Consider the following 56,167-nt stretch of genomic DNA (forward strand, 5'->3'; position numbering starts at 1 on the left):
ATGACAGAAGAAAAATGGGGACAGCTCAGAAACCGGCTGTTGAAGACAGTCGGCCAGAACAATTTCACAACCTGGATTGAGCCATTGGAGTTTGACACCGTGGACGGCGGCGTTGCTGTCTTCAAAGTGCCGACGAATTTCATGGGGAACTATGTCAGCCAGAACTTTGCGGATCTGATTCTGCATGAGCTGGCCATGTCCGGTGAGCCGGTCCAGCGCCTGGCCTTCCGGGTTGCTGCCAACAGCCCGGCACGTCCGGCAGACACCGCCGTAGCGGCTGATGTCTATGGCGGCGCACAGGGCGACGTGGCGGTGATGACAGCACCCGCTGCTGTGCCGGCATCGGCGGGTGGCAAGGACACGCTTGAAGCGCTGCAGGCGGCTCCGCTGGATCCGCGCTTTACCTTCGACAGCTTTGTCGTGGGCAAGCCGAACGAACTGGCTCATGCTGCCGCGCGCCGCGTTGGCGAAGGCGGCCCGGTCACCTTCAACCCGCTGGTGCTATATGGCGGCGTTGGTCTGGGTAAGACCCACCTGATGCACGCCATAGCCTGGGAGCTGAAGGAAAAGAACCCGTCGCTCAACGTGCTGTATCTGTCGGCGGAACAGTTCATGTACCGCTTTGTGCAAGCGCTGCGCGAGCGCAAGATGATGGACTTCAAGCACCTGTTCCGCTCCGTCGATGTGCTGATGGTGGATGACGTTCAGTTCATCGCCGGCAAAGATTCCACCCAGGAGGAATTCTTCCACACCTTCAACGCGCTGGTGGATCAGAATAAGCAGATCATCATCTCGGCCGACCGCGCCCCCGGCGAGATCAAGGATCTGGAGGACCGGGTGAAATCCCGCCTGCAGTGCGGCTTGGTGGTGGATTTGCACCCGACCGACTATGAGCTGCGCCTGGGCATCTTGCAGACCAAGGTGGAGCAGCAGCGCAAAACTTATCCGGACCTGTGCATCGCCGCTGGCGTGCTGGAATTCCTGGCACACCGCATCTCGACCAATGTGCGGGTGCTCGAAGGCGCTCTCACCCGCCTGTTTGCCTTTGCCTCGCTGGTAGGCCGCGAGATCGACATGGACCTGACCCAGGATTGCCTGGCCGACGTGCTGCGGGCCTCCGAGCGAAAGATCACTGTCGAGGAGATCCAGCGCAAGGTGTCCGAGTACTACAATATCCGCATGTCCGACATCATCGGCCCCAAGCGACTGCGTTCTTACGCCCGCCCGCGTCAGGTGGCGATGTACCTGTGCAAGCAGCTGACCAGCCGCAGCTTGCCGGAAATCGGCCGCCGTTTTGGCGGGCGCGACCACACCACAGTCATGCATGGTGTGAAGCGCATCGAGGAGCTGAAAACCACTGACGGCCAGATCGCCGAAGACGTGGAGATGCTGCGCCGGTCGCTTGAAGCCTGACGGGCGGTTTTAGCCCAAACTGCTTGCCCCGATTTGCACTGCGGCCCCGGTTTCCGGGGCCGTTTTGTTGCGTAATGAGTCCGGAACGGCATGCCGGCGGACCCATAAAGGCAGCGAATACCCGTTTTCGCGGAAAACAAAGTTTCAGCCCGGTCAAAACCAGCCATAACAGTGTCCTGGACAGGAACTTCCGCATGACACAGCCGGCCTTCGAAAACACAGACACGCCCCGCGGGTTGGCTTTTGCCATTGCGGCCTACCTGATGTGGGGATTTTTGCCGCTTTACATGAAAGCGCTGTCGCACATTCCCGCAGCTGAAGTTGTTACCCACCGGGTAATCTGGTCAGTGCCTGTCGCTGGGGCGCTTCTGCTCATTCTGCGGCGGACACGGGATCTGCAGGCGGCGCTGAAAAATCCCCGGATGCTGGGCATGGCCTGTATCACTGCGGCGCTGATTTCGGTGAATTGGGGGATCTATGTCTGGTCGATTGCCTCTGGCCGGGCGTTGGACGCGGCTTTGGGCTACTATATCAATCCGTTATTCAGCATTGCCCTGGGCGCCTTCCTGCTGCGTGAGCCGCTCACCAAGGCCCAAATGGCCGCTGTTGCTTTGGCCGCTGCTGCAGTGGTGGTTCTGACGGTCGAAGCCGGCAGCGTGCCTTGGGTCTCAATTGGGCTGACGCTGACTTGGGGGTTTTATGCGTTTTTCAAAAAATCGCTGCCGATCGGCCCCAATCAGGGTTTTCTGCTGGAGGTACTGATCCTGCTGTTCCCGGCGCTGGGCTATTTTGCCTATCTTGCTGCGACCGGCAGCAGCAGCTTTGGCGGCTCTTTCAGCGACACCTTGCTGCTTCTTGGGTGCGGTGTTGTCACCGCGGTGCCGTTGATCATCTATGCCAACGGGGCCAAGCTGGTGCGGCTGTCGACCATGGGAATCCTGCAATACATCGCACCGACTATGATCATGCTGGCTGCGGTACTGCTGTTTGGCGAGGAATTCGGACGTGCCAGGATGATCGCCTTCCCGATGATCTGGGCCGCTTTGGTTATCTACTCGATTCCGATGGTGCGGCAGATGCGCAAACGTCCGGGTTAAGAGGGCTATTCGCCGGCCGGGGCGTCCTCGACCACGCCCACAACAGGCCCCATCATGAATCCCGCATCGCTGCGGCCCAGCTCAGGCGCATGCAGGCGCGAGATGTTGCCGTCGAAATACAGCGCGTTTGGCAGTTTCAGGTAATCCCGGAACAGGCTGCCGAACTGGTGAAACGTCACCGCATTGCGCGAGATGGCAAAGACGACGCGATGGCCATCGGCTGAGGTGCCGACCCCGTTCCTCACATAATAACTGTCCGAATCGGGCAGGAACCGCGGATGCAGTTCTCCATCGATCACCAGCATCGGCCCGGATTGGGTGGCATAGGCGCAGGCGGGGGCGGCTTTGCCGAAAGCAAAGGTTTCGAAAACATCAGCCCGGCCTTCGCGGATGCAGAAGACGCCATTGGGAAGCAGGCCGAAGTTGCCAGGGCCTGCATTGGTGACCAGCCGCATTTCTTCGGCGCCGTCTTCAACATAGAGACCCACGGGCGAGCGGTCGCTGTGATACATCCCGGCATTGGTGGCAAATACCAGCGCTTTGCCGTCTTCCGCCAACGCCGTGTCGAGCGTGGAGAAATGCCCGTAGACTTGCCCCTCGCCATCGCGCAGGAACAGCCGCAGCTGCTCCCGTGATGCATCCACCTCGCAGATCGAATACCGGTTGCCCTCGTAGGCCGCATCGCTGCATTCCACCGCGCCTGCGGCCGGGGCGGCCCAGAGCGCGGCCAGCAGCAAAGCGGCCTTGCGGATCACTCTTCCGTGTCGCGGCGCACCGCGTCCTGGGACAGCATCCGGCGGGTCTCGTCCATCTGATCAAAGGTTTCATCCAGCCGGAAGCGCAGATCCGGGGCGAACTTCAGTCCCAGCTTCTTGCCGACCGCGCGGCGCAGCTCACCCTTGTTCCGGGCGAGGAGCTTTAGCACATCCTCCTGCCCCTTGCCGCCCAAAGGCAGCACAAAGGCAGTGGCGATTTTCAGATCCGGCGAGGTGCGCACCTCGCCTACGGTGATCGACATGCGGTTCAGGTCCGGGTCATGCACATCTCCGCGCGCCAGCACCTCGGAGAGAGAGCGGCGGATCAGTTCGCCGACGCGAAGCTGGCGCTGGGAAGGGCCGGGGCCATCTTGGAATTTGTTCTTTGCCATATTTCCGATCTATGCCGGATTGCGGGCTTTGCCAAGCGCTGCCCGGCAATGTAGGACAAATCCAGCTTGAACAAGGGAATTGGCCAATGACTCACAAACCAGGGATTGTGATTACCGGCGCATCAGGCCGCATGGGGCAGATGCTGATCAAGACGGTGCTGGAAAGCGATAGGGCCACGCTGACCGGCGCGGTGGAGCGTGAAGGGCATGCTTGGGTCGGCCGCGATGCGGGCGAAGCAATGGGCGGCGCTCCCGTTGGTGTCACCGTCACGTCGGATGCGCTGGAGGCTTTTTCCAAAGCGCAAGCGGTGATTGATTTCACATCGCCGGAAGCGACGTTGAATTTTTCCAAACTGGCAGCCCAAGCGCGCGCGGTGCATGTGATCGGCACCACCGGCATGACGGATGCGCAGATCGCCCAGCTGGAGCCGGCCTCCCGGCACGCAGTGATCGTGCGCGCCGGCAACATGAGCCTTGGTGTGAACCTGCTGGTGCAGCTGACCAAGAAGGTCGCCGCGGCGCTGGACGAGGATTTCGACATCGAAGTGATCGAGGCGCATCACCGCCACAAGGTCGATGCTCCGTCTGGCACTGCATTGATGCTGGGCGAAGCCGCAGCCGAAGGCCGCGGCGTTCATCTGTCGGATGTGCGCGATTCCGGACGTGATGGCATCACCGGCGCCCGCAAGCGCGGCGACATTGGATTCGCCGCCATCCGCGGCGGCGACATCGTGGGCGAGCATGACGTGCTGTTTGCCGCCGCTGGCGAACGTATCGTGCTGCGCCATATGGCCACCGACCGCGCCATTTTTGCCCGCGGCGCGCTGAAGGCTGCGCTTTGGGGCCAGGACAAGGGGGCGGGACAGTATGATATGGTGGATGTGCTGGGGCTCTGAGGTCTGAAATGCGGCCCTGGGGGCCGTCCCTCGCCTCTCGGCGGCAAAGCCGCCTGCTGGCAGCGGGACGTGAGTATTTTTGAAAAGATGAAGGTCATTCACCTTTGGGAAAATACTCTGGGGGTGAGCAGGCAGCGCCTGCGAGGGGGCAAAGCCCCGGCCGCGGCTCAAAAATCGACTGCGATGCCTTTTTTTTCCCAATCGCCAAAGCGGGCTGGATCGGGTCCATCGCGTCCGCCCAGCTCCTTGGGGCGCGGGTCCTGCGCCTCGGCTGCCTTGCGGCGCTCTTCGGCTTCGGCCAATGCGCGCAGGGCGGCGGGAGGCAGGCCATTTGTACCAAGTGGAGTATCGTCGCTCATCGCGGGTTCCTTTATGCTTGGCCCATGATATACGCCCCTGTCCCGCGCAAACAAGCCGCGCCCTGAGGAGTTGCCAGATGTCAGACGCCAATCACGCCCGCCGCACCGCGGTATACCTGCTGGATCAGGTTCTGGGAGAGGGGCGGCTGCTGGCGGAATGTTATGCCGCAGGTGCACTGGAGAAGCTGGCGCCGGAAGACCGGGCACGGGCGCAGCGGCTGGCAGCGGAAACCCTGCGCAACCTGGAACGCGCAGACCGGGTGCTGAAGAAACATCTGAAGAAAGCACCGCCAATGACCGTGCTGAATGCGTTGCGGCTGGGAGCGGTGGAATTGTGTTCGGGCGGCGCGGCACACGGTGTCGTGAATGCTATGGTGGCCATTATCTCAAAGCACCGGCGGCATGGGCAGCTCAAGGGGCTGGTCAATGCAGTATTGCGCAAGGTGGCAGAAGACGGACCGGCGGAATGGGCCAAGCTGCGTGTGCCGCGTCTGCCGAACTGGTTGCGCAAACCATTGGTGCAGGCCTGGGGAGCGGAGGCGATGCTGGGTATGGAGACCGCGCATTTCGCCGGTGCCGCGCTGGATGTGACAGCTAAACCCAATTCGGACTTGAGCGCTTTGTGCGGGGAAATCTTGCCCACCGGTTCTGTGCGGATCGCCAATGCCGGGCAGGTTTCGGCGCTTTCTGGATATGAGACCGGCGACTGGTGGATCCAGGATGCTGCCGCCGCGTTGCCCGCCCGCATTCTGAATGTTCGCCCAGGTGAGCATGTGCTGGAACTTTGCGCGGCGCCGGGCGGTAAAACCATGCAGATGGCAGCCGCGGGTGCCAATGTGACCGCAGTGGATGTCTCCCAAAACCGCATGTCCAGGCTCCAGGAAAACCTGACCCGCACTGGACTGCAAGCGGAGCTGGTTGTGGGCGATGCATTGGAACAGCAGGGCCAGTTCGATGCCGTGCTGCTGGATGCCCCCTGTTCGGCCACCGGCACAATCCGCCGCCACCCGGATCTTCCTCAGGCCAAAGATGGCAGTGACTTTGGCGCCTTGATCGAACTGCAGGCGCAGATGCTGGCCCACGCCTGGACCCTGGTGAAACCTGGCGGGCGGCTGATGTTCTGCACTTGCTCCCTGCTGCCGGATGAGGGCGAATGCCAGGTGGAGGAAGCGCTGGACATGTTCCCGGAGATGTCAGTCGACCGCGAAGGATTGCAGGTGCCCGGCGTGGTTCCGGACTGGATCAGCGAAGAGGGCGGCTTGCGCTTGCGCCCCGACTACTGGCCGGAACGCGGTGGCATGGATGGGTTCTATATGGCCCTTTTGCGCAAATCCGCGTGACCCTGGTGCGTCCCCGGTTTTCGCCGGTGACTTGAACCGCCCCTCGCGTTATGCTCGCGCCAAAACGCCCTGGCAAAATCCGGCGTGAGGCAAAAAGAGCATGTCCACTTTTGACAGAATGGCCGGCCGCGGCACCCGGCTGCTGAACAGCTATTACGCTTGGCGGGCGCGCAGCCAGCCGGCTGCTACCGGCTTTGTCTCGCAGCCCGAGCCGCGCACCATCGGCAGCTTTGCCCGTGGCCGTCAGCTGGTGGCTGGCAACCTGCTGTTTGCTGGGTATCTGGTCGAATCGCCTGACACCGGATTGTGGGAGGTTGCCGCCCCGGATGCAGCTTTCGATGCGGAGCGGCACGGTTTTTCCTGGCTCGATGACCTGGCGGCGGTCGGGGATTTCAAGGCCCGCGCCAAAGCGCAGAAATGGGTCTGGGGCTGGATCCAGCAGCACGGACGCAGCGGCGGGCTGGCCTGGCTGCCCGATCTGACCGGGCGGCGGGTGATCCGCTGGATCAACCACGCGCTGTTCCTGCTGAGCGGCAAGGAAAAGGACGAGACCGAAGCCTTTTATCATTCGCTGTCGCAACAGACCTGGTTCCTGGCACAGCGCTGGCAGGGGGCTGCGCCGGGTTTGCCCCGGTTCGAGGCATTATGCGGCTTGATCTATGCGGGTCTTGCCCTGCAGGGACGCGAAGAGCTGGCCGACCCGGCGGTCCGCGCGCTGGCGGCAGAATGCGAGGCGCAGATTGATGACCAGGGCGGGTTGCCGACCCGCAACCCAGAAGAGCTGTTGGAGGTTTTCACCCTGCTGACCTGGGCCGCGGCTGCCCTGCATGAAGCCGGGCGCACAGTGCCGCCTGCGCATATCAATGCGATTGAGCGGATCGCCCCCACTTTGCGCACCTTGCGCCACAGTGATGGCGGGCTGGCACGGTTCCATGGCGGCGGCCGTGGATTGAAGGGGCGGCTGGACCATGCCCTTGCGGCCAGTCATGTGGCTGATCGCCATGCGGATGGGCTGGCAATGGGGTTTGCCCGGCTGTCTGCGCGGCGGACATCGGTACTTGTCGATGCCTCGGCGCCGCCCAAGGGCAAGGCGTCAAACTATGGTCATGCCTCGACCCTGGCGTTTGAGCTGACATCAGGGCGGCGGCCTCTGATTGTGAATTGCGGATCGGGTGAAACTTTTGGCGTCGAATGGCGCCGGGCCGGGCGCGCCACGCCCTCGCATTCCACGCTGTGCATCGAGGGGCACTCCAGCGCCCGGCTGGCCGCGCCGCACAAGACCACTGGCCATGAGGAATTGATCGAAGCCCCTGATGAGGTGCCGCTGGAGGTCAGCGACCTGGCGGATGGCTGCCGTTTTCAGGGCGGGCACAATGGCTATTCTTCTCATTTCGGGCTGACCCATGCTCGGACCCTGGATTTGTCGTTTGACGGGCGGGCGCTGAGCGGCGAAGACATGCTGGTGGCGCTGGACGATGCTGCCAAGCGCCAGTTCACCAAGGTGCGGGATACCAGCGCTGAAGGCGGCGTCGGCTTTGACCTCCGCCTGCATTTGCACCCTGAGGTGGACGCGGCCCTTGACTTGGGCGGCGCCGCGGTATCCATGGCGCTCAAGAGCGGGGAAATCTGGGTGTTCCGCCATGACGGAACCTGCCGGCTGCGGCTGGAGCCGAGTGTTTTCCTGGAAAAGACCCGCTTAAAGCCGCGTGCGGCAAAGCAGATCGTTTTATCCGGACGCGCGATGGAGTATGCGACGCGTATCCGGTGGACGCTCAGCAAAGCGCAGGAGACTGCCATTGCCGTGCGAGACCTGAACCGGGACGAACCCGAGACGTTTGACTGAGCCTTTGAAAAGGACCGCCCTGCCATGACCGACCTTCACCCCGTACGCCGTGCGCTGCTTTCCGTATCCGACAAGACCGGCCTGATCGAGCTGGGCAAGGCGCTGTCTGCGCGCGGTGTTGAGCTGCTGTCCACCGGCGGCTCTGCCAAGGCGCTGCGTGAAGCCGGCCTAACGGTCAAGGATGTCTCGGAAGTGACCGGTTTTCCGGAAATGATGGACGGACGCGTAAAGACCCTGCATCCGATGGTGCATGGCGGCCTGCTGGCGCTGCGCGACAATGATACTCATGTTGCTGCAATGAACGAACATGGCATCGGTGCCATCGACCTGCTGGTGGTGAACCTCTACCCGTTTGAAGCGGCCCTGGCGCGCGGTGCCGGTTATGACGAGATGATCGAAAACATCGACATCGGCGGCCCGGCGATGATCCGTGCGGCCTCCAAGAACCACCTGTTCGTGAACGTGGTGACCGATGTGCAGGACTATGAGGCGCTGCTGGCAGAGCTGGACCGGAACGACGGTCAGACGTCTTATGCTTTCCGCCAGCGCCTGTCGCAGACCGCCTATGCCCGTACCGCGGCCTATGATGCTGCCGTGTCGAATTGGATGGCAACCGCGATTGAAGAGAAAACCCCGCGCCGCCGTGCCTTTGCGGGCGAGCTGAAGCAAACCTTGCGTTATGGCGAAAACAGCCACCAGGAGGCGGCTTTTTATACCGATGGCAGCAACCGCCCCGGTGTGGCCACCGCGGTGCAGCTGCAGGGCAAAGAACTGAGCTATAATAACATCAACGACACCGACGCGGCCTATGAGCTGGTGGCGGAATTCGATCCTGCCGACAGCGCCGCTGTCGCGATCATCAAACACGCCAACCCCTGCGGCGTGGCCAAGGGCGCGACCCTGGCCGAGGCCTATCAGAAGGCGTTTGACTGCGACCGCACCTCCGCATTTGGCGGCATTGTCGCGCTGAACCAGCCGCTGGACGCCGAAACCGCCGCCAAGATCACCGAGATTTTCACCGAAGTAGTTATCGCGCCCGGTGCTTCGGAGGAGGCTAAGGCGGTCTTCGCGGCCAAAAAGAACCTGCGCCTGCTGCTGACGGATGGTCTGCCCGAGCCGCGCAAAGCCATCACCGCCTACAAACAGGTGGCCGGAGGTATGCTGGTACAGGACAAGGACGTGGGCTACGTCGGCATGGAGGACTTGAAGGTGGTGACCGAAAAGGCTCCGTCTGATGCCCAGATGCAGGACATGCTGTTTGCCTGGAAAGTCGCCAAACACGTCAAATCCAACGCCATCGTCTATGTGAAGGACAGCGCCACCGTTGGCGTCGGCGCCGGCCAGATGAGCCGCTTGGACAGCGCCAATGTGGCTGCGGCCAAGGCCGGCCGCATGGCCGTCGAACTGGGTCTGGAAGAAAGCCTCGCCAAGGGCTGCGCAGTCGCTTCGGATGCGTTTTTCCCCTTTGCGGACGGGTTGCTGGAAGCTGCAGCTGCTGGCGGCGCCTGCGTCATTCAGCCGGGCGGCTCGATGCGTGACGACGAGGTGATCAAGGCTGCCAACGAGGCGGGCCTGGCCATGGTCTTCACCGGCATGCGCCACTTCCGCCACTAAGCAGGCAGAGCTAAGACATGGCAGCACGTTGGATGATCTGGGGCGCCGGCCTTTCGTTTCTGGCGGATCAGGCAAGTAAATACCTGGTGATCCACTGGATGGCGCTGGACCAGCGCCACCGGATCGACGTGCTGCCGCCGTTTCTGAACTTCCGCTACGGCGAGAATACCGGCATCAACTTCGGTCTGTTCGGCGGCGGAGACGAGGCATCGCGCTGGATTCTGATCGGGATGTCACTGGCGATCTGCCTGGCCCTTGTGATCTGGATCGCACGCGCACAGAAGGCGGCGTGGGGCATGCAGCTCTCGGCCGGGCTGGTGATCGGTGGCGCGCTGGGCAATGTCGCGGACCGTCTGCTGTACGGGTACGTGCTGGATTTCCTGAACACATCGTGCTGCGGCATCCAGAACCCGTTTGTGTTCAATGTTGCCGATATCTTCATCTTTGCAGGCGCAGCGGGGCTGATTTTCTTTGACGGGCGGCGCAAAAAGCCTGCGTAGACCTCGCTGGGCAATTGCGCTAAAAGCGCTGAGAAACAGGCAGGAGTTTGGGGTAATGCGGATCCCGTTCGGAGTGATCGTTCTGGCAGGCGCACTGGCTGTGGCTGGTTGCGGGCAAAAGGGGCTGCGCCTCATCCAGAAGCCCGGCACCGGCCCGGATGAATTCCTGGTTCTGCCCTCCAAACCGCTAAGCACGCCGGAAAGCTACAGCAGCCTGCCGGCCCCGACACCCGGCGGCGCCAATCTGACGGATCCCAATCCGCAAGCCGAAGCGGTTGCTGCCCTGGGCGGCAAACCCGGCGCCTTGGTTCCTGGCAGCGGTATTCCTTCCAGCGATGCGGCCCTGGTGACAGCGTCCAGCCGCTATGGTGTGGAACCGGGCGTGCGCGAAACGGTCGCCGAAGAGGACGCCAAATTCCGCCACCGCAACCGCCGTGTGGGCCGGATCAAACTGCTGCCGGTGGATCGCTACGAGCAGCTTTACAAAAAACAGACGCTGGACCCGCATGCCGCCAACGAACAATTCCGCCGTGCCGGGGCTGCTACCCCATCCGCACCGCCGGTTGACGGTTTCTGATCCTCACTTTTCTGCCAGCCAGTCTTGTAAGACGCCAGCAGCAGCGTAGGTTGACAGCAGTCTTTCTGCTGGCAATGGGTGGCGAATTGTGGCTGCATTGAACAAAAGAGCAGTAACCGCACTGTGCCAGGCAAGGGCAAACGTGCAGAAATTGGAGGATGCCAGATGATCCAAAGGATCACATTGGCCGCCGCAGCGCTGACTGCTGCCCTGACTGGCCCGCTATGGGCCGAAGATGAGGCGGTGACCGCGTTCACCCTGGACAACGGCATGGAAGTGGTGGTGCTTGAAGACCATCGCGCGCCGGTGGTGCAGCAGATGGTCTGGTACCGGGCCGGCTCCGCGGATGAGCCGCCGGGCCAGTCCGGAGTTGCCCACTTCCTGGAGCATTTGCTGTTCAAGGGCACCGACAAACTGGCACCGGGGGAGCTGTCGGCCACCGTGCGGGCCAACGGCGGTCAGGACAATGCCTTTACCAGCTATGATTACACCGCCTATTTCCAGCGCGTCGCCGCCGACAGGCTGGAGCTGATGATGCAGATGGAAAGCGACCGGATGTCCAATCTGCGGCTCAGCGAAGAGGATATCGCCACCGAGCGCGAGGTCATCCTGGAAGAGCGCAACCAGCGCACCGACAACGACCCGGTGGCCCTGTTTCGCGAACAGCTGCAGGCGGTGCAGTATCTGAATCACCGTTACGGCCAGCCGGTGATCGGCTGGCGCCACGAGATGGAAAGCCTGGATATGGAGGACGCGCTGTCCTTTTACCGCACCTATTACGCACCCAATAACGCTATCCTGGTGGTCTCCGGCGATGTGAAGCCGCAAGATGTAAAGGCGCTGGCCGAGCAGTATTATGGTGCGATCCCAGCCAACCCGGACTTGCCGGAGCGCTTCCGCAGCCAGGAGCCGCCTCAGACGGCAGCCCGCCGCATCACCTATCAGGATCCGCGCGTCGCCCAGCCCTATGTGCAACGCTCCTATCTGGCGCCGGAACGCGACAGCGGCGCCCAGCAGAAAGCTGCTGCGCTTTATCTGCTGGCTGAACTCTTGGGCGGCGGCAGCACTTCCTATCTGGCCAATGCGCTGCAGTTCGACCAGCAGGTCGCCGTCTACTCCGGTGCCTTTTATTCAGGCAGCTCGCTGGATGATACGTCCTTCACCTTTCTTGTGGTTCCGGCTGAGGGCATCAGCATGGACCAAGCCGAGGAGGCGTTGGATGCCACTATCGCCCGCTTTCTGGAAGCAGGAGTGGACGAAGCCCAGTTGGAGCGCATCAAGCTGCAGCTGCGCGCCGCCGAAATCTATGACCGCGACAACGTGAACGGAATTGCCAACCGCTATGGCCAGGCGCTCAGTATCGGGCTGACAGTGCAGGATGTGCAGGATTGGCCGAAGATCCTGCAATCGGTCACCGCGGATGAGATCATCGCCGCCGCCAATGAGGTTCTGCGGCCTGAAACGTCAGTCACCGGTTGGATGACGCGCGGCCAGGAGGTAACCCAATGACCTTGCTGAAACTAATCGCCGCGTCCTTGGTGGCCTGCTGCATGGCACTGCCCGCATGGGCCGGGGTCAAGATCGAGGAAGTCACCTCTCCCGGCGGTATCACCGCCTGGCTGGTCGAGGACCATGCGATTCCCTTCTCCGCTCTTGAGCTGCGCTTTCGCGGCGGCACCTCATTGGATGCCCCCGGGAAACGCGGGGCGGTGCACCTGATGACTGGATTGCTGGAGGAAGGCTCCGGTGATCTGCGGGCACAGGATTATGCCCGCGCATTGGAATCCCTGGCGGCGGAGTTTTCCTATGATGCTGACAAGGATTCAGTCTCCATTTCCGCCCGCTTCCTAACCGAAAACCGACAGGATGCAGTGGCCCTTTTGCGCCAGACCCTGTTCGAGCCGCGGTTTGACCAGGATGCGTTGGACCGGGTCCGGGCCCAGGTGTTGGCGGGTTTGCGTTCTGATGCCAAAAATCCGAACACAATCGCGGGCGAGGCCTTCTCCCGGATGGCCTTTGGCGACCACCCTTACGCCAGCGACGGCAAGGGAACGCAGGAGACCGTTTCCGCACTTGGCCGGCAGGATATTTTTGACGCCTATGAGGCTGTTTTTGCTCGGGACAGGCTGTACGTCAGTGCAGTGGGCGATATCACCGCCGAGGAGCTTGGCGTGCTCCTGGATGAGCTGCTGGGCGCTTTGCCGGCAGAGGGCGACCCGATTCCGGGTCCGGCTGAGGTCACTATCGCGGGCGGCGTCACTGTTGTGGATTTCGACACCCCGCAATCTGTGGCGCTGTTCGGCCAAAAGGGGATCAAGCGCGAGGATCCGGATTTCTTCACTGCTTATGTGATGAACCAGATCCTGGGGGGCGGTTCCTTTGAAACCCGGCTGATGACCGAGGTGCGGGAAAAGCGCGGGCTGACCTATGGGGTTTACTCCTATCTGGTGCCGCGTGATCTGGCGGCGGTCTATATGGGATCGGTGGCGTCGGCTAACGGCAAGATGGCCGAAGCGGTCGAGGTGATCCGCGATGAATGGCGCCGGATGGCCGAACAAGGTGTGACAGAGAAAGAGCTGAAGGATGCGCAGACCTATCTGACTGGCGCCTACCCGCTGCGCTTTGACGGCAATGGCCGTATTGCCTCAATCCTTGCGGGTATGCAGATGGACCATTTGCCAATCAGCTATGTGGAAACCCGCAACGACCGTATCAACGCGGTCACGCTGGAAGATGTGAACCGCTTTGCCGCGGAGTTCATGGATCCTGACGGTTTGCATTTTGCGATTGCCGGACGCCCTGATGGGCTGGAAACCACCAACTGACAGCTCTCAGGCGGGGCTGCGAGGCCCCGCTAAGGAACCCGCACAGCACACTGCTGCCCAGGGCGGCTGATGCTTGCCGCTTTCCCTTTCAATTTACCCCAAACTCATGTATGGGCGGGCTTGTCTGAGACGATGTGCCAGGCCCTGGCACGCGAAAGCAAGATAGAAGGGGCCGGCGGCAATGGGGCCGCCACGCAAACGGGAGACCCGGAGGGCCGGGAGTGCTCCCAATTAGGATACGCTAGATGTTTAACGTTTCGAAAAAATCGATGCAGTGGGGCGAAGAGACGCTTACACTGGAAACCGGCAAGGTTGCCCGCCAGGCTGATGGCTCTGTGATTGCCACGCTGGGCGAAACCTCGGTCATGGCCAACGTGACCTTTGCCCGTCAGCAGAAGCCCGGCCAGGACTTCTTCCCGCTGACCGTGCATTACCAGGAAAAATACTATGCTGCGGGCAAAGTGCCCGGCGGCTTCTTCAAGCGCGAAGCGCGCCCGACCGAAAAAGAAACCCTGACCGCGCGTCTGATCGACCGTCCGATCCGCCCGCTGTTCGTCCCCGGCTTCAAGAACGAAGTGCTGGTGATGTGCACCGTGCTGAGCCACGACCTGGTCAACGACCCGGACATGGTTGCAATGATCGCCGCCTCCGCTGCGCTGACCCTGTCGGGCGCACCGTTCATGGGTCCGATTGCCTGCGCCCGTGTTGGTTTTGAGGATGGCGAATACATCCTGAACCCGACCGTTGACGACATGCAGGACCTGCGCCTGAACCCCGAGCAGCGTCTGGATCTGGTTGTTGCCGGCACCAAAGACGCAGTGATGATGGTGGAATCGGAAGCATACGAGCTGTCCGAAGCAGAAATGCTGGGTGCGGTGAAATTTGCCCACGAGCAGATCCAGCCGGTCATCGACCTGATCATCTCGCTGGCCGAAGAAGCCGCGAAAGAGCCGTTCGACTTCCAAGCGCCGGATTACTCCGAGCTGTACGAAGCGGTCAAAGCTGCCGGCGAAACCGAAATGCGCGCTGCCTTTGCGATCAGCGACAAGCAGGAGCGCACCGCCGCTGTTGCCGCCGCCCGCGAAACCATCAAGGGTGCTCTGTCCGAAGAGCAGCTGGGCGATGCAAACCTGGGTTCCGCGTTGAAAAAGCTGGAAGCCGGTATTCTGCGCGGCGATGTTGTCAAAACCGGCAAGCGGATCGACGGACGTAAAACCGACGAGATCCGCGCGATTGAGTCCGAAACCGGCCTGCTGCCGCGGACCCATGGTTCGGCGCTGTTCACCCGTGGTGAAACCCAGGGTCTGGTTGTGACCACGCTGGGCACCGGCGACGACGAGCAGTTCATTGACGCGCTGCACGGCAACTTCAAGTCCAACTTCCTGCTGCACTACAACTTCCCTCCCTACTCGGTTGGTGAAGTTGGCCGTGTTGGCGGCCCCGGCCGCCGCGAAATCGGCCACGGCAAGCTGGCATGGCGTGCGTTGCAGGCGGTTCTGCCTGCGGCAACCGACTTCCCCTACACCATCCGTCTGGTCTCCGAGATCACCGAATCGAACGGTTCGTCCTCGATGGCTTCGGTCTGCGGCGGTTCGCTGTCGATGATGGACGCAGGTGTGCCGCTGAAAGCACCGGTTGCCGGTGTTGCGATGGGCCTGATCCTGGAAGACGACGGCTCTTACGCGATCCTGTCCGACATCCTGGGTGACGAAGACCACCTGGGCGACATGGACTTCAAAGTGGCAGGCACCGAAAACGGTATCACCTCGCTGCAGATGGACATCAAGGTCGCAGGCATCACGCCCGAGATCATGGAGAAAGCCCTGGCCCAGGCCAAAGACGGCCGTATCCACATCCTTGGCGAGATGGCGAAAGCCCTGACCGAAGCGTCCGACTTCTCGGTCCACGCTCCGCGCATCGAGACCATGCAGATCCCGACCGACAAGATCCGTGAAGTGATCGGTTCCGGCGGCAAGGTGATCCGCGAGATCGTCGAAGTGTCCGGCGCCAAAGTCGACATCAACGACGATGGCATCATCAAGATCGCCAGCCCGAACGGCGAAGCCATCAAAAAGGCCTATGACATGATCTATTCGATCGTGGCAGAGCCGGAAGAAGGCCAAGTCTACACCGGTAAGGTTGTGAAGATCGTCGACTTCGGCGCCTTTGTGAACTTCTTCGGCAAGCGCGACGGCCTGGTGCATGTCTCCCAGATCGAAAACCGCCGCCTGAACCATCCTTCGGACGTTCTGAAGGAAGGCCAGGAAGTGAAGGTCAAGCTGCTGGGCTTTGATGACCGCGGCAAAGTCCGCCTGTCGATGAAAATCGTCGATCAGGAAACCGGCGAAGAAATCGCGCCGGAAAAGAAAGAAAAAGCAGAGCAGGACTGATCCCAGTCTGACTGCACATAAACAGCCCGGGGCGCGCGATCCGTGCCCCGGGTTTTCCATTTCTGCCGGGACGCTTATGGAACAGTCTTTGCCGCCCCGTGTGACCATCATAACGGTCACCTATAATTCTTCCGCCGTTGTTGAGGGCCTGTTGCGCTCCATTCCAGCTTCGGTGCCTTGCATTCTGGTCGATAACGCGTCCCAGGATGCAGAAGACACCGGCGCGCTGGCCGCAGCACATGGCGCCCGGTTTATTGAGAACCCGGAAAACACCGGCTTTGGTCCGGCCTGCAATCAGGGGGCTGCACAGGCCGGCACTGAGTTTCTGTTCTTTGTGAACCCCGATGCCGAACTGTTCGAGGACACGCTGGAGCATCTGTTGGATGCCGCCGATGCACACCCCGAAGCATCCGCCTTTAACACCCGCATTTTCAAAGGTGACGGATCGCTGTTCTTCAAGCGCCGCAGCAAACTGATTGCGAAATCGCTGTGGCTGGGGCGGGATGCCGCGCAACAGGACGGCGAGGTGCCGGTGCTTTCGGGCGGTGCCCTGCTGGTGCGTAAATCCGCCTTTGACCAGGTCGGTGGCTTTGACCCCAAAATATTCCTGTTCCACGAAGATGACGACCTCAGCCTGCGGCTGAAGGCGGAGTGCGGGCCGCTGCGTTATGTTTACGCAGCGCAGGTCCGGCATCTGCTGGGCCATTCCACCGAACGCTCCGCCAAAACCGCAGCATTGAAAGCCTGGTACATGGGCCAGTCGCGCGTCTATGGCGCCCGCAAACACGGCTTGCCATTTGGTTTCCTGCGGGCTCTGTGGGAGGCGTCGCTGCAATTGGTCTCACCGCTGAACCTGCTTTCGGCGCGTAAACGGTCCAAGAACTGGTATTACTTCCGTGCGGTTCTCAGCAGTGCTGCCCAGCAATCCGCAGACCTCCCTCCGCCATGGCAGCAAGACTGACCGGGCTGGCCTTCCAACAGTTTAAAGTTACAGGTGTCCCGCATGAGACGGTCCCCGCTTTGGAAAATCACCCGCGAGCTGAAACGCCCGTTGCAGCAAATTACTCAGTTGCCCAGCCGCCTCGGGTCGCTGCTGCTGGGGCGCTGGTATTACGACGCGTTCCTGGCCCGCAATATCCGCTGCACCGAAGGCGCCATTCCGGCCGGGCCGCAGCCTGCGGTCTACTTGATTTTCCCCAGTCAGGGCCTGCAAGCGTCCCATTTCCTCGCGCTGCGATATCTGATCGACAGTGGCTACGCTCCGGTTGTGGTCTCCAACATCCCGCTTAGCGACGAAGACCGGCAGCGGCTGAGCGACGTCTGCTGGCTGTGCATCGAACGCCCGAATTTCGGATATGACTTTGGCGGCTACCGCGACGGGCTGCTGGCGGCGCGCGCGCGGCTGGAACAGATTGACCGGCTGGTGCTGCTGAATGATTCCTCCTGGTTTCCGCTGCCAGAGGCAGGCGACTGGCTGAAGGAAGCACAGGCGCTGGATGCGGACTTTGCGGCTGCCGCCTGCAACTATGGTCACCCGCGGGTGGACGCAGAGAATTTCCGCAGCATCAATTGGGGGTATTCCACAGCCAGCCGCAATTTCCAGTACTGCTCTTATGCGCTGATGCTTTCAGGGCGGTTGATGGAGGATCCGGGCTTCCTCAGGTTCTGGCAGCGCTTCCCGCTGACCAACAACAAGAAATTCATCGTCCGCCGCGGTGAAACCGGCCTCACCCAATGGGTTCTGGCACATGGGTTTTCGCATGGCGCGGTGCTGAAGACTGCAGATTTGGATCAGCGGCTGGCGCAGCTGCCACGGGAGGAGATCCGGCGTATCGCCAAGGAAACCGTCATCTTTGGCCGCCCCAGCCTGGCGGCGCTGAAGGCAAGGTTGCTGTCAGACGGCGCCCAGGCAGAGGATTACCTGGCTTTCATCCTGACAGCGGTCGCAACCCAAGGCGTCAGTTACACAATACCAGCTTATCTGCATGCCGAGGCAGGGTTCGCCTTCCTCAAGAAATCGCCCTGCTGGCTGACCCGGGACGGGTCGGACATAACCCTGCGATTTGCTGCCGGACTGAAGGGCGAGGCTGGCCAAGCCATAGCGGCGGAGGCGCGGCAATTGCGTCAAAGCCGGGCACCGGATTTTCCATCGGCACCAGGCGGGCTTCAGTAAGAATACAAAAAACAAGCCGCCCGAAGGCGGCTTGTAATCACTGCGATGGCAAGCGCCGGTTACTCAGGTGCTTTGGTCTTGCGCAGGTAAGGGAAGATGGTCTCGAATTCGCCGAACTTCGCCTTGGCGTCTTCGTTCGACACGGTCGGCGGAATGATCACATCCTCGCCGGGCATCCAGTTCGCAGGTGTGGCAACACCCTTGCCCAGCGACATTTGCAAGCCGTCCAGCGCCCGCAGGATCTCGGCAAAGTTGCGGCCCACTGTCATCGGATAGGTCATCGACAGTTTCAGCTGCTTGTCCGGGCCGATGATGAAAACCGACCGCACAGTGGCGCTGTCCGCCGGGGTGCGGCCGTCGGGCAGATAGGCCTCTGCGGGCAGCATGTCGAAGGCCTTGGATACCGCCAGACCGTCATCAGCGATGATCGGGAAGCCCGGCGCGGCCTTGCCGTATTCCTCGATGTCCTTTTTCCATTTCTTATGGTCTTCAACACCGTCAACCGAAACGCCAAGGACCTTGGTGTTGCGCTTGCCCCACTCCTCGCTCAGCTGCGCCACGGCGGAAAACTCGGTGGTGCAGACCGGGGTGAAATCCTTGGGGTGCGAGAACAGAATCGCCCAGCTGTCGCCGATCCAATCATGGAAGGTGATGGTGCCCTGATCCGTTTCCGCAGTAAAATCCGGGACCGTGTCGTTAATGCGCAAACCCATGGCGGTATCTCCTTGTCATATGAATTATGAGTCGTCTTGACTGCAACCTAAGTAGTCTAACGCAACGATACAGCCCCCGTGCCGGGAAACCACGATAAATTGCTGCAAGCAGTCATGGCGAAAGATTGCAACCGGTCCAAGCGGCCATTGACAGAGCTTGCAATAATTTGATCAAATTACGCAGCGATGCCTTTGCCCCGCCCTTGCCCCCGTGCCGGAGCAGTGACACAGTGGCCGCGAAACCGGCAAGGCGGTAACCGGAATACCTCTGATTTGGGAGATCCCGACATGATCGAGAAACGCGAATTTTACATCAACGGCCAGTGGGCCGCTCCTGCTGCTTCAAACGATTTCGAAGTGGTAAACCCTTCGACGGAAGAACCCTGTGCAGTGATCTCGCTGGGATCCGAGGCTGATACCAACGCCGCCGTTGCCGCGGCTAAGGCTGCTCTGCCAGGCTGGATGGCGACCCCGGTGGAAGAGCGTATTGCGCTGGTGGAAAAGCTGGTGGATGTCTATGAGGCCCGCGCCGAAGATCTGGCACAAGCGATGTCGCTGGAAATGGGCGCACCGATCGATTTGGCGCGCACGTCGCAAGCCGGAGCGGGCAGCTGGCACCTGCGCAACTTCATCGCCGCGGCCAAGGAGTTCGGCTTTGACGCGCCGCTGAACGACCGAAGCCCCAACGACCGCATCATCCACGAGGCGGTGGGCGTTTGCGCGCTGATCACGCCGTGGAACTGGCCGATGAATCAGGTGACACTCAAGGTCGGTGCAGCAGCTGTGGCCGGCTGCACGATGGTGCTGAAACCTTCCGAGCAAAGCCCGCTGAACGCGATGATCTTTGCCGAGCTGATGGATGAGGCCGGCTTCCCTGCGGGCGTGTTCAACCTGGTGAACGGCGACGGCCCGGGTGTTGGCTCACAGCTGACCACCCATCCGGATGTGGACATGATCTCCTTCACCGGCTCCACCCGGGCGGGTATCGCGATCACCCAAGCTGCGGCTCCGACCCTGAAAAAGGTGGATCTGGAGCTGGGTGGCAAAGGCGCCAATGTGATCTTTGAAGATGCTGATGAGAAGGCGGTGAAGCGCGGGGTGCTGCACATGATGCAAAACACCGGCCAGAGCTGCAACGCGCCGAGCCGGATGCTGGTGCAGAACAGCATTTATGACCGTGTGGTTGCCGAGGCTGCGGAAGTCGCTGCCAAGGTCGAGGTCGGCCCGGCCAGCCAGGAAGGCCGCCACATCGGCCCGGTCGTGAATGAACTGCAGTGGAACAAGATCCAGGATCTGATCCAGCAGGGCATCGACGAAGGCGCCAAACTGGTTGCCGGCGGTACTGGCCGTCCGGACGGGCTGAACAAGGGTTACTATGTAAAGCCCACCGTTTTTGCTGATGTGAACAACCAGATGACCATCGCACGCGAAGAAATTTTTGGCCCGGTGCTGTCGATCATTCCCTTTGAGAATGAGGAAGACGCGATCGAAATCGCTAATGACACTCCCTATGGTCTGACCAATTATGTGCAGACCCAGGATGGCGCCCGCGCCAACCGCATGGCCCGCGCGCTGCGCTCTGGCATGGTTGAGATGAACGGAAAATCCCGCTCGGCCGGTTCGCCCTTTGGCGGCATGAAGCAGTCCGGCAAAGGCCGCGAAGGCGGTAAATGGGGGATCGAAGATTTCCTCGAAGTGAAGGCTGTCGGCGGCTGGGCGGCTGAATAGTTCCGCAGCTTATGAAATCATGGAGAGCCGCCTGTCCGGGCGGCTTTCCTTTTTTACGGGGATTTGGGGCATCGGCAGTGCTCCCGCGTCTTCATTCCCCCCGGCTGCGCCGGGCGGCCCTCAGCCTTGGGCGTGGCCCGTGCTGCGCACGGGCAGGGGGCCTGCGCGGGGTTGGTCAGAAATAGGCTCTAAGCAGGTAGATCGCTGCTATTCCCGCAGCCATGGTCAAGGGCAGGCTGCGGGTGGCAAGAGCCACTGCCAGTGCCACCGCGCCCGATGCCCATTCCTGCGGGCCGCCCTGCATCAAAAGGTAGGTGACCAGTGACAGGATCAGGCAGCCCGGCAGCGCCTTCAGACCATGCGCCCAAGGGCCGTGATCCGGCAGCCGTTGGCCTAGGAGGTAACCAGACAGCCGTACCGCAAAAGTAGCCGCTGCCAGCCCGAGAATCAGGATCCATGTTTCAGTCATCATTCAGCACTCCGGCAAGAACCGCTCCGCTTAGACCGCCCAGGATCAGTGTCCAGGTAGGGTCCAGCGGCGTTAACAGGCCGGTCAGCAATACGATGGCCACAGAACCGGCCCAGGGCAAAAGCATGGTTGAGCCGCTCCACAGCGACCGGAGAATGGCGATGAAAGCTGCGGTGAAGGCAAAATCCATACCCAGGGCCTTGGGGTCTGGCACAGTGTTTGCAAATCCCGCGCCTGCCGCTGTGGACAGCACCCAGACTGCAATCAGCCCGATGCCGCCGCCAATCAAGTACCAGTAGCCGGCTTGATGGCCCCGGGCGCGCATCGCGTGCATCAGGGCCCAATTCTCGTCGGTGGCCAGATGCACCCCTAACAGCACTTGCCACCAGGGCCGGCCGGAATACTCATCCCGCAGCGAGGCGGTGATCAGAAGCAGCCGCAGGTTCAGTGCCAGCCCGGCCAGAATGGCGGCACCCGCGCCGGTGCCGGCAACCAGCCGCTCCACTGCGATGATCTGTGAAGATCCGGCAAAGACGATGGTGCCCATTATTCCGGTCTGCAGCCCGTCCATGCTTGCCTGTGCTGCAAGCAGGCCGAATGCCAGCCCATAGACAGCAACGCCGGCAGCCAATGGCAGGATATCCCGCAGCCCGCAGGTCAGCTGGCTGAAGGCGGGGGACCGGGCGGAGATGTTCTGGATTGCCATGGAGGGCAGTTCCTCTGGAAACGGGGCATGATTTCGCTTAAACCGAACGCAAGTTTTGTATATCGAACGGCACGTCCGTTCGTCAAGCCGAACGGAAAGGCGAAATATCGAACATGTCAGCGCCCCATCAAATGATTGCTGCCGCCATCCAGCGTGAGCGCAGCCGCGCGGGGATGTCGCTGTCGGGGCTGGCAGCCCAGGCTGGAATTGCAAAATCAACCCTTTCGCAGCTTGAAGCCGGTAACGGAAATCCCAGTGTCGAGACGCTTTGGGCACTGGCCGCAGCGCTGGACGTTCCGCTGAGCTTGCTGTTTGAAACGGAGGCACCCGCGACCAAGCTGATCCGCGCGAGCGAAGGTGAAGTGCTGGAGTCGGAGCAGTCAGACTTTGCTGCCGTCCTCTTGTCCCGCAGCCCGCCGAATGTGCGCCGGGATGTCTATCGCGTGGTGATGCAGCCGGGAGAGATCCGCCGCGCCGCGCCGCACCCGCGCGGCACAGTGGAGCATATGCTGGTCTGTTCCGGGCAGATGCGGGCAGGGCTGGAAGGGCAGGAGGAGCTGCTGTGGCCGGGCGATTACTACAGCTTTCCCGGCGACCACCCGCATAGCTATGAGGCGACGCGGTCCGGCACATTGTTCCTGATGGTGATGGAGGCGCCCTGACCGGGGCCCTCAGAACTCCGGCTTCACCCGGAATTTCAGCGACTCGCCGCTGTCCGGGTGTTTGATCCGCAGTTCCTGGGAATGCAGCATGAGCCGCGGACACTCCTTTGCCGCACCGCTGGCATAAAGCGGGTCGCCCAGGATCGGGTGGCCCAGCGACAGCATATGCACCCGCAGCTGATGAGTGCGCCCGGTCTTCGGTGTCAGCCGCACCCGGGTAGCACCGTCCTCGTATTTAATCACCCGCCAGTCGGTGACGGCAGGCTTGCCGCTCTCATTGCAGACCATCTGTTTTGGCCGGTTCGGCCAATCCACAATCAGCGGCAGTTCCACTGTGCCGCTGCGCGGCTCCAGCCTGCCAGCCACCTGCGCCACATAGGCCTTTTTCGCCGTGCGCTTTTCAAACTGCATCGACAGATGCCGCTGCGCATGCGGGGTGAGACCGAACACCATCACACCCGACGTATCCCGGTCCAGCCGATGAACCAGCAACGCCTCGGGGAATACGGTCTGAATGCGTGTGATCAGGCAATCGGCCAGATGCGCGCCGCGGCCTGGTACCGACAGCAGCCCGGCAGGCTTGTTTACCGCCAGCAGCTCGGCGTCGTGGTGCAGGATCTCCAGCGGGTCCTGCGGCGGGGTGTATTCGCTTGAAACGGCCATGACCGCCTGCCTAGCGCCACTGGCAGGCAGGGGCAAGCACTGGCCTGAACCGGTCCCCATGGGGCTTCTTTCCAGGCTTTCCTTCGGGACCTGGCATTTGCTAAATTGACACTGTCCCGGCGATCCGGTAACTGGCGCGCCTCACATACACATGGGGACTAGGCATGGCACGCAAACGCAAAGGGCGCGATATTTCCGGCTGGCTGGTGGTGGACAAGCCCGCGGGGCTGACCAGCACGGCAGTTGTGAACAAGGTGCGCTGGGCGCTGGATGCCAAGAAGGCAGGCCATGCGGGCACCCTGGACCCCGAGGCAACCGGTGTTCTGGCCGTGGCGCTGGGCGAGGCAACCAAGACTGTGCCTTATATAACCGACGCGTTGAAGGCCTATACCTTCACTGTGCGGCTGGGTTCTGCAACCAATACCGACGATGCCGAGGGCGAGGTGATTGCCGAAAGCGCCGAGCGCCCCACCGACGAACAGATTAAGGATGCGCTGCTGCCGTTCCTGGGCGAGATCATGCAGGTGCCGCCCAAGTTCTCCGCGGTGAAGATTGACGGCCAGCGTGCTTACAAGCTGGCGCGTGACGGCGAAGAGGTAGAGCTTTCTGCCCGCCCGCTGTGGGTTGAAGAGCTGATCCTGCTGGACCGTCCCGACGAAGACCACGTGGTGCTGGAGATGACCTGCGGCAAAGGCGGATATGTGCGCTCAATCGCCCGCGATCTGGGTGCGGCGCTGGGCTGCCATGGCCATGTGAAGCAGCTTCGGCGGACCTGGTCCGGCCCGTTTGATGCCGAAGACGGCGTCTCGCTGGAACTGGTGGATGATTTGGCGAAATCCACTGATCTGGATCAGTATCTGCGGCCTCTGGAAGAAGGGCTTGCCGACCTGCCCGAGCTGAAATGCACTCCGCAGGGTGCAGTGCGCTTGCGCAATGGCAACCCGGGCATGGTGATGGCCGCGGATGTGGAGTACGGCGATGAAGCTTGGGCTTCGCTGGACGGGCAGGCGGTGGCTGTGGGGATCTACAAGGCTGGTGAATTGCACCCGAGCCGGGTGTTTGTGCAGCCGGAATGATCTGCCTGGAACCGGTCGAGACCGTCTGAACAATACAGTTGCTAGGCTTGCGCCTTTGCGAACAGCGCGAGCCCGCTGCGGCGTCCGCGCAATTGCTCCGCCGGCAGCGCGGTCCAGCCGCCGCGCGCGGGCTCTGTACCGGCTTCCTGCAGCAAGGTTGCAGACGCGATCAGCGCCGTGTCATTTGTCTTGGTCAGCTGCTCCAGCCGCGCCGCAGTGTTCACCGTGTCTCCGAACACGGAATATTCCAGCCGTGCAGGTGTGCCGGTGACACCCGAAAACACCTCACCCCAATGCACTCCGATCCCAGCGGCCAGGCCGGTCTCTCCAGTAGCCTCCCGTTCCTGGCGCCAAGCCTCCATTTCCACAAGCAGCCCTTCGGCGCAATCCAGCGCCCGCGCTGCAGCCCGTTCACCCTCAAACAGGATCATCGCTGCGTCGCCGATGTATTTGTCGATCAGACCGCCAGTCCGGCCAGCCACCAATTCGACACGGGTGCGGAACTCGGTGATCAGCCTGCTGACATCTTGCGGCTCGCGGCCCTCGCACCAGCTGGTGAAACCGCGGATATCAATGAATAGGATCGCCATTTTCTGCTGGCGGCCTTCCTGCAACGCCTCCAGCCCGCCGCCGGCAAGGCGGCCCGCCATCTGGGCCGGCAGATAACGAGTCAGATTGGCCTTCTGCCGCGTTTCTTCTATGGAGCGGTGCAGAAGGCCCCGCATCCGAAGTGCCGCCACCATCAGCACCAAACCAGCCAGCGCCACCATCAGCACCCGCATCAGATTGGGGGGTGTGGCCATGGCCAGATGCACCCGCTGCATGGCAGCGTCAGAGACGATTGCCGGTTCCCACAGAACCAGCCACAAAAGTCCGGCCGCAACCAGCAGCACTTGGTATCCCAGCAGCAGAGGGTTGAAACGCAACACGCCAAAAGCCAGGATCAGCGGTGCCATCCAGGCCGAAGGCATGGCAAAGACAACTTCGCCGGACAGCCCGGAATTCACCAAAGACAACCAGGAATTCAGGAAAAGAAAGACACCGTCCGCGGTCACTGCAGCCCAGATCATCCAGTGCTGGAACACGCCTTTGCGGATAGCCGCAAAACTCAGGACTCCAACCGTAAGATAGGCAAGTAGGGTTGCCGCCGCCAGGCCGACTTGGTGCCAGAGGTAGTCCTGGCCCACCGTCTGCACTGCATCAACCGCAAGAACCAAGGCCGCCAGCAGCCCGGCAGACACGGCAATCCGCAAGAGTGCCACAATGCGCTCGGCTTCTAATTCCGCCGCACGCAGCAGCACCGCCCCGCCGGGGTTGAGGTTGCCCGCGCCTGAAACCAGCGGCAACCGCATCTACTCCTCCGCCAGCAGCGCCACCTGGCGCGGCTCGACTTCCACCTGGCCAGGATCTTCCAGTTCCGCGCCGTTAGCCACCACGCCCATTGCCTCGAACCGGCGGGCCGAAGGCAGCACGCGGGCCTCCAATGAGCCAACGGCCTTGTTGTAGTTGTTCACCGATGACGACAGTGACTTGCCGACGGAGGCCAGGTTCTTGGAAAACGTCGCCAGCCGGTCATAGAGTTCTTTGGCAGTCTTTTGCACTTCGATTGCGTTTTCCGCCATCTTCTCCTGCTGCCAGCCATAGGCAATGGACTTGACCAGCGCCATCAGGGTGGTTGGCGTGGCGATCAGAACCTTGTTTTCAAAGGCATATTCAATCAATCCCGGATCCGCCTCCACTGCCGCGGACACGAAGGTCTCACCGGGGATGAACATCACCACAAAGTCCGGCGTCTCTCCCAGCGCGCTTTGATAGGATTTCGACGCAAGCTGACGCACATGGGTTTTCACATGGCCCGAATGGCGCAGCAGCGCCTGCTGCTGCTGATCGGGCGTTTCGGCCTCCAACGCGTCCAGATAGCCTTCCAGCGGGGTCTTGGCATCCACTACGATGCTCTTGCCGCCGGGGATGCGCACTATTGCATCGGGGCGGCGCAGACCGTCATCGGTGCCGACGCTTTTCTCCAGCTCATAGTCAACATGCTCGGCCATCCCGGCCATCTCAAAAACCTGACGCAGCTGCATCTCGCCCCAACGGCCGCGGGTCTTGGGCGCGCGCAGGGCTTGCACCAGCTTGCGGGTCTCGCCGCCCAACGCCGCCTGGCCATCGGCCAAATGCTTTACCTGCGTCTGGATCGCGCCATAGGCCTCATTGCGGGCCTTCTCGATTTCCTTGATCCGCTCACCGAACTGACCCAGCTTCTGATCCAGCGGCTTTACCAAGCCTTCAATCGCTGCGTGGCGCTTGGCCAGATCCGCATCCGCGGATTTGCTATGTGCCTGAAACCGCTCGCTGACCAGGCTCAGGAAGCTTTCCGAGTTCTGCTTCAGCACGCCCGAGGCCAGCGCCGCAAATTTGTGCTCCATCTGCGCATTCATCTGCTTGAGCTCTTCCAGCCGCGCTGCATGTTCTGCCTTCAGCGCTTGTACTTGTGCCTCAGCCTGATACCGGGCGGCACGTTCATTATCGCTGGTGCGGCGCAGGGTTGCCAGCTCATCGTTCAGCTCCGGCAACCGCTTGACCTCCGCCCGAAGCCCGGCCGCCTCCTGGCTCAGACCTGCATTGGCCTGTTCCAACTGCCGGGCCGCGCCTCGCAGCCGCAGCCCGGCCAGGGCAAAAACAGCGGCCAGACCAGCCAGCGCGTAAATGGCCCATTGGGCCTGTTCCAGTGTCACTGCTCGTCCTCCCTTTACCGGGGGTTCTTGTTCAGGTGCGCCCGAACAGGCGCTCGATATCTGCCAGTTTCAGTTCCACATAGGTGGGACGGCCGTGGTTGCACTGGCCGGAATGGGGCGTTGCCTCCATCTCGCGCAGCAGAGCATTCATTTCCTCGCCCCGCATCCGCCTTCCTGAGCGGATCGAGCCATGGCAGGCAACCCGGCTCAGGATAGCCTCGATCTTGGCTTGCACCAGCTGGGTTCCGCCCTGGTCGGACAGTTCGTCCAGAATATCCTTGATCATCGCTTCAGCGTTGACCTCGCCCAGGATCGCGGGGGTTTCCCGCACTGCAACAGCAGCGCCGCCAAAGGCCTCAATGCCAAGGCCGAATTTCGCAAGCTCATCAGCCACGCCCAGAAGGCAGGCACAGTCATTGTCGCTCAGCTCGACAATCTCCGGTATCAAGAGCGCCTGGGCCGCAACGCCATTCTCTGCCATCTGATGTTTCAGCTTTTCATAGACCAGCCGCTCATGGGCTGCGTGCTGGTCGACGATCACCATGCCGTCGGCAGTCTGGGCGATGATGTAATTCTCATGCACCTGGCCGCGCGCCGCCCCCAACGGCAGCTGTTCGGCCCCGGGCACGGTGGCCCCGGACGCATCCGAGGCCTGACCCGGGGCCATTGGAGCCATTGGCACCTCTGTGACCCGCCCGCTGTAGGACCCCTGCAATTCGGCAAATCCTGGCGATGGCGGCGCATCGAAGGAAGATATTTGCGGCAAACCGGGGGCTTGCGCCGCGTAGGCGCTGCTGCGTGCGCCCATGGACGGCCGGTCCATCTGATATATCCGCGGCGCACCTGTCGCCGTGGGCTGTTCCGGTTTCATGGCCCCCAGCGTGGCGCCTGCCACTGTGGTTGATGCGCGGTGCCCGGCCTCTGCCAGCGCATGGCGCAGGGCAGACACGATCAGCCCGCGTGCCAGTCCGGGGTCGCGGAAGCGCACCTCGGATTTGGCAGGATGCACATTCACATCGACCAGCTGCGGGTCGCAATCGATGAACAGCGCCGCTGCAGGATGCCGGTCGCGGCTGAGGAAATCGAAATACGCCGCGCGCAAGGCCCCGGTCAGCATCTTGTCCTTTACCGGGCGCGTGTTCACGAACAGGAACTGCGCCACCGCAGCGCCGCGCGAATAGGTCGGCAGCGCCGCATAGCCAAACAGGCGGATCCCCTCGCGGGCGGCATCAATCTTCAACGCGTTCTCGGCAAAATCACGCCCCAGAACCGAGGCTAGCCGCCCGTGCAGCGCATCAAACAGATCGCCCGGTAAAGGATCGGCGCGGAAGGTCACCCGCCCCTCACCGCCGCCCGATACATCGCGCAGCGTGAACCCTACCGAAGGCTCTGCCATTGCCAGCCGTTTCACCGTGTCGGAAATCGCCTGGCTCTCGGCCCGGTCGGTGCGCATGAACTTGAGCCGCGCCGGTGTAGCAAAGAACAGATCGCGCAGCTCGACTATGGTGCCTGCCCGCAAGGCGGCGGGTTTCACCGGCTCCAGCCTGCCGCCGGAGACCCGGATCTGCGCCGCCTCATGCCCTGCAGCGCGGCTGGTGATTGTCAGCCGCCCAACAGCCCCCAAAGAAGGCAGCGCCTCGCCGCGGAATCCGAAGGTATGGATGTTCAGCAGGTCCGAGCCGTCGATCTTGGAGGTCGCGTGGCGGGACAATGCCAACGGCAAGTCCTCCGGCGTCATGCCGCAGCCGTCATCACTCACCCGGATCAGCGTCTTGCCGCCATCGGCGATTTCTACGGTGATGCGGGCGGCGCCGGCATCAATGGCATTCTCCACCAGCTCTTTGACCGCTGAAGCGGGGCGTTCCACCACCTCGCCAGCGGCAATCCGGTTGATGGCGCTGTCATCCAGCTGGCGGATGATTGGTCGCGTTTTGTCGCTGATATGGGGTTCTGCACTGCTCATACCGCTAAATTTAGCATGCGGAGCTGATTCTGCCACTGGAATGCGCGCGGCTTTGGCCGGAGACGCGTAAAAGAAGATTTTCGCATCAAACCACCTGCATCTTCCCGGTTTTCAGAGCGTCATTGCAGCCCGCGCACCAATATTTTGTCCAATCAGTCAAAAAAGCCGCCTGCAATCCTTAGCCTTGCTTGCCAATATGCCGCACCCGTGCGAATTTCGCACGGAACTCTGCTGAGGACTCCCCGAATGGAAAGCCAAATCGCTGAACGAAGCGCGCAGCTGCCGCAGCTGGCCGAGCCGCGCAATCCGGGCATGGCGCTGGACCTGGACTGGGTCGCCGCCGTGCAGGCCAATACATCGGCCATCGAACGCCGCTGCGCCACCTTGCCGGGCCGCCGCAGTGTAAAAAAGGACCATCAGGCCGCCTGGCTTTTGAAAGCCATCAGCCTCATTGACCTCACCACCCTGTCCGGTGACGACACCGAGGGCCGGGTCCGCCGTCTGTGCGCCAAGGCCCGGCAGCCGGTCAGCGCCGGTGTTCTACGCACATTGGGCATGGAAGGTCTCACCACCGGGGCGGTTTGCGTCTATCACGACATGATCCCCACCGCGGTTGCCGCATTGCACGGCACTGGCATTCCGGTTGCCGCGGTCTCCACTGGCTTTCCGGCCGGCCTGTCGCCCTTCCATCTGCGGCTGGCGGAGATTGAGGAAAGCGTCAAGGCAGGCGCCGGGGAAATCGACATCGTGATCTCGCGCCGCCATGTTCTGACCGGCAATTGGCAGGCGCTTTATGACGAGATGAAGGCCTTCCGCCAGGCCTGCGGCGACGCCCATGTGAAGGCGATCCTGGCGACCGGCGAATTGGGCAGCTTGCGAAACGTCGCCCGTGCCTCGCTGATCTGCATGATGGCAGGGGCCGATTTCATCAAGACCTCCACCGGCAAGGAAAGCGTCAACGCTACTCTGCCTGTCAGCCTGGTGATGATCCGCGCAATCCGCGACTATTACGACCGTACCGGCCACCGCGTCGGCTATAAGCCAGCGGGCGGCATTTCCAAGGCCAAGGATGCACTCGTCTATCTGGCACTGATCAAGGACGAACTGGGCGACCGCTGGCTGCAGCCTGATCTGTTCCGTTTTGGCGCCTCGTCACTGCTGGGCGATATCGAGCGTCAGCTGGAACACCATGTCACCGGGGCATACTCCGCCGGCTACCGCCATTCCATGGGCTGAGGGCTGAACACATGACCATCAAAGAGATTTTCGACACCATGGAATACGGCCCCGCCCCCGAAAGCGCCGCCGAGGCACTGGCCTGGCTGGTCGATCAGGGCAGCCGGTTCGGCCATTTCATCAACGGCGAGTTCACCGCCCCTGGCGAAGGATTTGACAGTAAAAACCCAGCCACCGGTGAAGTTTTGGCGACCCTGACCCAAGCCACGCAAGCAGACGTCGACAGCGCCGTTGAAGCAGCCCGCAAGGCGCAGGGCGGCTGGGCCGGTCTAGGCGGGCCGGGCCGCGCCAAATACCTCTATGCTATTGCCCGGCTGTTGCAAAAACATTCCCGCCTGTTTGCAGTGCTGGAAACGCTCGATAACGGCAAGCCGATCCGCGAATCCCGCGATATCGATATCCCGCTGGCCCAGCGGCATTTCTACTATCACGCAGGCATGGCCCAGCTGATGGAAAGCGAACTGCCGGATGCCGAGGCCTTAGGTGTTTGCGGCCAGATCATCCCGTGGAATTTCCCGCTCCTGATGCTGGCCTGGAAGATCGCGCCTGCAATCGCCATGGGCAACACGGTGGTGCTGAAACCGGCAGAGTACACTTCGCTCACAGCGCTTTTGTTTGCCGACATCTGCCATCAGGCGGGCCTGCCCAAGGGCGTCGTCAACATCGTCACCGGCGACGGTGCCGTGGGCGAAATGATCACCGCGGCAGATGTGGATAAGGTCGCCTTCACCGGTTCCACCTCAGTTGGCCGCCGGATCCGCGAGGCCACCGCAGGCAGCGGCAAGGCGCTGACGCTGGAGCTGGGCGGCAAGTCCCCCTACATCGTTTTTGACGACGCCGATATTGATTCAGCTATCGAAGGGCTGGTCGATGCGATCTGGTTCAACCAGGGTCAGGTCTGCTGCGCCGGCTCGCGCCTGCTGGTGCAGGAAGGCATCGCCGGGCGGTTCCACACCAAGCTCAAGGCCCGGATGGACGGCCTGCGCATCGGCAACCCGCTGGATAAATGCATCGACGTCGGCGCCGTCGTCGACCCGGTGCAGCTGGATACCATCAGCAGCATGGTCGCAGCCAACCAGGCCGGCACCATGCACCAGGCCCAGGTGAAAATGCCAGAAGGCGGCTGTTTCTACCCGCCGACGCTGATTGAAGGCCTGTCGCCTGCCGATCCGCTGATGCAGGAGGAAATCTTTGGCCCGGTGCTGGTCTCCTGCACTTTCCGCACTCCCGAAGAAGCGGTGGAGCTGGCCAACAACACCCGCTACGGCCTTGCTGCGACGCTTTGGACCGAGAACGTGAACCTGGCACTCGGCATGGCGCCGAAACTGGCGGCCGGCGTTGTTTGGATCAACGGCACCAACATGTTCGACGCCGCTGCAGGTTTTGGCGGTGTGCGTGAGAGCGGCTTTGGACGCGAGGGCGGCTGGGAGGGCTTGACCGCCTATACCCGCCCCAAGACTGCAGTCAAACGTCTGGCTAGGGTGGAGCCGTTCGAGGGCATTGGCGCCCCGGCAGACCCGCTGGACCGTACCGCCAAGATGTATGTCGGCGGCAAGCAGACCCGCCCGGACAGCGGATACTCCCGAGCGGTTTATGGCAAATCCGGCACGCTGCTGGGCCACGTCGGCCTTGGCAGCCGCAAGGATGTCCGCAACGCGGTTGAAGCCGCCGCCGGCGCCGGAAAATGGTCCAGGACCACCGGGCATCTTCGGGCACAGATCCTATATTATATCGGCGAGAACCTCTCGGCCCGAGCCGCGGAATTTGCCGCCCGCATTGACGCAATGACCGGCAAGAAGACCGGTGCGGCTGAGGTCGAGGCCTCGATCCAGCGCCTGTTCACTGCGGCTGCATGGGCCGACAAATATGACGGTCAGGTCCACGGCGTACCGATCCGCGGCGTGGCGCTTGCAATGAAGGAACCCGCCGGTGTGATTGGCGTGCTCTGCGCCGACGAGGCACCGCTGCTGGGTCTGGTCTCGGCAATGGCGCCTGCAATTGCCATGGGCAACCGGGTGGTGCTGGCGTCCTGCGAACCTTTCCCGCTGGCGGCCACCGATTTCTACCAGGTTTTGGAAACATCAGACGTGCCCGCAGGCGTGGTTAACATCCTGACCGGCAGCCACGCCGAGCTGGCAAAACCGCTGGCGTCGCATCTGAACGTGGATGCGGTCTGGAGCTTTTCCTCCTCAGATCTGTCGGCATCAATCGAGGCAGCTTCCGCAGGCAACCTGAAGCGCACCTGGGTCAACAACGCCACCGCGATGGACTGGACGCAGGACCACAGCAAGCGTTTCCTGCAAGAAGCCACCGAGATCAAGAACATCTGGGTGCCCTACGGCGAGTGAAACAGGACCCCAGAGCTTTCCCGCTTCTGGCCAAGACATAAAAGCGCCGCTCCATTCGGGGCGGCGTTCTCTATCCGGCCTTGCCGGCGTTCCAGGCCCAAGACAGGGTTTGCGCGCAAAAGAAAACGCCCGCTCCTTTCGGAACGGGCGTAAAAAATCCGGGATAAGCGCGGATTAGCGGCGGATACCCAGGCGTTTGATCAGGTCCTGGTAACGGGACACGTCCTTGCCTTTGGTGTAGTCCAGCAGCTTGCGGCGCTGAGCAACCATCTTCAGAAGGCCACGGCGGCCGTGGTTGTCCTTCTTGTGGGTTTTGAAGTGCTCAGTCAGGGTGTTGATGCGCGAGGTCAGGATTGCAACCTGGACTTCCGGCGAACCGGTGTCGCCGTCCTTGGTTGCGAATTCTTTCATCAGGCGGGTTTTTTCTTCTGCAGTGATCGACATCGGGGTCTCCTTAAAGGTTAGAGTGGATGGCTCAGGCCGGGATGTCGTCCAGCACAGGCCCATGGAGATATCCGCCGCAGAATCGCAGCAGATGCGCGCATATATGACGTTTCCGTTGTAAAGGCAAAGATTAACTGCCAGCCGGTGGATCTGCGCGGGCCTACTGCGGCAGCAACCCGATAGCAGCGGCTGAAGCTGTGTCGATCAGCACCAGATCCGCCGCAGTCAGCACGCCGGCTCCGGTGACCCGCAAGGCAGGCTCGCCGTCGACAAGAATGACCTGCTCGTCCTCTGCCTCAGGGTTCTGCTGCAGCTCTACGGAAGGCTCTTCGCCGTCCTCAAAATCCCAAACCAGCACCAGCTTATCTTCATCCGTATCGAAATCCATCAGCTGCACAGCCTGTTCGGTTCCGGTCCAGTTGCCGGCCATGAACTGATCCTCGCCGGTGCCGCCGGTCAGCACATCCCCCGCCCCGGCGATCAATGTGTCATCGCCGGCACCGCCATTGACATAGTCTTGGTCCGTGCCGTCCCCAGCACCGGACACCACATCATTTCCATAACCGCCAAACAGCGCGTCGGCGCCGCCGCCGCCCACTAGGCTGTCATCGCCGTCATTGCCGTGCAGTGTGTCCCGGCCTTCACCGCCTTCCAGCCAATCTTCGCCCTGACCGCCATGCAGCAGATCCGCACCGCCGCCGCCCTGAAGCGTGTCATCCCCGAAATGCCCATAAAGACTGTCCTCTCCGGCGGCGCCCTGCAGCACGTCAGCACCGTCTTCGCCGTGCAGCAGGTCCTGGCCTGTGCCGCCGGACAGGCTGTCATCTCCGCTACCGCCATGCAGAACATCGCTGCCCTGGCCCCCGTCTATCCAGTCATGACCGCTGTAACCGCCAAGCAGATCATCGCCATCACCGCCGCTAAGGCTGTCAGCCGCCCCGGTTCCCGCGATGACGTCATTTTCATCGGTGCCGGTTACGGTGCTGCCACCCGGCTCGATAAACCCGCCATCTGACCCACCCCCGCCGGTGTCCGCCTCCGGATCGGGGCCGGAGGACGGCTCCTCCCCATCCGGGGTTTCGGTATCAACCAGGACCGCGCTGCCCACTGCAACAAGGCCCAGAACACTCGCCAGCCACAACATTGCCCACTCAACCTCAATAAACACTCAAAACTCAATTGCACGATCACACGCGTTGATTGCAAATGCAAAACAAATAGGGAACACCAGTTAACAGCAACCGAAGAACCCGCTAACGCTGATGCCAAAGCTCTGGTTGCTGAGTGTATGCGATGTAAAGCGGGTGCTTCGGGTGGCCGGCCTTGCTGAGACCGAGGTGGTGCAGCGGCTTTCCGGTTGCGCGCAGCAGCGCCGCAACCCGCTCCCCTTGCCCGCGGTGCTCACCATGGGTGCCCCAGGCGCAGATCACCATGCCAGCCCAATCAACGCCGTGCAAAATGGCTGCCATGTTGCCCGGGCCTTCCGGCTCTTCCAGTTGCCGCATCCCGCGCGGATCGGTGACCCGGCAGGCAAAGATGTTGGTGGCCCGGAAACCGCCGAACCCCAATGCCCGTGCGCGGCGCTCGCAGCGTTCGATGGTCGGATCATTCTGCACTTCGGTTGCGGTTGACGGATTCAGCATCACAAACATCACCCGCGGTCCGGCAGGATCCCAAACCCGGGTCAGGCTGTAGCGGTAAGTTTCGCAATCGGAATAGACGGCGGTTGAGGGCGCATCGCCCTTGGTGTGGCTTCGGGTGATCATCAGCCGTCTGTAACAGGGCCATTTCGACTGTCCAAGCTTACTGTCCAAGTTTCATTTTCACCCCGGGAAGCGCCCATTAAGGGCATTGCCGGGCACCACGGCACATTGCAGCTGTTGGCGTTGTGTTTCTTTCGGACAGGTTTTTCATGGAAATGTTGCTGCTCACCATAGTGTTCTGTCCTGGCTTCCGGTGGAGCGGACCCGCAATGAAACTGTCTGACTCTGAAGTCCGGATCTTGCAGATGTATTTGTATGGCGCGCGTCCACTGAGTGTCTTGAGAGGGGGGGCAAAGGCCGTCGTCCAGCGGTCGGAGAGCAGGCCACCTGAAAGCAACGATCATGGCTTCATCTTCTTCATTAGGGACGATTGAACGGGGCTCATTGGGACGGGTTTTCTGATCCTCAGCGGTCCGCCGCTTCGCAATACCCTGCCGGGTGACAGGACGTGACGCAGACGTGGAATATCTGTCCCATAAGGCGTCCTTCCATTCCAATGAATGGATCGCACTATCAACCCCTGGAACCAAACAGCTAAGCAGCGCTCCATTTGCCACAGATCAAAGACTTAGGCGTTTGGCCTGCTGTTTGCTATGCTGAGGCAGCGAACAGAAGGATTGTAGCAATGCTGGAGATTTCAGCCCGTAAGGTGGCACAAGTGGCGATGATGGCCCGTGAACTGGGCCGGGCTGAAGGGGAATTGCGCGCCTTCATCGACCGGATGGGGGAAGATCAGCAGTCGGAATTGGTTGGCATCATGTGGGTCGGCCGCGGCAGTTTCGAGCCGGAAGAACTGGGTGAAGCGATCTATACCGCCCGGCAGGAAGCGACCACGCCGACCGTCGATTACTTGCTCGGCACGCCGCATCTGGCTGACAATCTGGAGGCTGGCATGGAAGCGCTTGGGATTGATGTGAACGATGTCGAAGATGATGTGATCGGCCGCTAGGGTCCGCACCGGTTAAAAAAGGTATAGGGGGCGCCGCAATCCGGCGCCCCTTGTTGTTTCCAGAAGCCCTCAGGCCTTGCTATCGACGATCTCAAGGTGCTGGGCCAGCTTGCCGATCCCGCCCATCCAGTTTTCGACCAGGCCCAGGTCGCTGGGTGCGGCGTGTACACCGGCGGCGATCTTGCCGTTCATGGCCGCCTCGATTGCAAAGGACACCGGATAGGAGACCAGGCGTGCCATTGCGGTGCCGCGGTCGTCGCCCCAGGCGTCCATCACATAGGTCTTATGCCAGGCTTCGGTGCCGTCTTTTTCCGCTTTCAGGCCAACGCAGAGCACCACCCGGTCCGGCTCGCCCTCGTCATAGGCGTTCTCGGTCCAGAACTGGTCTGACATTTCCTTGAGGCGGGCGTCCCCTTCGGGGCCTTCGAGGGTCTCGACTTCCTTGAAGACATCCGCCCAGGCATCGGCCCAGCCGTTGAGGCGCAGGGTGCCGCGGACGAATTCCTTCACTTTCCAGTCCTCGCCGAACTCATACTGCGCCATGAACGGGATCGAGTCGCGGTTCGGGTAGACCTCGAAACTTTCGGGTGCGGGCAGCGGCGCCTCATAGGAGGAGATCGCATCCCAGGGGCGGGCGACGTCCAGCTCCTTGAAGCCGCGGATCGATTTGGAGGGCGAACGCAGCGCCTTCAGCACGCCCAGCGGCGACCAGCTGAACTTGTAGCGGAACGGGTTCGGTGTCTTGGGGATACCGCCGCAATAGGAGATGAAGCTGATCTCGTTTTCCGCGTCAAAGGCATCAGACGCTTTGTAATCCGCCACCAGCGCATGCGCCATCAGGTGGTCGATGCCCGGATCCAGGCCCACCTCGTTGATCAGGCAGACGCCTGCATCCTTGGCCTTCTGGTCCAGTGCGCGCATTTCCGGCGCGATGTAGGAGGAGGAGACGAAATGCGCGCCGTGCTCGATCGCCAGCTCGGCCAGCGGCACGTGCCAGTCGCCGGGCAGCATTGAGACGATGACGTCTTTCGGGCTCAGCATCTGGCCCAGGTTGGCAATGCTGAAGGCGTGAATGTTAGTGGTCAGATCGCCGACGGCCTCACGCGCTTTGTCGGTGGTCCGGTTCCAGACCGCCACGTCATGGCCCGCTTCCAGCAGGCGGCGAAGGCCGGGAATGGCGGAGAGGCCGGTGCCGCACCAGTGAATTGTCATGAGAGTTCTCCCTTACTTGGTTCCGGCGGCATTCAGCCCGGAAGATGTTCGTTGAATGTGGCTTCCGCCCGGCCCCAGACGCCGGACTTCAGATCGATCAGGGTCAGCAGCGAGGGCAGCAGCTGAGCGGCATAGTCTTCGGAGCTTTCCACCGGCAGCATGGAGGGCAGGTTGTCGATTGCCATCACATCCAGCACCGGGTGTTCGGCGACGCGCAGCGCAGGCTGATCCCAGGAGGTCGCGCGGTCATAGACCGGCACCGGATTGTAGTCACTGTCAGGGTCGCAAGCGACATCGCCGATGGCGGTCAGCTTGCGGTCCGCAGTCAACGCCTCGCGCGGGACAAAGACCGGAGTGCCGGGACGGGCGAAGATACAGTTGAGAAACAGGTCATGGGCCAGGATCTCCGGGAAAGGTCCGCCGCTTGCGGTCTCGTCCATGTCCCATTTGGTGACTTTGACACCCATCGCTTCGCAGAGATCTGCCGCGCCGGTGCCGACCCGGCCAAGCGCGCCGATCACGATAGCAGAGGGGCGGTCTTTGTTCAGGGCATCAAGTTCCGCGCCCAGATCCGTCAGCAGCGCATCCTTGCCGCCATAGACGCCAACCGGGCCGCAGATTCCGCCGCGCTGCTGGGCGGTCCAGGACTTCAGTGTTACCGCGGCGCCGGCATAGCCCGCCCAATACCCAAAGGCAGCAACCCGGCGGGCGCTTTCATCCACCAGGTATTCCAGATCATAAAGGGTGCCGCCGCCGGCCTTGAAGCGTTCCAGCAGTGCCTTGCCGGAATGCTGGCCCTTGAAGGCATGGCCGAACATGATGTGGCGGTGGGGCAGCGGGGTGCCGTCCTCGGGCAGTTCCTTGAGGCCAAAGATGATTGCGTCCGCAGGCGCCTGGGGCCAGGAGTTTTCCGGTGCAATGTCGCAGCCGGCATCAATGTAACCCTGCAGCGGCAGCGCCCGGACCGAGCTTTCCTCAACCGTGACCCTGATGCCGCCTGACAGCAGCGCCTTGGCGCCATCGGGGGTCAGGCCGACCCGCTCCTCATTCGGGCGCTGTTCGGCCCGTACCCACAGATGCGTCATCGTCATGTCCTTCAAAGCATTCCCTTGGAATAGACTGCGCGGATCGACTCGCGCTGCTCCATTGCCGTCATGAAATTCTGGATTTTGGGGAAGCCGTCCACCTTCACCCCGTCACCCGCCAGCCAGGTGCAGATCACATAGAGGTAGCAATCGGCGAGGCTGACCGTCTCGCCCAGCACAAAGGGTCCGCGCAGGCCGGCCTGGCTGATGTACTCGCAGGAGGCCATCATCGTCTGCGGCACCTTGGCCTGCATATCCTTGTAGCTGGAGGTCTTGCTGGCCCAGCGGGCGCCGCGCCGCATATGGGCATGGTTCACATGCATGGTCGAGGCGAGGTAGAACATCACCTCGCGCATCCGCGCCTGCAGTACCGGGTCCTGCGGGCGCAAGCCGGCCTCGGGCGCCATATCAGCGATATATTCCAGCAGCGCGCCGGTCTCGGTCAGGATGCCGCCCTCGACCGCCAGTGCGGGCACCCGGCCCTTGGGGTTGATCTGGGCATAGGCCGGACCGGTCTGTTCCTTGGCGGCAAAGTCGATTTTCACCGCCTCATATTCAATTCCGGCTTCTTCCAGCGCGATGGCCACGGCCACCGAGATGGTGTTGGGGGCGTAATAAAGCTGCATGTCTTTTCCTCCCTCTCGGACGTTCAAAGATGTGTCTGGGCAAAATGCCGGTCCGGCGCTTCCAGATGCGGCACTGCGTTGAACAAAACCGGGCTCAGGTGGCCGCCGATGGGGAACAGACGATGCATCGAGGTGTTCATGATCGCCAGCGTAACCCGGGCCATGGCGGCGGAGTCCAGCCCCATCGCTTGCCGCAGGGCCATCGAAATCAGCCCGCCGGAGGTGACAACCATTGCGGGGCCGTCGCCTGCGGCGATTTCCTCCAGACAGGCCTGGGTGCGGGTTTCGAAACTGGCCCAGCTTTCGTAGGGATCGGCGATTTCGTCCTTGGCCCAAGCGGCAAACACCTTGGGTAAATGATCGACAAAGCCCTCGCGCTCTTTCGGAATTGGCAGGCCGTGCTGATCGCGCATAGCCTCGGCGAGGGTGAAATACTCCATCTCGTTCAGCCGCGCGTCCTGCGCCGGATCGGCAAAGCCCATAGAGGCTGCGGTTTCGATATGCCGCCTGAGGGTCCCGCAGTAGACGCGCGGGTGGTGGCTGCCGGTGCTGCGCAGATGGTCCCCCAGCCAGGCCGCCTGCTGGTGACCCAGATCGCTGAGGCGGTCATAACTTGCCTCGTCCCGGGCGCCGGTATTGGCCTGGCCGTGGCGGATCAGCGTTATGTGGGACATGGGCGGCGGCTCCGTTGTTACCGGGGAAGTCTTAGGGGAGGTTCCGGGCAGAGGGAAGGGCGGGCTGGGTGCAGGTTTGATCAATTTGATTGAGGGCGGGAGCAAAACTGGAGCAATGTGCATCTGTCAATTGGGAGATTTGCCATGCCCCTTAACCCTCAGCGTTTTCTGGATGATCTTCATAAACTGCGCAGCTTTGGTGCCTCGGGTGCAGGCAAGGGAGTGGTGCGGCCGGCGTTTTCAGAAGCAGATATCGCGGCGCGGAAATGGCTGGCTGAACGGATGACAGAGTGCGGATTAGAGCCGCATTTCGACCCGCTTGGCAATCTGTTCGGGCTGGCTGGGGAGCGCAGCCTGCTGGTTGGGTCGCACAGCGACAGCCAGCCCGAGGGCGGCTGGCTGGACGGCGCGCTGGGTGTGGTGGCCGGGCTGGAGATTGCCCGCGCAGCCCGGGAGGCCGGCGGGCCGCTCATTTCTTGCGTCAGTTTTCAGGATGAGGAGGGGCGGTTCGGGGTGCTGACCGGATCGGATGTTTGGACCGGCAAGCTGGCGCTGGATGAGGCGGATGGGTTCACTGACAACGCCGGCAATACCCTGGCCGGGATGCGGGCGCGGATGGCGGAGTTTTCGGGGGATTTCCTGCCGCTTGAACGGTTCTGCGGATTTCTGGAAATGCATATCGAGCAAGGTCCCTATTTGGAAGAAACCGGACTCAAGCTTGGGGTGGTGACTGATATTGTCGGCATCCAGGATATGCGGATCACGTTTTTCGGTCGGCAGAACCACGCAGGCACCACGCCGATGCACCTGCGGCGGGATGCGTTTCAGGTGCTGTCTGCCTTCAACGCGGCGCTGAACAGCCGGTTTGCTGATGTGGTGACGCCTGCCACGGTCTGGACTATCGGTCATGTGGCGTTGCATCCCAATGCGTCCTCTGTTGTGCCCGGGCGCGTCGAATTTTCCGTGCAATGGCGCGATGCTGATGCAGACCGGCTGGTGCGGATGGAAACACTCATCAAGGAGACAGCGCGGGAGATTGCGGCCGGTCACGGCGCAGCATCAGAGCTTGGACCGGTGATGGGCATAGAACCGTCGGCAATGGATGTGCGGTTTCAGGCGGAGTTGGGGGCCGCTGCAGAGGCGTTGGCACCGGGAAAGTGGCAAAAGATGCCGTCGGGTGCTTTGCATGATGCGGCCAATCTTGCGACGGTGATGCCTGCGGCAATGCTGTTTGTGCCCTCGATCGGCGGCATAAGCCATGCCTTTGAAGAAGATACGGCGGAGGCAGATTTGGTGCTTGGGCTGCAGGTGCTGGACTGCGCGGCCCGGGCGCTGGCGGGGTGAATTGCAGGCGGGTACTCCCGCCTGTTCCCGGGCATCCTGCAGGATGCCCTCTCACAGTTGGGCCGGGCGCCGCTGGCGCGGCGCGGTCAGCCCCGTCCGTAGCCGCGTTTGAGCATCCGGTTGCGGTGCCTGTCGGCAGCCAGGGAAGCCTCGCGCAGATTGCCGTAGATGTTGATGACGCTTTGCCCGTTGCCGCCGGCTATGCCCCATTCACGCAGCACGGAGACCTCGGAAAACAGGTTCATCGCCAGCTCAATCCGGTAGAACCGGGACGGGCGCGAAGGGGCTTGGCGGTAGAGCAGACAGGTGGCCATGACCTGATTCTACGCCAAGCGATTCGCCGCGGCAAGAATCTCTATGCGGCGCTGACGAAAGTGAGGCCGCAGAGCGCGCAAGACAGCGCCGCCGCGGCGAACACCGGCTTAGCCAGAATGGACAAGGTCGGTAAAACACTGCAGCTGCGTTTTCTTTCGCTCTTCTTATCTGGAAGAAAGAGCGCAGTGCGGGAAAATTGGTTTTGTACCGGAACAGGATCAGCCCCAGTCCACATCGCCCAGGAAGATGTAGCCCGCGCCATAGATCGTCTTGATCAGACGTGGATTCTTGGGGTCTTCGCGCAACTTGGTGCGCAGGCGGGAGACGCGCACATCCATTGCCCGGTCAAAGCTTTCACCAGCCGCACCGCCAAGCGCCTCCTGCATCTGGGCGCGGGAGATCAGCCGCTTGGGGCTGTCGAGGAACAATCGCAGAACTTCGCCCTCGGCGTGGGAAAACGGGGTTTCGCTGCCTGCTTCATCTTCCAGCAAATAGCGGTCGAAATGCGCGGTCCAGCCGGAGAACCGGGCAGTGTCGCTGGCAGGAGCCGCTGTGCGGGGGGCGCTGCGCAGGCGGGCGCGGACCCGGGCGACAACTTCGGCCGGATCAAACGGTTTGGTGATGTAATCATCTGCTCCCAGTTCCAGCCCCGTCACCCGGTCCTGCACCTGGGCGCGGCCGGAGATGATGATGACCGCCGCGCCTTGCTCCAGTGCAAGCCGGTGCACCAACGCCAGCCCATCGGTGTCAGGCAGCGACAGATCGACCAGGCAGACATCGGGTGCCATCCGGTTCAGAGCCGCCTCGAATTCGCGCGCGCGGGCGAAACTTTGGGTGCGGAAGCCCGCGTCCTCCAGCGTGCTGGTCAGGATCCGGCGGATTTCCGGCTCGTCATCCAGGATGGTGACCAAGGGCGATGTCATGCGGCGGGCTCCGGTTTGATCAGCGCGGACAGTTGATGCGTGGTGAAGGGTTTGCGCAAAACCGGGCCGCATTTCAAGGCCTTGCGGAACAACGGGTCGCTGACGGGAAGGGACGTCATCAGGATGCAAGGCAGGTTTGAACCGTCAAGCCGGGTGGCCAAGTCGATGCCGGTAGCAGTCCCTTCCAGTTTGATGTCGGAGAGCACCAGCGCGATGTCTGGCAAGTCGGCGGTGAGCGCACTGGCTTCGTCCACGCTGGCCGCTTCGATCACCGAATAGCCAAGATCAATCAGCATATCGCGAAAGGCGGCACGCAGTTCCTGGCTGTCCTCGACCAACAAGGCCATGCCGCCCTTGGCATCTGGTGCCAGCCGGTAGGGCAGCCGCAGGGTCACCGAAGCGCCGGTTTGGGTGTTGCTGATCCGCATGTCGCCGCCGGCCAGTTTGGCCATGTCGTAAACCATTGGCAGGCCAAGACCGGAGCCTTCGCTGCCTTTGGTGGTGAAGAAAGGATTCAACGCCTTGTCCAGCGCTTCGGGGGAGAAACCGGGGCCGCTGTCGGTCACCGTGATTTCCACCCAGGTCTGCCCGACTGCGTGGGCGCTGACAGTTATCTGGCCCGAAGTTCCGCAAGCGTCGCGGGCATTCAGGATCAGGTTCAAAAGCGCATCCTGCAGCTTGCCGCTGTCCAGAAGCAGCACCTCGTCCGGCATGTTATCAAGGATGCTTAGCCCAATTCCCTGCGGCAGCGAAGGAGAGGCGAGGATCTTCAGTTCACCCAGCAGCGCATGCATGTCGGCCGCCTGCGGGCGCAAGGTGCGCTGGCCGGTCATTTCGGCAATCCGGCTTAGCAGCCGGCCGCCGCGTTTTGCGGCCGAAAGCGTGCCTTGGACCAGTTCGGTTGCCTCACCGCTCAGCCCCATTTTCTCCAGTTTGCTTTGCATTCCGAGAATAATGGTCAAAAGGTTGGAAAAATCATGTGCCAGGCCGCTGGTCATCTGCGCCGCCATCTCGCGGCGGCGGGCCTGCTGCAGGGCAACCCGGGCCTGGGTTTCCTCGGTCACATCCATCGACAGGATATAGACGCCGCCGTGCTGGTCCGGGGTAAAGGCCACCCGGATGCGGCGGCTGCCGTGGCTCTCAGTGAACTCGAACACCGGGCTGCTGCCCTTGTAGGCGGCCAGCAAATGCGGCTCGATCCGGTCAAAAGCAGCCTCTCCCAGTGCGTCCGCAATATGCATGCCGAGGATGTCGGAGGGGCGGCTGGGAAACACCGAGCTGAGGCGGCGGTTGGTATAGGTGTAATACCCGTCTGCATCGACGTGGGCGATATGAGCGGGCATCATCTCGGTCGTCAGCCGGGTACGGCCTTCTATCTCGGTCAGCTGTCTCTTGGTCTCTTCCAGGGCCGTATTTGTGGCTTCCAACTGGCGGTTGGCGGCGGATAGTTCCTCGGTATGGGTAATCAGTTTCTCTGACAGTTCCTCGGACCGGGAGTGCAGCAGTTGCTCTGCCTGTTTGGTACGGGTGATGTCGGTATAGACGGTGACCCAGCCACCCTGCGGCAATGGCGAGCCTTCGATCGAAATCATCTGCCCGTTGGGCCGTTCACGCTCCAGGTAATGCGGCACAAAATCCAGTGCCTGAGCAACCCGGCTTTGCACGATGTCCTGGGTATCTGTTTCCGGCGCGTATTCACCGGCCTCCGCAAGAAAGCGGATGGTGTCGGCAAAGGACGCCCCCGGCTGCACCAGGTGATCAGGCAGTGAGAACATCTCTTGGAAACGCCTGTTGCAGACCGCCAGGCGCAGATCGTTGTCATAGATCGACAGCGCCTGGGCGATCAGGTTCAGCCCGGCGGTGGTCATGGCGGCGTGCGGCTTGCTTGTTCGGTTCATGGTTCTCCCCGCTTCATGGCTAGCATCGCGGCGGGTGCGGGGCAAATCGCCATTCAGCCGCGGGAGAAGGCCATGCCGTCGCGTCAGACCGGCGGTCTCCTTAGGGTTGCCGAACGCGGTGAGCGGAAGATGGTGCAAGTGATGCGAAACTTGAAACGGCTGCCCGCTGCGTTTGATTCGAATTCCGGCCAGTTCGTGCGCATCCCGCGCGCTTTGCCCGGGCGTGTTTGCGAAGGCTGCAGGATTTTCTGTGCCCGGTGGTACGGCGACTTGCGTAACAGCCCGTAAAACAAGGGGAACAGCATTGTTACAATTCGTAAGATTTGGGAAAACATCAGGAAAAAGTTGACGGGCTATTCTTTGCACGTCCCTACTCGGGGCCAGAACCGCGGGCAGCGGTCAGGTCCGGCAGCAACGCCGGAAAGGGAGGAAAGAAAGTTGGCTCAGATGCAGATGGGCGCCGAAGGGATGTTATCCCTGCCGGCGCTGCTTCAACGCAATGCGGCGCAATTCGCTAATGCACCGGCCTACCGGGAAAAGGAATTCGGCATTTGGCAATGCTGGACCTGGGCCGAGGCGGCAAAGGAAATAGAGGCACTGGCGCTGGGCCTCATCAACCTTGGCGTGAATGAGGGTGATTTTGTCGCTATCATCGGCCGCAATCGTCCTTATCTCTATTGGTCGATGGTTGCTGCGCAGGCGGTGGGCGCCGTGCCGGTACCGCTCTATCAGGACGCGGTGGCCGAAGAGATGGCCTATGTGCTGGGCCATTGCGGCGCACGCTTTGTGATCGTGGGCGATCAGGAGCAGGCCGACAAGGTGATCGAGATCCAGGATCAGCTGCACCAGTTTGAGCATATGATCTATCTCGACCCGCGCGGGATGCGGAAATACGAGCATACCCAGCTGCACCAGTTCAGCCATATCCAGGATCAGGGCCGCGCGGCGCGCGACGAACTGACCGGTGAGCTGCAGGCGCGCCAGGCCAAGCTGACCTACGACAGCACCTGCGTAATGCTTTATACCTCAGGCACCACCGGCAAGCCCAAGGGCGTGGTGCTGTCGAACCGGAATGTGATCCAGAGCGCCAAGAACTCGGCTGAGTTCGACCATTTGACTTTGGGTGAGAACATCCTGTCCTACCTGCCGATGGCATGGGTGGGCGATTTCATCTTCTCAATCGGCCAGGCCTACTGGTGCGGCTTCTGCGTGAACTGCCCGGAAAGCGCCGATACCATGATGACCGACCTGCGGGAGATTGGTCCGACTTACTTCTTTGCACCGCCGCGGGTGTTCGAAGGCCAGCTGACCAATGTGATGATCCGGATGGAGGACGCCGGCGCACTGAAGCGCAAGATGTTCCACCATTTTCTGGCCCATGCCAAGAAAGTCGGAGGCGACATTTTGGACGGCAAGCCGGTGGGTCTGATGGACCGGCTGAAATACGCATTGGGCAATGTGCTGGTTTACGGCCCGCTCAAGGATACGCTTGGCTACGGCCGCATCCGTGTGGGCTATACCGCGGGGGAGGCAATCGGGCCGGAGATCTTTGATTTCTACCGCTCTCTGGGTATCAACCTGAAACAGCTTTACGGTCAGACCGAAGCCACCGTGTTCATCACCGTGCAGCCGGATGGCGAAGTACGTGCCGATACCGTAGGTGTTCCTGCACCGGAGGTGGAAATCAAGATCGGCGACAACGGTGAAATCTACTACCGCTCGCCGGGCACGTTTGTGGAATATTTTAACAATCCGGACTCTACCGCCTCAACCAAGGATCCGGAGGGCTGGGTAGCCACTGGCGATGCCGGTTTCTTTGAGGAAGGCTCCGGCCACCTGCGGATCATCGACCGTGCCAAGGACGTGGGCAAAATGGCTGATGGTGCGATGTTTGCGCCTAAGTATGTGGAAAACAAACTGAAATTCTACCCGGACATTCTGGAAGCAGTGCTGTTTGGAAATGGCAAAGACCGCTGCGTGGCCTTTATCAATATTGACCTGACGGCTGTAGGAAACTGGGCAGAGCGTAACAATATCGCCTATGCATCCTATCAGGAACTGGCCGGGCATCCGCAAGTCCTGGAGTCACTCCGTGAGCATGTGTCGGCGGTGAACCAATCGGTGGCGGAAGACCCGATGCTGTCAGGCTGCCAGATCCACCGCTTTGTGGTTCTGCACAAGGAACTGGACGCTGATGACGGCGAAATGACCCGCACCCGCAAAGTGCGCCGCCGTATTGTTGAGGAGAAATTCGACGATATCATAACCGCGCTGTACGACGGTTCGGAGCAGGTCTCGACCGTAACGGAAGTGACCTATGAAGACGGCCGCAAAGGGTCCATCAGCGCGACGCTGACTATTGTCGATGCGGACGTGAAACCGGCTGCGGTTCACAAGGTGGCCGCGGAATGATGCACGTATTTCCGGAGAAAAATCTGCCCCGTGCCGGGCAGGCCGGGCAGATCTCAGATCAAGTCGGGATTGAGGCCGGGATTGAAGGCCGTGTTGACCACCTGCTGGATCTTGAAGGGAGAGCTGAACCCGTGTGTCTGCTCGATGATCGAGGTCAGGCTTTCGGATTGGCTGAGGCCCATCTGCTTGCATTCGACGGCCATCTTCAGAAGGCAGGAATGTTCAAGTTCGCCAAACATTGTTTTGGTCTCCTTGCTGCTCGTTTTTTTCAAGTATCGCATGGAAACCTTAAAATTTCTATGTGGCAGAATAATGGAGGCCGTTGTTATGCTTGACAATTCCTTAAGCTATGTCACCGAAGACGGCCGGACCATCGGCGGTGTGGTGATGGAGATGAAGAACATCACCCTGCGGTTCGGCGGTGTGGTGGCGATCAAGGATATCTCCTTTGACATCCGCGAAGGCGAGATCCGCGCGATCATCGGTCCCAACGGGGCCGGCAAATCCTCAATGCTGAACGTGATCTCAGGCTTCTATGTGCCGCAGGAAGGCGAGGTGCTGTTTCACGGCAAGAAGCGCCCGCAGATGCGCCCCTATGAGGTGGCCCGCCAGGGCATCGCACGCACCTTCCAGAATATCGCGCTGTTCGAAGGCATGAGCGTGCTGGACAACGTCATGACCGGACGGCTCAACTATATGAAAACAGGCTTGTTTTCGCAGGCTCTGTGGAAGGGCAAGGCGGAAAAGGAAGAGACCGAAAACCGCGAGGTTGTGGAGCGGATCATCGACTTTCTGGAGATCCAGCACATCCGCAAGACCCCGGTGTCACGGCTGCCTTATGGTCTGAAGAAACGGGTTGAACTGGCACGTGCCCTGGCTGCCGAACCAAAGCTTTTGCTGCTGGATGAACCAATGGCCGGCATGAACGTCGAGGAGAAGGAGGACATGTCCCGCTTCATCCTGGATGTGAACGACGAATTCGGCACCACCATCGCCCTGATCGAACACGATATGGGGGTGGTGATGGATCTGTCGGACCGCGTCGTGGTGATGGATTACGGTAAGAAAATCGGCGACGGCACCCCGGATGAGGTGCGCAATAACCAGGATGTGATCGACGCATATCTGGGGGTCAGTCATGACTGAGTTGCAATGCAGCAACACCCGGCCCCGGCAGGGTGACATCCGTACACCCCCTGTGCAGCCCCTGAGCACCGCCGCAGTGCAGAATTCCGTGGAGAGCCTCTAATGCCCGAACAACTCGTCTTTGCGATGGAAGTGACGCTGAACGGCCTGATGGCAGGCGTGCTTTATGCGCTGGTCGCGCTGGGCTTTGTGCTGATCTACAAGGCTTCCGGCATTTTCAACTATGCCCAAGGCGTGATGGCGCTGTTTGCGGCAATGACGCTGGTGGGGATCATGCAGGGGCAGGTGCCCTTTGCGCATATCATAAATGCGGTCTTTGGCGGCCATATCACCCATTTCGGCTGGAACGTTCCCGGTGTGCTGGCAATTGCTCTGACTGTCGGGGTGATGGTGCTGCTGGCCTGGCTGGTGCAGGTGCTGGTGATGAAGCACCTAGTGGGTCAGGAGCCGATCATCCTGTTCATGGCCACTATTGGTCTTGCCTATTTCCTGGAAGGCGTTGCCGACCTGATGTGGGGGTCCGAGATCAAGACACTGGACGTCGGTCTGCCGCAGGGCATCAACCTGTGGATTGACGAGACCACCTTCAACATCTTCGGCTACGGCTTCTTTATCGACAATCTGGATATCGTGGCGACGGTGATTGCGGCGCTGCTGGTGGCCGGGCTGGTCTGCTTTGCCCAATACACCAAGCAGGGCCGGGCGATGCGCGCGGTGGCGGATGACCACCAGGCGGCGCTGTCGGTCGGCATCTCGCTGAACTTCATCTGGGTGCTGGTCTGGTCGGTCGCAGGGTTTGTGGCGCTGGTCGCGGGCATCGTCTGGGGCACTAAATCCGGTGTGCAGTTCTCATTGTCGCTGATCGCGCTGAAGGCGCTGCCGGTGCTGATGCTGGGCGGCTTCACCTCGATCCCCGGCGCCATTGTCGGCGGGCTGATCATCGGTGTGGGTGAGAAACTGTTCGAGTTTGCCATCGGCCCGATGGTCGGCGGCGCCACCGAGAACTGGTTTGCCTATGTTCTGGCACTGCTGTTCCTGGTGTTCCGCCCGCAGGGCCTGTTCGGGGAGAAGATCATTGAACGGGTCTGAGGTTCATATGACCTGCTCCCGGCCTGTTCAGCTTTCCAGCTTGCGGAATGCGGCGATGACAATGGCGGCGAATACTGTGGCAACCAGCGTAAAGGCGATGGTCAGATCGCCGATCAGCTGCCCGGCCAGGAGCGTTAGCAGCCCGGCCCCGGCAAGCCCCATCAGCATCAGCCCCCAAGGGCCGGGTGCGGTCCCAGAGGTTTCCCTGCGTGCCTCCCGGCGCGGCGGCTCGAATTCGAACGGCGGCAGCACTGTTGCGTCTTCCACCGTTGCCAGCAGCCGGCCCTTGGCCTCTGCAAATTCGGCTGCTGAAATGTCACCCTTCTTCCGCGCGGCCTCCAGCCGCCGGATTTCCTCAAAAATCGCGGTCATTGATCCCACTCACTTTACCCAGGAACAGGGTGGCAGAAAGAAATGGGCAAAATGTGGCCAGGCACGGATTTCTGACAAATTGGTTAACGCTGGCGGTGCGGCATGACCAAGGCGATTGCCGTCATCAACGTGATTGCCTGGGCGGGTTTTTGGGCGTTCGGCTATCTGGCGCTGACCGCGGAAGGGTTCACGGAAACCCAGATTGTCACCGCGTCGCTGCTGGCGGCCTCAGGACTGATTACCGGCATCATTGCATACCTGCGTCTGGTGCGCGGCAGCGAGCGCAGCGGCTATGCCAAACCGTCAAACCGGATAACCCGCGCGCAGCGCGACGCGGCACAGGCGCAATGGGGGCAGATCGAATGATTGCCGCTGCTGAAACATTCAAGACAAACACCCGGACCGGGCCCTGTTTGCAACAGAAAGGGAGCATCTGAGACATGTTCTACCGTGAAGCCGGAGACTTCAAAACCTCCTATGCCGATGACAGCCAGACCTTCCCGATCAAGTTCGACCGTGTCCGCTATTATGTGGTGCTGGCGGTGGCCTTTGGCATCATCCCCTTCCTGGTCAACGACTACTGGGCCAATGCGATCCTGCTGCCGTTCCTGATCTATTCAATTGCGGCGATCGGGCTGAACATTCTTGTCGGATACTGCGGGCAGGTGTCCCTGGGCACCGGCGGGTTCATGGCCGTGGGGGCCTATGCCTGCTACAAACTGATGACAGCCTTTCCCGAGGTCAGCATGTTCATCCATGTGATCCTGGCGGGCGGCATCACCGCGGTGGTCTGCATGGCCTTCGGCCTGCCCTCGCTGCGCATCAAGGGTTTCTATCTGGCGGTGGCGACGCTGGCGGCGCAGTTTTTCCTGGTGTGGCTGTTCAACCGGGTGCCGTGGTTTTACAACTATTCGGCTTCGGGCCAGATCAACGCGCCGGAGCGCGATACCTTTGGCATCCTGATCACCGGCCCCAATGCGCCGGCCTGGGCCACCTATCTGTTCTGCCTGATTTTCCTGACGTTCTGCGCGCTGGTGGCCCGCAACCTGACCCGCGGCACTGTGGGCCGCAGCTGGATGGCGATCCGCGACATGGATATCGCGGCTGAAATCATCGGGGTGAACCCGCTGAAGGCGAAACTGACGGCCTTTGCCGTGTCCGGCTTTTTCATCGGGATTTCCGGCGCGCTGTTCTTTGCGGTCTACCTGGGTGCGGTCGAGGTCGGCGAGGCCTTTGGCATCAACAAGTCGTTCCTGGTGCTGTTCATGGTGATCCTGGGCGGGCTGGGGTCGATCTTCGGCTCCTTTGCCGGCGCGGCCTTTCTGGTGCTCTTGCCGGTGGTGCTGAAGGTGGTGGGCGTCGATCTCCTGGGCTGGCCAACTGATATCGTGGCGCATTTCCAGCTGGTGATCGTGGGGGCGCTGATCGTGGTGTTCCTGATAGCCGAGCCGCACGGCATGGCGCAGCTGTGGCGCGTCGCCAAGGAAAAACTGAGACTGTGGCCCTTCCCGCACTGATGCGGGCACGGCCTGGAAACCGGCGGGGAGAAAAGCAAGACTACCCCCGTTTTAAGAAACAATCGGATAAGACCATAGGGAGGATTTAAGCCGATGAAAAAGACACTGACCACACTGGCGCTGGGCGCCGCAATGGCAGCCGGACCGGCAATGGCGGACCTGGTGTTCCCGGACCTCAGCTACCGCACCGGGCCTTATGCGGCCGGCGGCATTCCGTTTTCGGACGGCTATAACGACTATTTCACCCTGCTGAACGAGCGCGATGGCGGCATCGGCGGTGTTCCGGCCAAAGTGATCGAATGCGAGACCGGCTATAACACCGAAAAAGGTGTGGAATGCTACGAATCCACCAAGGGCCAGGGCGCGCTGATCTATCAACCGTTGTCCACCGGTATCACCTATCAGCTGATCCCCAAGGTGACCGCAGATAACATCCCGCTGCACACCATGGGCTATGGCCGTACCTCGGCGGCGAACGGCGAAGTGTTCAGCCATGTGTTCAACTATCCGGCCAACTACTGGAACGGTGCCTCGGGCGTTGTGAACTACTTGCTGGAATCCAACGGCGGCGACATCAGCGGCAAGAAGATCGCGCTGATCTATCATAACTCTGCCTATGGCAAGGAACCGATCCGCACCCTGGAGGAGCTGTCCAAGAAACACGGTTTCGAGCTGATCGCCCTGCCGGTGGACCACCCGGGCCAGGAGCAGAAGTCGCAGTGGCTGCAGATCCGCCGCGAGCGTCCCGACAATGTCGTGATGTGGGGCTGGGGTGTGATGAACCAGGTGGCAATTCAAGAAGCTGCCAACATCCGTTTCCCGATGGAGAATTTCATCGGTGTGTGGTGGTCCGGTGCCGAGCATGACGTGATGCCGGCAGGTGACAAGGCGGACGGCTACAAGGCCGTGACCTTCCACAACGTCGGCCGCGACTTCCCGGTGTTTGACGACATCCAGAAATATGTCGTCGATGCGGGCAAGGCCGCAGGTGCGGGCGATCAGGTTGGTAACGTACTGTATAACCGCGGCATGTACGCGGCGATGCTGGCAGCCGAAGCCGCCAAGACCGCGCAAGGTATTCATGGCACTGCGGATATCAACGCTGCGATGATGCGGGACGGCATGGAAGCGCTGGTGATCGACGAAGCCAAGATGGCTGCGCTGGGGATGCCGAACTTTGGCCCGACCTTCAATGTTTCCTGCGACAACCACGGCGGCCCTGGCCTGGTGGGTGTGACCCAGTGGGATGCAGAGAGCAAAACCTGGTCGCTGATTTCGGACTTCAAACCGTCCGATACCGAAGTGATCGGTAAGCTGATCGAAGAAGATTCGGGCGCCTATGCGGCTGAAAACAACATTGAGTCCCGCTGCAAGTAAGGGCCTTGACCGGCCCTAGCCTTGGCGGGGCCGGAAACAACCGGCGCGGCAGAGAGCTGCCGCGCCACTCAACAGGGTTCCGGTTCAGGTCCGGGACAGTCATGAGGACACGCTTTGATGCTGGATGCAGCGAATACCGCCGCCGACACCGCCGATGTGCAGGCCGAGACCCTGCTGGAGGTCAACAATATCGAGGTGATCTACAATCACGTGATCCTCGTTCTGAAGGGCGTCAGCCTGAATGTCCCCAAGGGCGGCATAACCGCGCTGCTGGGCGGCAACGGGGCTGGCAAGACCACCACGCTGAAGGCGATCTCGAACCTGCTGCATTCGGAACGCGGCGAGGTCACCAAAGGCTCGATCAAGTACCGCGGCGCGCATGTGCATGAGCAGGACCCGGCCGAGCTGGTGAAGAAGGGCGTCATTCAGGTGATGGAAGGCCGCCATTGTTTTGAGCATTTGACGGTGGAGGAAAACCTGCTGACCGGTGCGTATACCCGTTCGGACAGCAGTGCAAAGATTCAGGACGATCTGGAGATGGTCTATCACTATTTCCCGCGTCTGAAGGAGCGCCGCAAAAGCCAGGCCGGTTATACCTCGGGCGGCGAGCAGCAGATGGTGGCGATGGGCCGTGCGCTGATGTCCCGGCCCGAGACGATCCTGCTGGATGAGCCCTCGATGGGGCTGGCGCCGCAGCTGGTGGAGCAGATTTTCGAGATCGTGAAGTCGATCAACGAGAAAGAAGGGGTGACCTTCCTTTTGGCCGAGCAGAACACCAACGTGGCCCTGCGCTATGCACATTACGGTTATATCCTGGAGTCGGGCCGTGTGGTGATGGACGGGCCTGCGGCTGAGCTGCGGGAGAACCCGGATGTAAAGGAATTCTACCTCGGCATGTCGGATGAAGGGCGCAAGAGTTTTCGCGACGTGCGGTCTTACCGGCGCCGCAAGAGGTGGCTGAGCTGATGCGGGGAGATGACGTGATGACCTATTTTGACACGCTTGAGACCCGCAGCGCAGATGAACGCGCCGCAGATCTTGCCAAGGCCTTGCCAGAGCAGATCGCCCGTGCGCGGTCTGCCTCCGGATATGCAGAATTGCTGGACGGTGTGGATCCGGCGGCGGTGATCTCGGCGGAGGCCTTGGCGGCGCTGCCGGTGCTGCGGAAGTCGGAGCTGAGCCGGGCGCAGGCAGGGAACCCGCCCTTTGGCGGTTTCACCGTGAAACCCGCGACCGGCTTTGCCCATGTTTTCCAAAGCCCCGGCCCGATCTATGAGCCGGGCGGGGTGGATGGCGACTGGTGGCGGATGGGGCGGTTTCTGAACGCTGCCGGGATCGGCCAGGGCGATGTAGTGCAGAACTGTTTCGGCTACCATCTGACACCTGCGGGCATGATTTTTGAAAACGGTGCGCGGGCGGTGGGCGCGGCGGTGTTGCCTGCCGGCACCGGCCAGACAGAGTTGCAGGTGACGGCTGCGCGTGATGTTGGTGCCACCTCCTATGCCGGCACGCCGGATTACCTGAAGGTGATTCTGGACAAGGCCGACGCCATGGGTGTGGAGCTGGCCTTTACCAAGGCGGCGGTGGGCGGCGGCGCGCTGTTTCCTTCCCTGCGTCAGGAGTATGCTGATCGCGGGATTTCCTGCCTGCAGTGCTACGCCACCGCTGATCTGGGCAATATCGCCTATGAAAGCCCGGCTATGGAGGGGATGATTGTCGACGAGCATGTGATCGTCGAGATTGTCACTCCCGGCACCGGCAATCCGGTGGCACCCGGCGAAGTGGGTGAGGTTGTGGTGACAACGCTGAACCCGGATTATCCGCTGATCCGTTTTGCCACCGGCGATCTGTCGGCAGTGATGCCGGGCGTTTCGCCCTGCGGCCGCACCAATTTACGGATCAAGGGCTGGATGGGCCGGGCGGATCAGACCACCAAGATCAAAGGCATGTTTGTGCGGCCCGAGCAGGTGGCGGCGCTGGTCGACAAACATGACGAGATCGTCAAGGCGCGTGTGGTTGCCAGCCGCGATGGCGAGATGGATGCAATGACCGTGCAGATTGAGGCGCAGGGCGGCGACGAGGCAGCCTATGCCCGCTCGGTGATCGAGGTGCTGAAGCTCAAGGGCAAAGTTGAGGTTGTGGCACCGGACGCATTGCCCAAGGACGGGCTGGTGATCGAGGATCTGCGAAACTACGACTGATTTCTTCGCAGGATCCAAGAAGCACGGGCGCCGGCATCAGACGCCCGTTTACTGTTCCGCAAGCAGGCGGAGCGCAAGCAGTGCTTTCTGGCTGGAATTTCTGACTGGAATAGTCGTAATAGGGCAACGCGAACCATCAGCCGGACCTGTGACTGCCGTAAAATGACTGCCGCGAATGACCCCATAAAGTATGCCCCCTACGGGCGCCGCAGCGGTGGAAGGAGCCGCGGCGGTGTTTTTGCCTTTCTGGCCTGGGCGGTGGCCCTGTCTTGCGTGCTGCCGATGCTGGCGGTGGCTCTGGCAGCGGCATTCGGCGGGACGGAGACGATCAGCCATCTGGCGGCCACGGTGCTGCCGGGATATTCGCTGACGACACTGGCACTGGTCGCGCTGGTCGCGCTTGGCACATTTGCAATCGGCACCGGTGCTGCCTGGCTGGTGACTATGACGCGCTTTCCCGGCGCGCGGTTTCTGGAAATCGCTCTGGTCCTGCCGCTGGCGTTTCCGGCCTATGTTCTGGCCTATGCCTATACCCATATTCTGGACCACCCTGGTTTCGTGCAGGCCACGCTGCGGGATGTGACCGGCTGGGGGCCGCGGGACTACTGGTTCCCTGAAATCCGCTCCACAGGCGGGGCAGCGGCGATGCTGGTTTTGGTGCTTTACCCCTATGTTTACCTGCTGGCGCGGGCGGCGTTTCTGCAGCAGAGCGCGGGCGCTTTTCTGGCGGCACGGGCGTTGGGCAAGAACGCCTGGCAGGCATTCTGGATGGTCAGCCTGCCAATGGCGCGGCCGGCGATTGCCTCGGGTGTACTGCTGGCAGTGATGGAGACCATCGCGGATTTCGGCACGGTCTCCTATTTCGGCGTGCAGACATTTGCCACCGGGATTTACACCAGCTGGTTTTCGCTGGGCGACCGGGGCGGGGCGGCGCAGCTGGCTCTGTGCCTGTTGGGCTTTGCCCTGACGCTCGCCGTAGCGGAGCGGGCGACACGGGGGCGGGCGAAGTATCATCACGCGGGCAAGCATCATAACCAGATGCCGCCGGCCGAGCTGAAGGGGCTCCAGGCGGCGGTCGCAGCCTTCTTCTGCGCGGTGCCGGTGGTGCTGGGGTTTTTACTGCCTGTGGCGGTGCTGTTCCTGATGAGTTTTGAGTCTGAGCAGAACCTGTTCAGCCGGCGCTATATCGATTTCACTGCCAACTCGATCACTTTGGCGGCAACTGCTGCAGTTCTGACCGTGGCAGCCGCAGTGTGCCTTGGCTTTTACCAGCGGCTGCGGCCCGGGCAGGTGTCCTCAACCGCGGCCTATTTTGCGCGGCTGGGCTATGCGGTGCCGGGCGGGGTGATCGCGGTGGGGCTGATCGTGCCTTTTGCCGCCTTTGACAACGCGCTGGATGCCTGGATGCGGGAAAGTTTCGGCATTCGCACAGGGCTGCTGGTGACAGGGTCGATCTGGCTGCTGGTCGCGGCCTACGGCGTGCGGTTCATGGCCGCCGCTCTTGGCGCTTATGAGGGCGGCCAGGCCACGATGCATTCCAACATGGATGCGGCGGCGCGCTCCTTGGGGCAGGGGCCGCTTGGGATGCTGCGCCGGGTGCATCTGCCGATCCTGACGCCCAGCCTGCTGACCGCGCTGCTGATTGTGTTTGTCGATGTGATGAAGGAGCTGCCCGCGACGCTGATAATGCGGCCATTCAATTTCGACACGCTGGCGGTGCAGGCGCACCGGCTGGCGGCGGATGAGCGGCTGGAAGGCGCCGCGGTGCCTTCGCTGGTGATCATGGCGGTGGGGCTGCTGCCGGTGATTCTGATCTGCCGTCAGGTGGGACGGCGGCGCTAGACGCAAGAATTTTGGAAAATTCTTGCCAAGAAAATTTGAATTTTCTTGGCCCGGGTGCAGCTTATACTGCCCACCAGGCCTCAATCTCGTCGCGGGAAATCCGGTTTGCCGGACCCAAGCCCACCAGCACGGTTTCCTCAGCCTCACAGCGTTTGGCTTCAACATGCCGGCCAACTACATGCAGCTCATATGCGCCTCCGGAGGTCAGCACAAAGCCCTTCATCCGGTAAAGCCCCGCAGGCCGGGCCGCCAGCTTGTTGCCCAGTGCACGGCGGTCCAGCACATCGCTGCTGCGGTGCTGCCAGGTGGTATAGGCGGGATGTGCGGCAACAGCGGTGCCCTTGGGCAGCGGCACCACGTCGAACAGCAGCTCGGCCACGGGCGATCCATTCAGCACGGTAGGAGTGCGGGCGCCGGCCTTCGCCAGCAGGGCGGAGACCGTCTGGTTCATGCCATCGCATTTGGAGACGATCACCAGATCAGCGGCGCGGATTTGCTGCTCCGC

General features: G+C 61.6%; 52 protein-coding genes (1 of these 52 cut by a window edge). 29 read left to right on the forward strand and 23 right to left on the reverse strand.

The genetic code is table 11. The features are described 5' to 3' along the window. Together dnaA and rarD are read left to right on the forward strand one after the other, a co-directional pair. Nucleotides 1–1,413, forward strand: coding sequence for a chromosomal replication initiator protein DnaA (dnaA, locus tag ETW24_RS00005; protein ID WP_129369208.1), 1,413 nt, complete (start codon nucleotides 1–3; stop codon nucleotides 1,411–1,413). Between the two features lie 194 nt (nucleotides 1,414–1,607). Continuing rightward, entirely contained in the window at nucleotides 1,608–2,510 is a 903-nt protein-coding gene (gene rarD / locus ETW24_RS00010; RefSeq protein ID WP_129369209.1) for an EamA family transporter RarD, read from the forward strand. Nucleotides 2,511–2,515: 5 nt separating this feature from the next. Here rarD and ETW24_RS00015 read toward each other — a convergent pair whose 3' ends face one another. Continuing rightward, complete coding sequence (locus tag ETW24_RS00015) at nucleotides 2,516–3,265, reverse strand: phosphodiester glycosidase family protein (RefSeq protein ID WP_205877310.1); 750 nt, start codon at nucleotides 3,263–3,265, stop codon at nucleotides 2,516–2,518. Then, a complete protein-coding gene (rbfA, locus tag ETW24_RS00020) occupies nucleotides 3,262–3,657 on the reverse strand; it encodes a 30S ribosome-binding factor RbfA (RefSeq protein WP_129369210.1) in 396 nt (131 codons plus the stop codon). Before rbfA ends, ETW24_RS00015 begins: the two co-directional genes overlap by 4 nt. 86 nt (nucleotides 3,658–3,743) lie before the next feature. On the opposite strand from rbfA, the gene dapB reads away from it, so the two are divergent. Next, nucleotides 3,744–4,553, forward strand: a complete 810-nt coding sequence (gene dapB / locus ETW24_RS00025; RefSeq protein ID WP_129369211.1) for a 4-hydroxy-tetrahydrodipicolinate reductase — start codon at nucleotides 3,744–3,746, stop codon at nucleotides 4,551–4,553. Nucleotides 4,554–4,720: 167 nt separating this feature from the next. Here the strand turns inward: dapB and ETW24_RS00030 are convergent, their stop codons facing one another. After that, the gene (locus tag ETW24_RS00030) at nucleotides 4,721–4,912 is read right to left on the reverse strand and encodes a DUF1674 domain-containing protein (protein ID WP_129369212.1); all 192 of its coding nucleotides are present in this window, start codon (nucleotides 4,910–4,912) and stop codon (nucleotides 4,721–4,723) included. Nucleotides 4,913–4,989: 77 nt separating this feature from the next. Between ETW24_RS00030 and ETW24_RS00035 the strand changes: the two genes are divergently transcribed. The 10 genes from ETW24_RS00035 to ETW24_RS00080 all read left to right on the forward strand — a co-directional run bounded on the left by ETW24_RS00035 (nucleotide 4,990) and on the right by ETW24_RS00080 (nucleotide 18,174). Beyond that, nucleotides 4,990–6,252: an RsmB/NOP family class I SAM-dependent RNA methyltransferase gene (locus ETW24_RS00035; protein WP_129369213.1), complete on the forward strand. Its 1,263-nt coding sequence runs from the start codon at nucleotides 4,990–4,992 to the stop codon at nucleotides 6,250–6,252. A 100-nt stretch (nucleotides 6,253–6,352) separates the two neighbouring features. Beyond that, on the forward strand, nucleotides 6,353–8,095 hold the full coding sequence (locus tag ETW24_RS00040; protein ID WP_129369214.1) for a heparinase II/III family protein: 1,743 nt from the start codon (nucleotides 6,353–6,355) through the stop codon (nucleotides 8,093–8,095). A 24-nt stretch (nucleotides 8,096–8,119) separates the two neighbouring features. Beyond that, on the forward strand, nucleotides 8,120–9,709 hold the full coding sequence (purH, locus tag ETW24_RS00045) for a bifunctional phosphoribosylaminoimidazolecarboxamide formyltransferase/IMP cyclohydrolase (RefSeq protein WP_129369215.1): 1,590 nt from the start codon (nucleotides 8,120–8,122) through the stop codon (nucleotides 9,707–9,709). Between the two features lie 17 nt (nucleotides 9,710–9,726). Then, nucleotides 9,727–10,209 carry a signal peptidase II gene (lspA, locus tag ETW24_RS00050; RefSeq protein ID WP_129369216.1) on the forward strand — a complete coding sequence of 161 codons (483 nt, stop codon included), beginning with the start codon at nucleotides 9,727–9,729 and terminating at the stop codon, nucleotides 10,207–10,209. Between the two features lie 55 nt (nucleotides 10,210–10,264). Beyond that, on the forward strand, nucleotides 10,265–10,786 hold the full coding sequence (locus tag ETW24_RS00055) for a DUF3035 domain-containing protein (protein WP_129369217.1): 522 nt from the start codon (nucleotides 10,265–10,267) through the stop codon (nucleotides 10,784–10,786). 165 nt (nucleotides 10,787–10,951) lie between these two features. After that, a complete protein-coding gene (locus ETW24_RS00060; protein WP_129369218.1) occupies nucleotides 10,952–12,295 on the forward strand; it encodes a M16 family metallopeptidase in 1,344 nt (447 codons plus the stop codon). Then, nucleotides 12,292–13,611, forward strand: a complete 1,320-nt coding sequence (locus tag ETW24_RS00065; RefSeq protein ID WP_129369219.1) for a M16 family metallopeptidase — start codon at nucleotides 12,292–12,294, stop codon at nucleotides 13,609–13,611. Before ETW24_RS00060 ends, ETW24_RS00065 begins: the two co-directional genes overlap by 4 nt. Nucleotides 13,612–13,856: 245 nt before the next feature. After that, nucleotides 13,857–16,001 carry a polyribonucleotide nucleotidyltransferase gene (gene pnp / locus ETW24_RS00070; protein ID WP_129369220.1) on the forward strand — a complete coding sequence of 715 codons (2,145 nt, stop codon included), beginning with the start codon at nucleotides 13,857–13,859 and terminating at the stop codon, nucleotides 15,999–16,001. Between the two features lie 76 nt (nucleotides 16,002–16,077). Then, on the forward strand, nucleotides 16,078–16,962 hold the full coding sequence (locus ETW24_RS00075; protein ID WP_129369221.1) for a glycosyltransferase family 2 protein: 885 nt from the start codon (nucleotides 16,078–16,080) through the stop codon (nucleotides 16,960–16,962). Nucleotides 16,963–17,004: 42 nt separating this feature from the next. Then, nucleotides 17,005–18,174 (forward strand): rhamnan synthesis F family protein, encoded by a 1,170-nt coding sequence (locus ETW24_RS00080; RefSeq protein ID WP_129369222.1) that lies wholly within the window; start codon nucleotides 17,005–17,007, stop codon nucleotides 18,172–18,174. Between the two features lie 59 nt (nucleotides 18,175–18,233). Here the strand turns inward: ETW24_RS00080 and ETW24_RS00085 are convergent, their stop codons facing one another. Continuing rightward, nucleotides 18,234–18,887: a peroxiredoxin gene (locus tag ETW24_RS00085; protein WP_129369223.1), complete on the reverse strand. Its 654-nt coding sequence runs from the start codon at nucleotides 18,885–18,887 to the stop codon at nucleotides 18,234–18,236. Between the two features lie 288 nt (nucleotides 18,888–19,175). On the opposite strand from ETW24_RS00085, the gene ETW24_RS00090 reads away from it, so the two are divergent. Continuing rightward, on the forward strand, nucleotides 19,176–20,615 hold the full coding sequence (locus tag ETW24_RS00090; RefSeq protein ID WP_129369224.1) for an aldehyde dehydrogenase family protein: 1,440 nt from the start codon (nucleotides 19,176–19,178) through the stop codon (nucleotides 20,613–20,615). Between the two features lie 175 nt (nucleotides 20,616–20,790). On the opposite strand, the gene ETW24_RS00095 is transcribed toward ETW24_RS00090, so the two are convergent. Next, nucleotides 20,791–21,087, reverse strand: coding sequence for an AzlD family protein (locus tag ETW24_RS00095; RefSeq protein WP_254695661.1), 297 nt, complete (start codon nucleotides 21,085–21,087; stop codon nucleotides 20,791–20,793). Beyond that, nucleotides 21,077–21,790, reverse strand: coding sequence for an AzlC family ABC transporter permease (locus ETW24_RS00100; protein WP_129369225.1), 714 nt, complete (start codon nucleotides 21,788–21,790; stop codon nucleotides 21,077–21,079). The genes ETW24_RS00095 and ETW24_RS00100 overlap by 11 nt, the downstream gene beginning before the upstream one ends. Nucleotides 21,791–21,903: 113 nt before the next feature. Here ETW24_RS00100 and ETW24_RS00105 point away from each other — a divergent pair, with 113 nt between their 5' ends. Further along, nucleotides 21,904–22,452, forward strand: a complete 549-nt coding sequence (locus tag ETW24_RS00105) for a helix-turn-helix domain-containing protein (RefSeq protein WP_164982656.1) — start codon at nucleotides 21,904–21,906, stop codon at nucleotides 22,450–22,452. Nucleotides 22,453–22,461: 9 nt separating this feature from the next. Here the strand turns inward: ETW24_RS00105 and ETW24_RS00110 are convergent, their stop codons facing one another. Then, a complete protein-coding gene (locus ETW24_RS00110; RefSeq protein ID WP_129369227.1) occupies nucleotides 22,462–23,115 on the reverse strand; it encodes an RluA family pseudouridine synthase in 654 nt (217 codons plus the stop codon). 164 nt (nucleotides 23,116–23,279) lie between these two features. Between ETW24_RS00110 and truB the strand changes: the two genes are divergently transcribed. Then, nucleotides 23,280–24,191 (forward strand): tRNA pseudouridine(55) synthase TruB, encoded by a 912-nt coding sequence (gene truB, locus ETW24_RS00115; protein ID WP_129369228.1) that lies wholly within the window; start codon nucleotides 23,280–23,282, stop codon nucleotides 24,189–24,191. Between the two features lie 41 nt (nucleotides 24,192–24,232). On the opposite strand, the gene ETW24_RS00120 is transcribed toward truB, so the two are convergent. The 3 genes from ETW24_RS00120 to mutL are packed head-to-tail and all read right to left on the reverse strand — an operon-like array spanning nucleotide 24,233 to nucleotide 28,889. Continuing rightward, nucleotides 24,233–25,543: an adenylate/guanylate cyclase domain-containing protein gene (locus ETW24_RS00120; RefSeq protein WP_129369229.1), complete on the reverse strand. Its 1,311-nt coding sequence runs from the start codon at nucleotides 25,541–25,543 to the stop codon at nucleotides 24,233–24,235. Next, a complete protein-coding gene (rmuC, locus tag ETW24_RS00125; protein WP_129369230.1) occupies nucleotides 25,544–26,926 on the reverse strand; it encodes a DNA recombination protein RmuC in 1,383 nt (460 codons plus the stop codon). It abuts the gene before it with no gap. Nucleotides 26,927–26,957: 31 nt separating this feature from the next. Next, nucleotides 26,958–28,889, reverse strand: a complete 1,932-nt coding sequence (gene mutL, locus ETW24_RS00130; protein ID WP_129369231.1) for a DNA mismatch repair endonuclease MutL — start codon at nucleotides 28,887–28,889, stop codon at nucleotides 26,958–26,960. A gap of 246 nt (nucleotides 28,890–29,135) precedes the next feature. Between mutL and deoC the strand changes: the two genes are divergently transcribed. Both deoC and ETW24_RS00140 read left to right on the forward strand, forming a co-directional pair. Continuing rightward, nucleotides 29,136–30,125 (forward strand): deoxyribose-phosphate aldolase, encoded by a 990-nt coding sequence (gene deoC / locus ETW24_RS00135; RefSeq protein ID WP_129369232.1) that lies wholly within the window; start codon nucleotides 29,136–29,138, stop codon nucleotides 30,123–30,125. A gap of 11 nt (nucleotides 30,126–30,136) precedes the next feature. Beyond that, nucleotides 30,137–32,473 (forward strand): aldehyde dehydrogenase family protein, encoded by a 2,337-nt coding sequence (locus tag ETW24_RS00140; protein WP_129369233.1) that lies wholly within the window; start codon nucleotides 30,137–30,139, stop codon nucleotides 32,471–32,473. A gap of 174 nt (nucleotides 32,474–32,647) precedes the next feature. Here the strand turns inward: ETW24_RS00140 and rpsO are convergent, their stop codons facing one another. The 3 genes from rpsO to ETW24_RS00155 all read right to left on the reverse strand — a co-directional run bounded on the left by rpsO (nucleotide 32,648) and on the right by ETW24_RS00155 (nucleotide 34,683). Beyond that, nucleotides 32,648–32,917: a 30S ribosomal protein S15 gene (rpsO, locus tag ETW24_RS00145; RefSeq protein ID WP_129369234.1), complete on the reverse strand. Its 270-nt coding sequence runs from the start codon at nucleotides 32,915–32,917 to the stop codon at nucleotides 32,648–32,650. A gap of 160 nt (nucleotides 32,918–33,077) precedes the next feature. Beyond that, entirely contained in the window at nucleotides 33,078–34,085 is a 1,008-nt protein-coding gene (locus ETW24_RS00150) for a calcium-binding protein (RefSeq protein WP_254695662.1), read from the reverse strand. 85 nt (nucleotides 34,086–34,170) lie between these two features. Then, complete coding sequence (locus tag ETW24_RS00155; protein WP_129369235.1) at nucleotides 34,171–34,683, reverse strand: DUF1643 domain-containing protein; 513 nt, start codon at nucleotides 34,681–34,683, stop codon at nucleotides 34,171–34,173. 622 nt (nucleotides 34,684–35,305) lie between these two features. Here ETW24_RS00155 and ETW24_RS00160 point away from each other — a divergent pair. Further along, complete coding sequence (locus tag ETW24_RS00160) at nucleotides 35,306–35,629, forward strand: DUF3775 domain-containing protein (protein ID WP_027257190.1); 324 nt, start codon at nucleotides 35,306–35,308, stop codon at nucleotides 35,627–35,629. 69 nt (nucleotides 35,630–35,698) lie between these two features. Here ETW24_RS00160 and ETW24_RS00165 read toward each other — a convergent pair whose 3' ends face one another. The 4 genes from ETW24_RS00165 to ETW24_RS00180 are packed head-to-tail and all read right to left on the reverse strand — an operon-like array spanning nucleotide 35,699 to nucleotide 39,226. Beyond that, on the reverse strand, nucleotides 35,699–36,841 hold the full coding sequence (locus ETW24_RS00165) for a saccharopine dehydrogenase family protein (RefSeq protein WP_129369236.1): 1,143 nt from the start codon (nucleotides 36,839–36,841) through the stop codon (nucleotides 35,699–35,701). A 32-nt stretch (nucleotides 36,842–36,873) separates the two neighbouring features. Next, nucleotides 36,874–37,926, reverse strand: a complete 1,053-nt coding sequence (locus tag ETW24_RS00170; RefSeq protein WP_129369237.1) for a saccharopine dehydrogenase — start codon at nucleotides 37,924–37,926, stop codon at nucleotides 36,874–36,876. Nucleotides 37,927–37,937: 11 nt separating this feature from the next. After that, nucleotides 37,938–38,552 (reverse strand): glutathione S-transferase family protein, encoded by a 615-nt coding sequence (locus tag ETW24_RS00175; protein ID WP_129369238.1) that lies wholly within the window; start codon nucleotides 38,550–38,552, stop codon nucleotides 37,938–37,940. A 23-nt stretch (nucleotides 38,553–38,575) separates the two neighbouring features. After that, a complete protein-coding gene (locus tag ETW24_RS00180; RefSeq protein WP_129369239.1) occupies nucleotides 38,576–39,226 on the reverse strand; it encodes a histidine phosphatase family protein in 651 nt (216 codons plus the stop codon). Nucleotides 39,227–39,370: 144 nt separating this feature from the next. Between ETW24_RS00180 and ETW24_RS00185 the strand changes: the two genes are divergently transcribed. Further along, nucleotides 39,371–40,570 carry a hydantoinase/carbamoylase family amidase gene (locus ETW24_RS00185; protein WP_129369240.1) on the forward strand — a complete coding sequence of 400 codons (1,200 nt, stop codon included), beginning with the start codon at nucleotides 39,371–39,373 and terminating at the stop codon, nucleotides 40,568–40,570. 86 nt (nucleotides 40,571–40,656) lie between these two features. On the opposite strand, the gene ETW24_RS00190 is transcribed toward ETW24_RS00185, so the two are convergent. The 3 genes from ETW24_RS00190 to ETW24_RS00200 form a co-directional block, all read right to left on the reverse strand. Next, a complete protein-coding gene (locus ETW24_RS00190; protein WP_129369241.1) occupies nucleotides 40,657–40,884 on the reverse strand; it encodes a WGR domain-containing protein in 228 nt (75 codons plus the stop codon). Between the two features lie 219 nt (nucleotides 40,885–41,103). After that, nucleotides 41,104–41,808 (reverse strand): response regulator transcription factor, encoded by a 705-nt coding sequence (locus ETW24_RS00195; protein ID WP_129369242.1) that lies wholly within the window; start codon nucleotides 41,806–41,808, stop codon nucleotides 41,104–41,106. Then, nucleotides 41,805–43,706 carry a hybrid sensor histidine kinase/response regulator gene (locus ETW24_RS00200; protein WP_129369243.1) on the reverse strand — a complete coding sequence of 634 codons (1,902 nt, stop codon included), beginning with the start codon at nucleotides 43,704–43,706 and terminating at the stop codon, nucleotides 41,805–41,807. The genes ETW24_RS00195 and ETW24_RS00200 overlap by 4 nt, the downstream gene beginning before the upstream one ends. A gap of 447 nt (nucleotides 43,707–44,153) precedes the next feature. Here ETW24_RS00200 and ETW24_RS00205 point away from each other — a divergent pair, with 447 nt between their 5' ends. After that, complete coding sequence (locus tag ETW24_RS00205; RefSeq protein WP_129372788.1) at nucleotides 44,154–46,118, forward strand: AMP-binding protein; 1,965 nt, start codon at nucleotides 44,154–44,156, stop codon at nucleotides 46,116–46,118. Between the two features lie 53 nt (nucleotides 46,119–46,171). Here ETW24_RS00205 and ETW24_RS00210 read toward each other — a convergent pair whose 3' ends face one another. Further along, entirely contained in the window at nucleotides 46,172–46,357 is a 186-nt protein-coding gene (locus ETW24_RS00210; RefSeq protein ID WP_027257200.1) for a hypothetical protein, read from the reverse strand. Nucleotides 46,358–46,445: 88 nt separating this feature from the next. Here ETW24_RS00210 and ETW24_RS00215 point away from each other — a divergent pair, with 88 nt between their 5' ends. Both ETW24_RS00215 and ETW24_RS00220 read left to right on the forward strand, forming a co-directional pair. Continuing rightward, nucleotides 46,446–47,264: an ABC transporter ATP-binding protein gene (locus ETW24_RS00215; protein ID WP_027257201.1), complete on the forward strand. Its 819-nt coding sequence runs from the start codon at nucleotides 46,446–46,448 to the stop codon at nucleotides 47,262–47,264. A gap of 102 nt (nucleotides 47,265–47,366) precedes the next feature. Further along, nucleotides 47,367–48,353: a branched-chain amino acid ABC transporter permease gene (locus tag ETW24_RS00220; protein WP_027257202.1), complete on the forward strand. Its 987-nt coding sequence runs from the start codon at nucleotides 47,367–47,369 to the stop codon at nucleotides 48,351–48,353. A 27-nt stretch (nucleotides 48,354–48,380) separates the two neighbouring features. On the opposite strand, the gene ETW24_RS00225 is transcribed toward ETW24_RS00220, so the two are convergent. Continuing rightward, nucleotides 48,381–48,725: an SHOCT domain-containing protein gene (locus ETW24_RS00225; RefSeq protein WP_129369244.1), complete on the reverse strand. Its 345-nt coding sequence runs from the start codon at nucleotides 48,723–48,725 to the stop codon at nucleotides 48,381–48,383. Nucleotides 48,726–48,827: 102 nt separating this feature from the next. Between ETW24_RS00225 and ETW24_RS00230 the strand changes: the two genes are divergently transcribed. The 6 genes from ETW24_RS00230 (at nucleotide 48,828) to ETW24_RS00255 (ending at nucleotide 55,662) form a co-directional block, all read left to right on the forward strand. Further along, the gene (locus ETW24_RS00230) at nucleotides 48,828–49,091 is read left to right on the forward strand and encodes a hypothetical protein (RefSeq protein ID WP_129369245.1); all 264 of its coding nucleotides are present in this window, start codon (nucleotides 48,828–48,830) and stop codon (nucleotides 49,089–49,091) included. A 74-nt stretch (nucleotides 49,092–49,165) separates the two neighbouring features. After that, nucleotides 49,166–50,242: a branched-chain amino acid ABC transporter permease gene (locus ETW24_RS00235; protein ID WP_129369246.1), complete on the forward strand. Its 1,077-nt coding sequence runs from the start codon at nucleotides 49,166–49,168 to the stop codon at nucleotides 50,240–50,242. Between the two features lie 93 nt (nucleotides 50,243–50,335). After that, on the forward strand, nucleotides 50,336–51,619 hold the full coding sequence (locus ETW24_RS00240; RefSeq protein WP_129369247.1) for an ABC transporter substrate-binding protein: 1,284 nt from the start codon (nucleotides 50,336–50,338) through the stop codon (nucleotides 51,617–51,619). 117 nt (nucleotides 51,620–51,736) lie between these two features. Next, nucleotides 51,737–52,585 (forward strand): ABC transporter ATP-binding protein, encoded by an 849-nt coding sequence (locus ETW24_RS00245; RefSeq protein WP_129369248.1) that lies wholly within the window; start codon nucleotides 51,737–51,739, stop codon nucleotides 52,583–52,585. Between the two features lie 17 nt (nucleotides 52,586–52,602). After that, nucleotides 52,603–53,820, forward strand: a complete 1,218-nt coding sequence (locus ETW24_RS00250; protein WP_129369249.1) for a phenylacetate--CoA ligase family protein — start codon at nucleotides 52,603–52,605, stop codon at nucleotides 53,818–53,820. A gap of 162 nt (nucleotides 53,821–53,982) precedes the next feature. Next, nucleotides 53,983–55,662: an ABC transporter permease gene (locus ETW24_RS00255; RefSeq protein ID WP_129369250.1), complete on the forward strand. Its 1,680-nt coding sequence runs from the start codon at nucleotides 53,983–53,985 to the stop codon at nucleotides 55,660–55,662. A gap of 61 nt (nucleotides 55,663–55,723) precedes the next feature. Here ETW24_RS00255 and ETW24_RS00260 read toward each other — a convergent pair whose 3' ends face one another. Next, on the reverse strand, nucleotides 55,724–56,167 hold the 3' portion of the coding sequence (locus tag ETW24_RS00260; protein WP_129369251.1) for a CobW family GTP-binding protein. The gene runs 417 nt beyond the window's last position; the window shows 444 of its 861 coding nt (coding positions 418–861); its start codon lies beyond the right edge, outside the window — the gene reads right to left on this strand; its stop codon occupies nucleotides 55,724–55,726.

It is taken from the genome of Leisingera sp. NJS204 (genome assembly GCF_004123675.1).
In the GTDB taxonomy this organism is placed as follows: Bacteria; Pseudomonadota; Alphaproteobacteria; order Rhodobacterales; family Rhodobacteraceae; genus Leisingera.

Bases quoted from the DNA above. Each gene is read 5' to 3' on its own strand.
- dnaA (WP_129369208.1), top strand. From the start codon at position 1: ATGACAGAAGAAAAATGGGGACAGCTCAGAAACCGGCTGTTGAAGACA.
- rarD (WP_129369209.1), top strand. From the start codon at position 1,608: ATGACACAGCCGGCCTTCGAAAACACAGACACGCCCCGCGGGTTGGCT.
- rbfA (WP_129369210.1), bottom strand. From the start codon at position 3,657: ATGGCAAAGAACAAATTCCAAGATGGCCCCGGCCCTTCCCAGCGCCAG.
- dapB (WP_129369211.1), top strand. From the start codon at position 3,744: ATGACTCACAAACCAGGGATTGTGATTACCGGCGCATCAGGCCGCATG.
- ETW24_RS00030 (WP_129369212.1), bottom strand. From the start codon at position 4,912: ATGAGCGACGATACTCCACTTGGTACAAATGGCCTGCCTCCCGCCGCC.
- ETW24_RS00035 (WP_129369213.1), top strand. From the start codon at position 4,990: ATGTCAGACGCCAATCACGCCCGCCGCACCGCGGTATACCTGCTGGAT.
- ETW24_RS00040 (WP_129369214.1), top strand. From the start codon at position 6,353: ATGTCCACTTTTGACAGAATGGCCGGCCGCGGCACCCGGCTGCTGAAC.
- purH (WP_129369215.1), top strand. From the start codon at position 8,120: ATGACCGACCTTCACCCCGTACGCCGTGCGCTGCTTTCCGTATCCGAC.
- lspA (WP_129369216.1), top strand. From the start codon at position 9,727: ATGGCAGCACGTTGGATGATCTGGGGCGCCGGCCTTTCGTTTCTGGCG.
- ETW24_RS00055 (WP_129369217.1), top strand. From the start codon at position 10,265: ATGCGGATCCCGTTCGGAGTGATCGTTCTGGCAGGCGCACTGGCTGTG.
- ETW24_RS00060 (WP_129369218.1), top strand. From the start codon at position 10,952: ATGATCCAAAGGATCACATTGGCCGCCGCAGCGCTGACTGCTGCCCTG.
- ETW24_RS00065 (WP_129369219.1), top strand. From the start codon at position 12,292: ATGACCTTGCTGAAACTAATCGCCGCGTCCTTGGTGGCCTGCTGCATG.
- pnp (WP_129369220.1), top strand. From the start codon at position 13,857: ATGTTTAACGTTTCGAAAAAATCGATGCAGTGGGGCGAAGAGACGCTT.
- ETW24_RS00075 (WP_129369221.1), top strand. From the start codon at position 16,078: ATGGAACAGTCTTTGCCGCCCCGTGTGACCATCATAACGGTCACCTAT.
- ETW24_RS00080 (WP_129369222.1), top strand. From the start codon at position 17,005: ATGAGACGGTCCCCGCTTTGGAAAATCACCCGCGAGCTGAAACGCCCG.
- ETW24_RS00085 (WP_129369223.1), bottom strand. From the start codon at position 18,887: ATGGGTTTGCGCATTAACGACACGGTCCCGGATTTTACTGCGGAAACG.
- ETW24_RS00090 (WP_129369224.1), top strand. From the start codon at position 19,176: ATGATCGAGAAACGCGAATTTTACATCAACGGCCAGTGGGCCGCTCCT.
- ETW24_RS00095 (WP_254695661.1), bottom strand. From the start codon at position 21,087: ATGATGACTGAAACATGGATCCTGATTCTCGGGCTGGCAGCGGCTACT.
- ETW24_RS00100 (WP_129369225.1), bottom strand. From the start codon at position 21,790: ATGGCAATCCAGAACATCTCCGCCCGGTCCCCCGCCTTCAGCCAGCTG.
- ETW24_RS00105 (WP_164982656.1), top strand. From the start codon at position 21,904: ATGTCAGCGCCCCATCAAATGATTGCTGCCGCCATCCAGCGTGAGCGC.
- ETW24_RS00110 (WP_129369227.1), bottom strand. From the start codon at position 23,115: ATGGCCGTTTCAAGCGAATACACCCCGCCGCAGGACCCGCTGGAGATC.
- truB (WP_129369228.1), top strand. From the start codon at position 23,280: ATGGCACGCAAACGCAAAGGGCGCGATATTTCCGGCTGGCTGGTGGTG.
- ETW24_RS00120 (WP_129369229.1), bottom strand. From the start codon at position 25,543: ATGCGGTTGCCGCTGGTTTCAGGCGCGGGCAACCTCAACCCCGGCGGG.
- mutL (WP_129369231.1), bottom strand. From the start codon at position 28,889: ATGAGCAGTGCAGAACCCCATATCAGCGACAAAACGCGACCAATCATC.
- deoC (WP_129369232.1), top strand. From the start codon at position 29,136: ATGGAAAGCCAAATCGCTGAACGAAGCGCGCAGCTGCCGCAGCTGGCC.
- ETW24_RS00140 (WP_129369233.1), top strand. From the start codon at position 30,137: ATGACCATCAAAGAGATTTTCGACACCATGGAATACGGCCCCGCCCCC.
- rpsO (WP_129369234.1), bottom strand. From the start codon at position 32,917: ATGTCGATCACTGCAGAAGAAAAAACCCGCCTGATGAAAGAATTCGCA.
- ETW24_RS00155 (WP_129369235.1), bottom strand. From the start codon at position 34,683: ATGATCACCCGAAGCCACACCAAGGGCGATGCGCCCTCAACCGCCGTC.
- ETW24_RS00160 (WP_027257190.1), top strand. From the start codon at position 35,306: ATGCTGGAGATTTCAGCCCGTAAGGTGGCACAAGTGGCGATGATGGCC.
- ETW24_RS00165 (WP_129369236.1), bottom strand. From the start codon at position 36,841: ATGACAATTCACTGGTGCGGCACCGGCCTCTCCGCCATTCCCGGCCTT.
- ETW24_RS00170 (WP_129369237.1), bottom strand. From the start codon at position 37,926: ATGACGCATCTGTGGGTACGGGCCGAACAGCGCCCGAATGAGGAGCGG.
- ETW24_RS00175 (WP_129369238.1), bottom strand. From the start codon at position 38,552: ATGCAGCTTTATTACGCCCCCAACACCATCTCGGTGGCCGTGGCCATC.
- ETW24_RS00180 (WP_129369239.1), bottom strand. From the start codon at position 39,226: ATGTCCCACATAACGCTGATCCGCCACGGCCAGGCCAATACCGGCGCC.
- ETW24_RS00185 (WP_129369240.1), top strand. From the start codon at position 39,371: ATGCCCCTTAACCCTCAGCGTTTTCTGGATGATCTTCATAAACTGCGC.
- ETW24_RS00190 (WP_129369241.1), bottom strand. From the start codon at position 40,884: ATGGCCACCTGTCTGCTCTACCGCCAAGCCCCTTCGCGCCCGTCCCGG.
- ETW24_RS00195 (WP_129369242.1), bottom strand. From the start codon at position 41,808: ATGACATCGCCCTTGGTCACCATCCTGGATGACGAGCCGGAAATCCGC.
- ETW24_RS00200 (WP_129369243.1), bottom strand. From the start codon at position 43,706: ATGAACCGAACAAGCAAGCCGCACGCCGCCATGACCACCGCCGGGCTG.
- ETW24_RS00205 (WP_129372788.1), top strand. From the start codon at position 44,154: ATGCAGATGGGCGCCGAAGGGATGTTATCCCTGCCGGCGCTGCTTCAA.
- ETW24_RS00210 (WP_027257200.1), bottom strand. From the start codon at position 46,357: ATGTTTGGCGAACTTGAACATTCCTGCCTTCTGAAGATGGCCGTCGAA.
- ETW24_RS00215 (WP_027257201.1), top strand. From the start codon at position 46,446: ATGCTTGACAATTCCTTAAGCTATGTCACCGAAGACGGCCGGACCATC.
- ETW24_RS00220 (WP_027257202.1), top strand. From the start codon at position 47,367: ATGCCCGAACAACTCGTCTTTGCGATGGAAGTGACGCTGAACGGCCTG.
- ETW24_RS00225 (WP_129369244.1), bottom strand. From the start codon at position 48,725: ATGACCGCGATTTTTGAGGAAATCCGGCGGCTGGAGGCCGCGCGGAAG.
- ETW24_RS00230 (WP_129369245.1), top strand. From the start codon at position 48,828: ATGACCAAGGCGATTGCCGTCATCAACGTGATTGCCTGGGCGGGTTTT.
- ETW24_RS00235 (WP_129369246.1), top strand. From the start codon at position 49,166: ATGTTCTACCGTGAAGCCGGAGACTTCAAAACCTCCTATGCCGATGAC.
- ETW24_RS00240 (WP_129369247.1), top strand. From the start codon at position 50,336: ATGAAAAAGACACTGACCACACTGGCGCTGGGCGCCGCAATGGCAGCC.
- ETW24_RS00245 (WP_129369248.1), top strand. From the start codon at position 51,737: ATGCTGGATGCAGCGAATACCGCCGCCGACACCGCCGATGTGCAGGCC.
- ETW24_RS00250 (WP_129369249.1), top strand. From the start codon at position 52,603: ATGACCTATTTTGACACGCTTGAGACCCGCAGCGCAGATGAACGCGCC.
- ETW24_RS00255 (WP_129369250.1), top strand. From the start codon at position 53,983: ATGACTGCCGCGAATGACCCCATAAAGTATGCCCCCTACGGGCGCCGC.